40 protein-coding genes are annotated in these 43962 nt (G+C 59.6%); 14 read left to right on the top strand and 26 right to left on the bottom strand.

Annotation, left to right across the window (positions count from 1 at the left end; genetic code table 11):
* The first annotated feature begins 170 nt into the window (after positions 1-170).
* The 4 genes from ACH2ED_RS19680 (at position 171) to ACH2ED_RS19695 (ending at position 5238) form a co-directional block, all read left to right on the top strand.
* Positions 171-914 carry a PEP-CTERM sorting domain-containing protein gene (locus ACH2ED_RS19680; RefSeq protein WP_395094425.1) on the top strand — a complete coding sequence of 248 codons (744 nt, stop codon included), beginning with the start codon at positions 171-173 and terminating at the stop codon, positions 912-914.
* 213 nt (positions 915-1127) lie between these two features.
* Entirely contained in the window at positions 1128-2855 is a 1728-nt protein-coding gene (locus ACH2ED_RS19685; protein WP_395094426.1) for a CotH kinase family protein, read from the top strand.
* A 1-nt stretch (position 2856) separates the two neighbouring features.
* A complete protein-coding gene (locus tag ACH2ED_RS19690) occupies positions 2857-3501 on the top strand; it encodes a polyphosphate polymerase domain-containing protein (protein ID WP_395094427.1) in 645 nt (214 codons plus the stop codon).
* Between the two features lie 57 nt (positions 3502-3558).
* The gene (locus ACH2ED_RS19695; RefSeq protein WP_395094428.1) at positions 3559-5238 is read left to right on the top strand and encodes an ABC transporter ATP-binding protein; all 1680 of its coding nucleotides are present in this window, start codon (positions 3559-3561) and stop codon (positions 5236-5238) included.
* A gap of 28 nt (positions 5239-5266) precedes the next feature.
* On the opposite strand, the gene ACH2ED_RS19700 is transcribed toward ACH2ED_RS19695, so the two are convergent.
* The 9 genes from ACH2ED_RS19700 to rbsK all read right to left on the bottom strand — a co-directional run bounded on the left by ACH2ED_RS19700 (position 5267) and on the right by rbsK (position 13838).
* Positions 5267-5881, bottom strand: coding sequence for a PepSY-associated TM helix domain-containing protein (locus tag ACH2ED_RS19700; RefSeq protein ID WP_395094429.1), 615 nt, complete (start codon positions 5879-5881; stop codon positions 5267-5269).
* Complete coding sequence (locus tag ACH2ED_RS19705; protein ID WP_395094430.1) at positions 5859-6347, bottom strand: DUF2271 domain-containing protein; 489 nt, start codon at positions 6345-6347, stop codon at positions 5859-5861. The genes ACH2ED_RS19700 and ACH2ED_RS19705 overlap by 23 nt, the downstream gene beginning before the upstream one ends.
* Positions 6325-7224, bottom strand: a complete 900-nt coding sequence (locus ACH2ED_RS19710; protein WP_395094431.1) for an FAD:protein FMN transferase — start codon at positions 7222-7224, stop codon at positions 6325-6327. The genes ACH2ED_RS19705 and ACH2ED_RS19710 overlap by 23 nt, the downstream gene beginning before the upstream one ends.
* On the bottom strand, positions 7208-7729 hold the full coding sequence (locus tag ACH2ED_RS19715) for an EF-hand domain-containing protein (protein WP_395094432.1): 522 nt from the start codon (positions 7727-7729) through the stop codon (positions 7208-7210). The genes ACH2ED_RS19710 and ACH2ED_RS19715 overlap by 17 nt, the downstream gene beginning before the upstream one ends.
* A 70-nt stretch (positions 7730-7799) precedes the next feature.
* Positions 7800-9233, bottom strand: a complete 1434-nt coding sequence (locus ACH2ED_RS19720; RefSeq protein ID WP_395094433.1) for a sensor histidine kinase — start codon at positions 9231-9233, stop codon at positions 7800-7802.
* Positions 9230-9925, bottom strand: coding sequence for a response regulator transcription factor (locus ACH2ED_RS19725; protein WP_395094435.1), 696 nt, complete (start codon positions 9923-9925; stop codon positions 9230-9232). Before ACH2ED_RS19725 ends, ACH2ED_RS19720 begins: the two co-directional genes overlap by 4 nt.
* A gap of 66 nt (positions 9926-9991) precedes the next feature.
* Positions 9992-12058 carry a redoxin domain-containing protein gene (locus tag ACH2ED_RS19730; protein WP_395094436.1) on the bottom strand — a complete coding sequence of 689 codons (2067 nt, stop codon included), beginning with the start codon at positions 12056-12058 and terminating at the stop codon, positions 9992-9994.
* A gap of 89 nt (positions 12059-12147) precedes the next feature.
* Positions 12148-12960 (bottom strand): phytanoyl-CoA dioxygenase family protein, encoded by an 813-nt coding sequence (locus ACH2ED_RS19735; protein ID WP_395094437.1) that lies wholly within the window; start codon positions 12958-12960, stop codon positions 12148-12150.
* Positions 12957-13838, bottom strand: coding sequence for a ribokinase (gene rbsK / locus ACH2ED_RS19740; RefSeq protein ID WP_395094438.1), 882 nt, complete (start codon positions 13836-13838; stop codon positions 12957-12959). Before rbsK ends, ACH2ED_RS19735 begins: the two co-directional genes overlap by 4 nt.
* Before the next feature lie 42 nt (positions 13839-13880).
* Here rbsK and ACH2ED_RS19745 point away from each other — a divergent pair, with 42 nt between their 5' ends.
* From ACH2ED_RS19745 to ACH2ED_RS19755, 3 genes are read left to right on the top strand one after another with little or no spacing between them, the layout of a single operon-like run.
* Positions 13881-15515, top strand: a complete 1635-nt coding sequence (locus ACH2ED_RS19745) for a formate--tetrahydrofolate ligase (RefSeq protein ID WP_395094439.1) — start codon at positions 13881-13883, stop codon at positions 15513-15515.
* Positions 15515-16495, top strand: a complete 981-nt coding sequence (locus ACH2ED_RS19750; protein ID WP_395094441.1) for a hypothetical protein — start codon at positions 15515-15517, stop codon at positions 16493-16495. Before ACH2ED_RS19745 ends, ACH2ED_RS19750 begins: the two co-directional genes overlap by 1 nt.
* Positions 16492-18114, top strand: a complete 1623-nt coding sequence (locus ACH2ED_RS19755) for a hypothetical protein (protein WP_395094442.1) — start codon at positions 16492-16494, stop codon at positions 18112-18114. The genes ACH2ED_RS19750 and ACH2ED_RS19755 overlap by 4 nt, the downstream gene beginning before the upstream one ends.
* Positions 18115-18269: 155 nt before the next feature.
* Here ACH2ED_RS19755 and ACH2ED_RS19760 read toward each other — a convergent pair whose 3' ends face one another.
* The gene (locus tag ACH2ED_RS19760; RefSeq protein WP_395094443.1) at positions 18270-19448 is read right to left on the bottom strand and encodes a hypothetical protein; all 1179 of its coding nucleotides are present in this window, start codon (positions 19446-19448) and stop codon (positions 18270-18272) included.
* 83 nt (positions 19449-19531) lie between these two features.
* Here ACH2ED_RS19760 and ACH2ED_RS19765 point away from each other — a divergent pair, with 83 nt between their 5' ends.
* Positions 19532-20944 carry a serine hydrolase gene (locus tag ACH2ED_RS19765; protein WP_395094445.1) on the top strand — a complete coding sequence of 471 codons (1413 nt, stop codon included), beginning with the start codon at positions 19532-19534 and terminating at the stop codon, positions 20942-20944.
* 108 nt (positions 20945-21052) lie between these two features.
* Here ACH2ED_RS19765 and ACH2ED_RS19770 read toward each other — a convergent pair whose 3' ends face one another.
* From ACH2ED_RS19770 to ACH2ED_RS19780, 3 genes are read right to left on the bottom strand one after another with little or no spacing between them, the layout of a single operon-like run.
* Entirely contained in the window at positions 21053-22525 is a 1473-nt protein-coding gene (locus ACH2ED_RS19770; RefSeq protein ID WP_395094446.1) for a DUF1501 domain-containing protein, read from the bottom strand.
* Positions 22526-22531: 6 nt separating this feature from the next.
* Complete coding sequence (locus ACH2ED_RS19775; RefSeq protein ID WP_395094448.1) at positions 22532-23152, bottom strand: hypothetical protein; 621 nt, start codon at positions 23150-23152, stop codon at positions 22532-22534.
* 6 nt (positions 23153-23158) lie between these two features.
* Positions 23159-26059, bottom strand: coding sequence for a DUF1549 domain-containing protein (locus ACH2ED_RS19780; RefSeq protein WP_395094449.1), 2901 nt, complete (start codon positions 26057-26059; stop codon positions 23159-23161).
* Positions 26060-26116: 57 nt separating this feature from the next.
* Between ACH2ED_RS19780 and ACH2ED_RS19785 the strand changes: the two genes are divergently transcribed.
* Positions 26117-26965 (top strand): AraC family transcriptional regulator, encoded by an 849-nt coding sequence (locus ACH2ED_RS19785; protein WP_395094451.1) that lies wholly within the window; start codon positions 26117-26119, stop codon positions 26963-26965.
* A gap of 49 nt (positions 26966-27014) precedes the next feature.
* On the opposite strand, the gene ACH2ED_RS19790 is transcribed toward ACH2ED_RS19785, so the two are convergent.
* The 8 genes from ACH2ED_RS19790 to ACH2ED_RS19825 all read right to left on the bottom strand — a co-directional run bounded on the left by ACH2ED_RS19790 (position 27015) and on the right by ACH2ED_RS19825 (position 33502).
* Positions 27015-27833, bottom strand: a complete 819-nt coding sequence (locus ACH2ED_RS19790) for a DUF1559 domain-containing protein (RefSeq protein WP_395094453.1) — start codon at positions 27831-27833, stop codon at positions 27015-27017.
* 74 nt (positions 27834-27907) lie between these two features.
* On the bottom strand, positions 27908-29023 hold the full coding sequence (locus ACH2ED_RS19795) for a GntR family transcriptional regulator (RefSeq protein ID WP_395094454.1): 1116 nt from the start codon (positions 29021-29023) through the stop codon (positions 27908-27910).
* 6 nt (positions 29024-29029) lie between these two features.
* The gene (locus ACH2ED_RS19800) at positions 29030-29335 is read right to left on the bottom strand and encodes a hypothetical protein (protein ID WP_395094455.1); all 306 of its coding nucleotides are present in this window, start codon (positions 29333-29335) and stop codon (positions 29030-29032) included.
* A gap of 125 nt (positions 29336-29460) precedes the next feature.
* The gene (locus ACH2ED_RS19805; protein ID WP_395094456.1) at positions 29461-30582 is read right to left on the bottom strand and encodes a dienelactone hydrolase family protein; all 1122 of its coding nucleotides are present in this window, start codon (positions 30580-30582) and stop codon (positions 29461-29463) included.
* Between the two features lie 14 nt (positions 30583-30596).
* A complete protein-coding gene (mgtE, locus tag ACH2ED_RS19810) occupies positions 30597-31988 on the bottom strand; it encodes a magnesium transporter (protein WP_395094457.1) in 1392 nt (463 codons plus the stop codon).
* A 185-nt stretch (positions 31989-32173) separates the two neighbouring features.
* Positions 32174-32593 (bottom strand): hypothetical protein, encoded by a 420-nt coding sequence (locus ACH2ED_RS19815; protein ID WP_395094458.1) that lies wholly within the window; start codon positions 32591-32593, stop codon positions 32174-32176.
* Positions 32590-32934, bottom strand: coding sequence for a hypothetical protein (locus ACH2ED_RS19820; protein ID WP_395094459.1), 345 nt, complete (start codon positions 32932-32934; stop codon positions 32590-32592). Before ACH2ED_RS19820 ends, ACH2ED_RS19815 begins: the two co-directional genes overlap by 4 nt.
* Entirely contained in the window at positions 32924-33502 is a 579-nt protein-coding gene (locus tag ACH2ED_RS19825; RefSeq protein WP_395094460.1) for a sigma-70 family RNA polymerase sigma factor, read from the bottom strand. Before ACH2ED_RS19825 ends, ACH2ED_RS19820 begins: the two co-directional genes overlap by 11 nt.
* A 184-nt stretch (positions 33503-33686) precedes the next feature.
* Here ACH2ED_RS19825 and ACH2ED_RS19830 point away from each other — a divergent pair, with 184 nt between their 5' ends.
* On the top strand, positions 33687-34265 hold the full coding sequence (locus ACH2ED_RS19830) for a DUF4337 domain-containing protein (protein ID WP_395094461.1): 579 nt from the start codon (positions 33687-33689) through the stop codon (positions 34263-34265).
* 2 nt (positions 34266-34267) lie between these two features.
* Here the strand turns inward: ACH2ED_RS19830 and ACH2ED_RS19835 are convergent, their stop codons facing one another.
* Positions 34268-34876 (bottom strand): hypothetical protein, encoded by a 609-nt coding sequence (locus ACH2ED_RS19835; RefSeq protein WP_395094462.1) that lies wholly within the window; start codon positions 34874-34876, stop codon positions 34268-34270.
* Positions 34877-35053: 177 nt separating this feature from the next.
* Here ACH2ED_RS19835 and ACH2ED_RS19840 point away from each other — a divergent pair, with 177 nt between their 5' ends.
* From ACH2ED_RS19840 to ACH2ED_RS19850, 3 genes are all read left to right on the top strand, one after another.
* Positions 35054-35869, top strand: a complete 816-nt coding sequence (locus ACH2ED_RS19840; RefSeq protein ID WP_395094463.1) for an alpha/beta hydrolase — start codon at positions 35054-35056, stop codon at positions 35867-35869.
* Complete coding sequence (locus tag ACH2ED_RS19845; RefSeq protein WP_395094464.1) at positions 35866-38484, top strand: flippase-like domain-containing protein; 2619 nt, start codon at positions 35866-35868, stop codon at positions 38482-38484. The genes ACH2ED_RS19840 and ACH2ED_RS19845 overlap by 4 nt, the downstream gene beginning before the upstream one ends.
* An 86-nt stretch (positions 38485-38570) precedes the next feature.
* Positions 38571-38843 (top strand): hypothetical protein, encoded by a 273-nt coding sequence (locus ACH2ED_RS19850; RefSeq protein WP_395094465.1) that lies wholly within the window; start codon positions 38571-38573, stop codon positions 38841-38843.
* A 67-nt stretch (positions 38844-38910) separates the two neighbouring features.
* Here the strand turns inward: ACH2ED_RS19850 and ACH2ED_RS19855 are convergent, their stop codons facing one another.
* The 4 genes from ACH2ED_RS19855 to ACH2ED_RS19870 all read right to left on the bottom strand — a co-directional run bounded on the left by ACH2ED_RS19855 (position 38911) and on the right by ACH2ED_RS19870 (position 43339).
* Complete coding sequence (locus ACH2ED_RS19855) at positions 38911-39699, bottom strand: Spy/CpxP family protein refolding chaperone (RefSeq protein WP_395094466.1); 789 nt, start codon at positions 39697-39699, stop codon at positions 38911-38913.
* A gap of 133 nt (positions 39700-39832) precedes the next feature.
* Positions 39833-40675, bottom strand: coding sequence for an ABC transporter permease (locus ACH2ED_RS19860; RefSeq protein ID WP_395094467.1), 843 nt, complete (start codon positions 40673-40675; stop codon positions 39833-39835).
* 2 nt (positions 40676-40677) lie between these two features.
* A complete protein-coding gene (locus ACH2ED_RS19865; RefSeq protein ID WP_395094468.1) occupies positions 40678-41637 on the bottom strand; it encodes an ABC transporter permease in 960 nt (319 codons plus the stop codon).
* A 46-nt stretch (positions 41638-41683) separates the two neighbouring features.
* Positions 41684-43339 (bottom strand): peptide ABC transporter substrate-binding protein, encoded by a 1656-nt coding sequence (locus ACH2ED_RS19870; protein WP_395094469.1) that lies wholly within the window; start codon positions 43337-43339, stop codon positions 41684-41686.
* Between the two features lie 245 nt (positions 43340-43584).
* Here ACH2ED_RS19870 and ACH2ED_RS19875 point away from each other — a divergent pair.
* On the top strand, positions 43585-43962 hold a 378-nt coding region (locus ACH2ED_RS19875), incomplete at its 3' end, for a helix-turn-helix domain-containing protein (protein WP_395094470.1).

Here is a 43962-nt window from a genome sequence, read left to right on the forward strand (position 1 = left end):
CGGGATCTTCTCGGGTAAGTCTGTCAAATTCCTCTCGGTTCATTCTTGGCTGGGAGTATACTGTAAGATAGGCACTCAGGCAAGACCTGAGCAGTTACCAGTTCATTTCTAGCTCAACAAGTCAGTGGAAAGCGATCAAGTACGGCGGCATTAATGGATCAGATCCCTCATTGGATCAGCAGACGGGTCAGCGTGAGTCCGATCTGGTGGGAACCGCTGCGGTTCCCAGTGCCTATACGGCGTTCGACCCCGCAAGCGCGGGAAGCCTTACGGATGGAACCCTCTACTTTCGCGTCCGGGTGGCTGAAGATAGCCAGGCCGTCAATTACAGCGGCTATATCTGGGTGGGGATTGATGCAAATAGCGATGGTGCCATTGACATCTTCACGGGAGTGAACCGCCAAGGAAGTACCGCCCAGAATGTGCTGCGGAACCCTGGCACAGGCAGCAATAACTCCCCGAGCACCACCTCGATTATCAGTACCGACCTGAGTCCCTCACCCTACATCCACACAGCCAGCAACTACGACTGGGCCGCCGTGGGTGCAGCCAACTACGCGGGAACCAACTTCGACGTAGATGGGGGTGGTGCAACGGATTATTTCCTGAGCTTTTCGGTCCCCTTCCAGGATCTGGTAAACAACCTCAACACCGTGGGGAGCGGACGCCCCACCGCGATCTCGATCAACCAGGACACCACGCTTGGGTTTGTGATCGCAACCTCGCAGCAGGGGAACACCATCAACCAGGACTACAACGGAGGAGCAATCTCCACGAGTTCCTCAACGACTTTCGCCAGTTTGGGGATTATCACCACACCAACCACGCTGACTGCCCAGGAGGTCACTGTCCCCGAGCCGGAGACACTCTTTCTGTGCTTGCTCGGACTCCTGGGACGCCGTCGCCGAAAGTAGACTTTCGAATCCAGACAGACTGCCCACAGAACGTGGGCGTCATTAAGCCTAAGGCTAAGAAATCGCTCCGCGATTGGGAAATCTGGTAGTCGCGGAGCGACTTTTTGGCGGAACGCCTAGTGATGCCCACGTTCTGTGGGCAGTCTGGCGATAGTCTTTTAGTTCGTCCAAGGCTTCATGATCTCTTAATCTTGCCGAACTAAACTGCCAGACATGAACACTCTGTTTCCCATGATCACCCTGACGACATTTTTGGCCCTGGTTAGCCCATCAGTGCATGCGCAAGATAAGACAGGCGCGGCGTTTTTTGCACCCACACAGGTACATACCATTCAGCTTGCTCTCACACAGGAGCAGTGGGACAGCATGGCTCCCTTACGAGGACAGCCAGGTGCTCCAGGCAGCATGGGTATGGAGTTCCCGGAAATTAAGTCCTCAGTCACGGTGGATGGCAAGGACTATGTGGTCGGGCTGCGCTTCAAGGGCAACTCCAGCTACATGAGCAGCTCACGCGGTCTCAAGCGGCCTTTTAAGATTGATTTCAACCAGTACGTAAAGGGCCAGAGCCATCAGGGAGTCACCAAGCTCAATCTGAATAACAACTTCTCAGATCGCACCCAGATTCGGGAGACACTGGCCTACGAGATTTTTCGCAGAATGGGCCTGCCCTCGCCGCGCACCTCGCTGGCAAAAGTGTCGCTCACACTGGCGGGGGAAGAAAAGTCGCTGGGGCTCTACACCCTGGCACAGCAAGTGGACTCGAATTTCCTGAAGGAGTACTTCGGCACAGGGGATGGCATGCTTCTCAAGCCCGAGGGGGCACGCGGCGGTATAACCTACCTCGGGGATGACTGGGCGCGCTACGAGAAAGGCTACGATCCCAAGGGCAAGCCGACCACGCAAGAGAAAGCGCGGCTGATCGCCTTTGCCAAGCTCGTGCACCAGTCCGACGAGCCAACGTTCCAGAAAGAGATCGGCAATTTTCTGGACACCGAGGGCTTCGCGAAGTTCTTAGCCGCCACGGCGGTGACATCCAATGGCGACAATATGTTCGCGATGGGCCATAACTTCTATCTGTGGCTCAACCCCAAGACCAATAAATTCGTCTACCTTCCGTGGGACTTAAACATGGCGTTTGGTGGCTTCCCTATCGGCGACCCGATTCATCTGTCGGTGAAGAAGCCCTACAACGGCGAGAGCAAGCTCACGGATCGTTTTCTGGCGATCCCCGCGTTCCGAGCGGCGTACAACAAGTCTTGCCGCGAGGGTGCCAAGATAATAACGGAGCTAGATGCCCTACATGACTCGGTTGCTTCGGCGGCCAAACCCATCATGGCGTTAGATCCCAAAGACGCAGGCGGCGGCTTTCCCGGTGGGCCGGGAGGACGGCGCGTGGGTGGGCCGGGAGGGGGGGGCGGGTTTGGTGGTACCAATGACCTTAAAGCCTTCTTTGCCCAGCGCTCCACCTCGGTGCTCGCTCAGCTAGAGGGTAAAGAAGAGGGTGTGGTTCCCCAAGGCGGTGGGCCAGGCGGGCCGGGAGGTCCTGGTGGCGGCTTCGATATGGCCGCGATGCTGGGGACGAGTTTTTTGCAGATCACCGGCGCAGGCGAAGCGCCGACGCTCACCGCCTTCAACGATGCCTGGAAAAAAGGCGCGGTCTTCTGCGATAAAAACAAAGACGGCAAGCTGACTCAAGAGGAGCTGACGGCAGGCGTGGGCGCGGTGCTGGGTGGCGGCTTTGGGCCGGGACAGTTTCTCGGGCCACAGATATGGAGCGCTCTCAAAGCCAAAGAAAGCATCCCCGTCGCGACTTTCACTGCCACGATGGCGCAGTGGGGCGCGAGCTGGGACACCAATAAAGACGGCAAGCTCAATGTCCCCGAGGTAGGCGCAGGCTTGGTAAAAATCCTCCCCCCGCCCGACTTTGGAGGAGGTTTTTAGGATGACTGGAGAGGGAGAGATTGTCCGCGCGGGGTTTGAGCGCAAGTACCTGGTTCCCGAGAGTGCCGCCGCCGCCCTCCTGAGTGCGGTTGGCGCGCTGCTCCCTCCTGATCCCTACGGAGGACGCTACGCCGTCGCCAGTCTCTATCTTGACACTCCCGATCTTGCCTCCTACCGACGGGAGATACAGGGCAAGTGGCGGTTGCGGCGCTACAGCACCACGGAGACCATCTTTGCGGAGTTCAAGGTCAAGCCCGAGCCCGGCAAGGTGCACAAGCGCCGCAGTGCCCTATCTCTAGGGCAGCTCCCGGAGAGCCTGCCGGGCTGGTTCCAGAAAGCAATCCACAAGCAAAGCCTCTCTCCGACACGCCTAGTGACCTATACCCGTGATGCCTTTGTCGGAAAGCTAGGCGGAGAAGAGGTTCGCCTGACATTGGATCATCAGATTCAGGCGAGCCCACAACAGAGCCTTCAGTTTCCCCTGTTTGATGGGAGCCAGGGAGTAGGCTTCCCCCTCACCGAGGGGCGCATTCTGGAGATCAAGTACGAGAACGCTCTGCCCGCGGAGCTGGAGCAACTCACGATGGAGCTGGGCCTGCTTCCCGAGTCGTTCTCCAAGTACCGAACCGCGATTGAGAAGGCATAAACCACGTTTGATCCGCCCACAGGAACGTGGGCGGTCAAAGCGAGTTATAATGCCCCCATGACAGAAGTTCTGCGGCTGGCACGTCGCTTCTGGCCGCAGCTTCTGCTTCTGTTGCTTCTGGAGCTTCTTGGAGCAGGGCTGGCGGTGCTCGCGCCGATTCCGCTTCAGACAGCGCTGGATGTCTTGCTGCAAAAACGTGCGATGCCTAGCTGGCTAGTGCCGTTCTCGGGGAGTGCGCTCCCCGCGCTCTGCGCGGCGAGCTTGCTTGTCACGCTGCTCGCACAGGGCCAAGGGCTAGCCAGTGCGCTGCTTTCTACAGGGCTTGGGCAGCGGCTGATTCGCGATCTACGGGCACGGCTTTTTGCAGCGGCCCAGCGGCTCTCACTGGCGCGGCATATTGAGCTTGGCACAACCGACACGCTCTACCGCATCCAATCCGATGCCCAGTCCATTGAGTGGTTCTTGCTGGATGGAGCGCTTCCCGTTCTCACGGCAATTACCACGCTTGCCTTAATGCTCACCGCACTCTTTCATCTGGACACGAGCCTCGGGTGGGTGGGTGCGGCGCTGGCTCCCCCGCTCTTATTGGCCGCACGCGCCACCCGCCCCGGCCTGAAAGCGGCCTCGCGCGATGCCAAGCAGAAAGAGAGTGAGGCGCTTGGTATTGTGCAAGCCACACTGGGTGCACTGACCAGCGTGAAGGCGTTTGGAATCGAGGACGCGCAAACGCAGCGCTTCGCCGAAGCGTCGGAGAAGGCCGTCAAAGTGCGGCTCAGGATTGCGCTGCTCGATGGGCTCTTTGGGATGGGAATCCAGACTCTCACGGCGCTAGGAACGACGGCGGCGCTCTATATTGGAGTGGCGGCAGCGCAGCGTGGGACGCTTACGGTCGGCCAGGTTCTGCTGGGGCTCCACTACCTCAACCAAGTGTATAGCCCCCTCAAAACACTCGGCAAGAAGTGGGCGAGCTTGCAAAACCAGATGGCCGGACTGGAGCGCGCCACGACGTTGCTGACAGAGCCCGCCGAGGTGCCAGAGCACGCCAACCCGACGCCGCTGCCCCAACCACTCCGTGGCGAGCTACGCTTTGAGAACATCAGCTTTGGCTACGACCCACGCCGCCCCGTTCTGGAAAATGTGAGTTTTACCGTCGCGCCCGGTGAGCGCATCGGGATTGTGGGCGAGACGGGCAGCGGCAAGTCCACATTGCTCTCGCTCCTGATGCGCCTCTACGCTCCGACCGGCGGCGAGATCTATCTGGACGGCATCAAGCTCACGGAGCTCAAGCTGACGGAGCTTCGGGCACAGCTTGCCATGGTTTTTCAGGAGACGGTGCTGCTTCCGGGGACGCTCGCGGAGAATATCGCGGTGGGCAAGCCCGGTGCCACACTTTCAGAAATAGAAGCCGCCGCCAAAGCCGCTCAGCTTCATGAGGCCGTTGGGCGCTTCCCCGACGGCTACCAAACCAAAGTCGGCGAGCGCGGCGCGGCCCTCTCGGGCGGGGAACGTCAGAGGGTTGGTTTAGCCCGCGCCTTTCTGCGCAACGCCCCGATCCTGCTCCTAGACGAGCCCACCAGCGCCCTCGACGCAACGACCGAGCAGGAAGTTTTGAGCGCGATGGAGCGCCTGATGGAAGGCCGCACGGTGCTGCTCGTCACCCACCGTGAGAGCGCTCTTAGCGGCATGAACCGCGTGCTCCGGGTCGAAAATCAGACACTGACCCCCTCCCCACCTTGAGAGTACCCGACGGGGGTTAAGGAGTGCCCTAACCCAGAGCGAGCCGGGCAAGAACAAACAGCAAGATTGCTCCCATAGCCACCACAATAAGACCCAGGGTGCGGATGCGCTTGAGATAGAACAGAAGCCCCAAGCCCGTGAGTGAGATCAGAGTGAGCAAGATCGCCGAGATGTCAATCACCCATGCCCAAGTCTTGCTCGTGTGGCGGCCCTTGTGCAGATCGTTGAGCGCCGCTAGGCTCCCTTCCTCGGCGACACTGAGCTTCAGTGCGCCCGTGGAGCGCGTCACAAACGCATCGGCGGCGTAGCCTGGGCCTTTAAACGCGACCGTACACTCGCGCTCGTCCACCCGGAACTCATCCACCGCGCCGCGCACGCCAAACGTGCTCCGTAGCTTCTCGACGATCTCCAGCTTCTTAGGCTCCGCACCACTCAGCCACTCGACGGGAAGCTGGCCTGTTTTCTCGGTCTGGCGCAAGCCCCCGACAATCCACTCCGCGTGGTTGAGGGTCAGACCTGTGATACTGAAAAACAGCACCATGAGCAGGCTTACCAGCGAGAGATAGGTATGCAGCCAGCGAATCCCGGAGTGAATGCGCAGCCGGAGTGGACGAGGCGCTTTATCTCTTTTTTCGGAGCTCAATATCCGCGCTCTTGATCTCAAAGTTGCCGCCGAGCTCGGCCTTGAGGGGCTTGTTCAGCAGCGGGAAGCTCTTACGAATCAGCTGGTAGGTGCCGTGCTCACGCGCCGCTTCCACACAGATAAAATACTCCCCCTGGCTCACGGGCTTCTTCTGGTCGTCTTTACCGTCCCAGACCACGCTGTACTTGCCGGGCTGACGTGTCGCGCTCGAAGCGGTGGCCGCCAGATCGCCGCCCTCCGCCAGCTTACGCAGCTGCTCGCCCCGTACCCACGCCCGCAGGTCGCGTAGCCAGCGTAGCCCTCGTCCCCCCTGCTGGAACCACAGCTCCAGCGTCCGCACGGGGCTACCCTCTCTGTCCTCGATCCACACGGCGACATACGGGCGACGAAAGCCTCCCTGACCGGGGCTGTTGATCTCAAAATTTATCTGTAGCTCCAGTGAGTTATCCCAAGGTTTCTTTTGCATAGTTTATTCTCTCCCCCCTTCGCGAAGCCGGAGGGGGCTGGGGGAAGGTTTCCCACTCTGCCCAGCGTGGGCTCTGAAATTTCTGTCCGTCAGCCGTGACCAGAAAACAGGCCACGCCCTCTTCGTTCTCCGCAAGCGCCAGACTCTCCTCTACGGACAGCACACAAAATGCAGTCGCGAGAACATCCGCGACACGCGCACTTGGGGCGATCACCGAGGCACTCAAGAGATGTGTCACGGGCTGACCCGTGCGCGGATCGTGCAGATGCAGCCCACGCCGCGCGGTTCCACTGGTCGCCAGCGCTTGATTGCACAGCCACACCGATGAGAGCGGCGGCGCGTTTTCTGCCTCTGCGCTCACCGTCGCCTGCACCCGACGCTCACCGCGCACACACAGGTCGCCACCAATATTGACCACGAGCTCAAAGACACCCCCCGCCGGATCATGCACGACATCACACACATGATCCACGATCTCGCCCTTGGCAATGGCGTTCAGAGTCAAGAAAGTATCGGCGAGCCGTGTGTGACACCCGTTGCTCTCTTTTCGCCAGAGCGGAGCCAAGCCCTGTGTGACACCAGGGTGAAACGCCCCCCCGGTTTTCTTACTCCAGTGCTCCGACGCCGCCAAAAGTTCCCCAAGCTCGGGCGAGAGTGCCTGCGTGCCTTGCCAGCGGCGCAGCTCACTGCCCGGATCAAAGCTGCTGAAAATTTTCTCCAGCCGCGCAATCTCCGCCAGCGCTGCTTGCTCAGCTTTTCGTGCCACGACCTGCGATGAGGTGTGGAACCGGAGAACCAGCGACGTCCCTAGGATCTGCTCGTGGTGAAATGTCCAGCAGCATGCGCGATTCCACTTGAGCTTAGCGAGGAGGTCCACCGGGTCCGCCCGGCCCACCGGGGCCACCCATGCTGGAGGCGAACTTGGTCAGCTCCTCTTTGGAAAGAAAGCCATCTTTATTGGTGTCCGCGCGCGCCATGATCGCCTGCATACGCTCGGGTAGCTCGGCTTTGCTGAGCTTACCGTCTTTGTTCTTATCGTTGGCCATGAGCATGCTCACCATCTGCGCGGGATCGGGCGGGCCGCCCATCATGCCGCCACGCTCGCCCCCCGGACCACCAGGCCCTCCAAAGCCGCCTTGCGGCATCGGAGGACGTAGCTCGTCCTCGGTCAGCTTGCCATCTTTATTCTTATCGAGTGTCTTCAGCGCCGCCGCTGCGCCTGCAATCTCCGCCGCAGAGAGTTCTCCATTGCCATCTTTATCAATCGCTTTCATCATCGGGTTCATGCGCATGCCGCCACCGCGTCCGCCAAAGCCCCCCTGAGCAAATGCTACTGCGCCACAAAGGGCAAGAGCGGCCAGTGCTAAAAACTGTCGTTTCATAGTTATCAACCTTCCTTAGTTTTAGTATCTCGCCAAATCATGAAGAAATAATGACGGACATGGAAACGCTTCAGGCCGCAGACAGTATCACCGTCACGGTGGTGCCTACACCAAGCGTGCTCTGGATGGTGAGTGTCCCCCCCAGTGTATTCACGATCTCTTTGCAGAGCGCTAGCCCAAGGCCGACACCACCTTGTTCACGGGCGCGGGAGGCATCGGGGCGGTAGAAGGGCTCACCGAGGCGCTCCAGGTGTTCGGGCGCGATTCCCTCGCCCGTGTCCGTGATGGTTAGGACGAGGCTGTCAGTCAGAGTCGCACCGACGGTCACTTTCCCCTCGGCGGAGGTGTGGCGCAGGGCATTGCTCACCAGATTCACCACCACACGGTGCAGTAGCTTTGGGTCCGTCGTGAGCGTCGCGTCAGGGACCTCCAGTAGCACCGGAGCGTGTGGCGCAGGCTGCCCCGACTCCGCCGCACGCGCCGCCTCTGTGAGGAGCTCGGTCAGATCCACACACTCGGCCTGCACCGTCAGACTCCCGTTCTCGGAGCGAGCTAGGAGCAGGAGATCCGAGACCAGCGTATTGGCGCGATCCACGGTTCGATCCGCACGCGAGAGAGTCCGGCGCTGACGCTCCGTGAGCGGCTCGTCTCCCGGCTCTAGCAGAAAGCTGGTCGCGGCCTTGATCACAGCAAGCGGCGTGCGCAGCTCGTGGCTTGCATCGGCGGTGAAGCGCTTCTGGCGCACAAAGGCCGCCTCCATGCGAGAGAGCATCGCATTTAGCACCGTGACAAGCTGATCGAAGGTGTCACTGCCACCCGGCTGTGGCAGACGCGCTGCAAGATTCGTGGGTTGGAGCGCGGCAGCAGCGCGGGCGAGCTTGCGGATCGGAGCAAAAGCAATATCGGTGAGCAGTGCTCCCAAAAGTGCCATCAATAGCCCGACCGGGAGAATCAAAGCATAGAGAGCACGTTGAATCTCGGCAAGAACGGCTTGGGTTTCTTCCAGACTAGCCGCCGTCTGGAGCACATGGCCCTCTGTTCGGATCGAGAAGACATGCAGAAGCTTACCGTCGCTGCCCCGCTCCTCGCGGATATCTTTCCCGAGCTGCTTTGCGGCCTCAAAACCCGCCTTAGACCAGAGTGGTCGCCCCGGATCGGGGGGGCCTTGGAGTGGGATGCGCCGTGGAGGAAGAAGTGCAGTGGTGCCGAAGCGCAAAATGGGAGGCTCGCCCCCCCCAAACGGTCCACGCCCGCGCCCAAAGTCAAAGAAGCCACGCCCACGCCCTCCCTCACTCCGTCCCTCACGCCCTCCCTGCATAAACGGAGGGTAGCCATGCTTGAGGGCTTCTTCTGCCTGCGACTGCACAGCGCGATCCACGGCATCATAAAGCACAGTACGGATACGGCTCTGGGCCAGCCCGACCAGTGCGATCAATGCCAGGCCGCTGAGTGCGCCATTGAGCAGGCGCGCTCGCCATGTCATCGAGAGCTTAGATTGCTTCATGGTTGCGCCTCTCCACTGGGCTCTCGAAGCACGTAGCCTAGCCCATAAACCGTGTGGAAAAGGCGCGCGTTCTCGGGGCGCTCACTATCGAGCTTGCGACGGAGCGCAACCATGTGAACATCTATCGTATTGGAGCCCACCTCGGCATCGCCCCCCCAAAGTGCCCGTAGCGCCTCTTTGCTTACGACATGCCCGGCGCGTGCTGCCAGTGCCTCTAGTAGCTCAAACTCGCGGCGTGTGAGCGCGACGCTCTTTCCTGCGCGGGTGACCTCGTGGAGATCCGTGTCAATGACCAGGTCCGCTACCTGGATTGTCCGGCGACGCTGGAGTCGCTCACGGCGCAGCAGTGCGGCGATACGTGCCTTGAACTCGGGGAAGGCAAAGGGTTTGGTGAGATAGTCATCGGCCCCGAGCTCTAGCCCGCGTACTTTCTCTTCCACTTCATCACGCGCCGTGAGCATCAGAATGGGGGTGGTGTCGCGCCGATCCCGTAGGCGGCGGCAGACACTCCAGCCATCCATTCCGGGCAGCATTAAATCCAGTAGGATCACCGCCCAGCCGCCCTCGCACGCACGCTCGAAGCCCTCCGCTCCATTGCGGCACCAGGCAAGCTCGTGCCGAGCCGCTTCAAGCCCCTCAACAATCATCTCGCCGAGAAGCTCTTCGTCCTCAATTAGTAATAAGCGTGCCATGGTTCCTATTCTAATCGAGAACCGTGAAGCAATTCTTAAATCGAGTGGTCAGAATCAGGCGAGTGCTCAGAGCCTGAGCAAGCGCTGCGCTTCCCCCAGCACGAACTTTGCATCCGTGAAGGGCGCGAAGCCCGTGTCCATCCAGCGGAGCTTGCCGGTGCCGTCCACGAGGAACGTGCCGTGAAGCGCCATGTCCTCGAAGTCATCAAACGCCCGCCAGGACTTGAAGGTCTTCAGATCGGGGTTGGCCAGAACCGGGAAGGGGAAGGGCTTCATCTTCTTGACTTCGCTTGTGGGATCCGGGCTGACAGCAATAATTTCAAAACCCGCCTTCCGAAAAGCGTCCGCCTCAGTTGAGAAAGCGTTGATCTGCTCCATACAGCGCTCGCAGGCGGCTCCGAGGAAGAAGAGCACGATGACAGGCTTCCCCGCGTAGTCTTTCAGGGAGATCTTCTTGCCGTTGCCGTCTTTGAGCGAGAGGCTCGGTGCCATGGGCGCAACCCAGGAGAGCGGGCCAAGGCTCTCGATCTTGGGCCGGGACAGAGCGAGCGGGTCGGCGGGCGGGGCACCGCGCCAGTCGCCAGGTGTGCCACACTGCTGTGCGACAGAGCCAAGGACGGCGAGCAGTGGGGTATCCAGCTCAGCACGAGCAGCGAGGGGGCGCAGTTTTTCCAGCTCGCTCTTGGTTTCGTCGAGCTTTCCACTAGCGTGGAGAACACGCACGAGTGTGGCCTGCGGAAGCACCTGATTGGGGCGACTCTTTGCCGCGTCGCGGGCGAGCGTCAGCGCCTTGTCTAGCTCACCGAGCTGGAGGCGAAGCAGCGCCTCACGCTCTTTGGGGAGCCCCGCCGCGTCGAGCTGCTTGCTGGCATCGGCAGAGTTGTTCTCACCCAGCGCGGCGTAGCACTTCACAGCGGCGATAGCTTTCTCACTGTCTTTAAGCTTGGCAAGCTCGTCGAGATAGGCTTGTCCCAGGGCACGCTTGCCCGTGGCGTAGGCGGCGCAGCCGAGCAGGCGCAGGCGGTTGCGCTCCCACTCGGGCTTACTGGAAATGCTCTCGAACTTCTCACTGAGCGCCGCCTCCCAGAGCTCGTAGCGCTCCAGGGTTTCGAGCAGACGTGGAAAGCCCTGGCTGGCGCTGCCAGAGAACCCAGCCAGCGTGTTGTATTTGGGATGGCGTGGGTTGGCCACTAAGTTACGCGCCACTTCCAGCGCTTTTTGCGGCTGCCCGGTGAACTCAAAGCTCTCGGAAAGCCACTGGTTGTTATGGGCGTAGTTAAAGATCTGGTCGGGGATGATCTGCACACGGCCCATGTGCGCATGATCCACCCGCGCCGACGCTTCTTGCGAGACGGCGGCATCGCCGTAGCGCTTGAGCTGGGTGTAGATATGGCCTTCCATGTGCCACATGTGAGCGCTAGCCTGCTCCGCGAGCCCGGACTTATGCGCGGAGTCGAGGGCGTTCTGGTTGTTTGGCTTATCCCAGAGGTGGATTCTGTAGTGGTGGATCGGGTGCATGGGGTTGACGGCGAGGACCTCTTGGGTCAGTCGCTCCACTTCGTCCTGGCGTGGCTTGTCGAACGCACGCTCTTGCAGCTCATGGGCAAGCTGCGCCGTAGCCTCGATATCGAGTGGATAGTCCGCGACCAGCTTACGAAGGGTTGCTATATACTCGTCGTTTTTATTGTTTCCAAAGAAATTGATGGCGTCTATGTAGCCCTGCTCACGCGGGTTGGCACTGCCTTGCTTCTCTTTGGCTTTCTGGGCGAACCCTTTGGCACGGGTTCTATTATTCACATTGGCGCGGGCCATGCCCCAGTAGGCCATGGCGAACTCGGGGTCGAGATCGGCGGCCTGACGAAACGAGCGCTCGGCCTCAAAGTACCAGTAGGCATGAACTTGCGCCACGCCCTGCTCGAAGAACTTCTGTGCCTGCTTGTTTTTCGTGCTGGTGGGGAACTCAATCTTCGGGATACCTTTCATCAGCACGGCCTTCTGACGCGGCCCTTCATTGAACGCCTCACCCTGCATCGAGTGCCCAAACGCAGGCTTAACCGGCTCCTGTGCACGGGCAAGCGTCGTCACGCCGCTAACACCAATGAGAGCAAAACAGGACAGTACGCATCGTTTCATACGGATTCAAGTTCCTTTGCGAAATTGTACCCTGTCTGCATCCGTTGTGCAGAGGCAAATTCTGAGAGAGACCATCACCAGTAGATTCATCAGTAGATTCCTTCAGGGATCCCCAGTAGCTCGCGCGTTTCTTGATCAGGAGACTCAAAAAGCGGGCGCATCAGGCCGTTTTGGGGGCGGTCTCCAAAAGTGGGAAGCTGTATCCAGGGGTGTGTGTAGGGCAGGATCAGCAGCCGCCGGATTGTCCCTTGTGGCGTCGTGGGAAGCCCTCGGTGCCAGAGATTCCCGTGAATCATCACCACACTGCCCGCTGGGACGCTCAGTGCCACTTGACCTTCGATATCATCGTGGGGGCCGCCGGGAAACTCCCGATCCTCCCAGCGGTGCGAGCCTGGCACCACACAGACGGGGCCACTCGCTTCGTCCAGATCATCGAGATAGATCAGGGCATCAATCACATGAGGCAGGCAGAAAAACGCCGGGCGCGGCGAGGGCACAACCCGCTGATGGAGGTGCCAAGGAGTGGCCTGACCTTGCTCGTCGGGCCACGCGATACGGCCTGTCATCGGGAGCACTTGCACCTGTGGCCCCAGCGTCGCCCGCGCAATCGAGAGGCAGGGCTCCAGCCGAAACAGCTCTAGGAATGCGGGGTGTTTTTCCATTAAGTGCCGCAGGAAAACCCCGCCCCACTCGCGCCCCGAGCGTGCGACATGTCCCTCCTGCGCGGCGACTTCCAGAATCGCCTCCCGAAGCCGCTCCAGTGCCTCGCCTGTAAAGAGTCGCTCAATTACCAGATAGCCATTGTCTACCAGAGACTGAACTTGCTCAGGTGTCGCCTGAACGGTGACCGGACGGTCTGGCGTGTGGTTGTGGTGGACATGGTAGGAAAGAGTGTAGCTCATAAGACGTCGAGTACCTCGTCGCGGTACGGCAGGCCAGGCTGTGCGCCTATGCGCGTGACTTTGAGGGCGGCAGCGGCGCAGGCAAAGCGGATCGCGGCGGGAAGGGACTGGCCGCGTGCCAGCTCGACAGCGAGCGCTCCTGTGAAGCAGTCTCCGGCGGCAACCGTGTCCAGAGCTGTCACAACAGGCGCAGGGAAGTGCTCCGTAGGAGCATTGAGCTGCTCAAGGCGTGCGCCTTGGGCTCCCAGGGTCGTGACGAGCGCGGCGACTCCTTGTGCCAGAAGTGCTTCGCTGCCACCCAGCTGCGCCAGCTCGCTCTGGTTGGGGGTTAGGACGGCGAGTTTTCGGAGGATGTCTCCGGGCAAGTGGCGTGCGGGAGCGGGGTTGAGGAGCACCGGAATCCCCCGCGCATGGCCTGCCTCCACGGCGGCAAAAACCGCATCATCGGGGATTTCTAGCGAGATCACAATCACAGCAGCTTTGTCAAAAGCCGGGCTTGCGGCCGCAATATCGGCAGCACGGAGCTTTGCATTTGCTCCAGGCGCAACCACGATGCTATTCTCCCCCGTCGTGCTCTCTACCGCAATCAGTGCGACCCCCGAGGCAACGCCCGGTGTCGTCAAAACAAAGTGCGTGTCGAGTCCCTCAGCTGCGAAGTTTGCCCGCGCCGCCGCCCCATAGGCATCATCGCCCAGTCGTGCGATAAAGCGAACGTCTCCCCCTAGCCGCGCCGCAGCGACGGCCTGATTCGCGCCCTTTCCCCCTGGAATCGTCTGAAGCGTACCCCCAAGAACCGTCTGGCCCGGCGCGGGGATCTGCGGGACAGCGACAACCAGATCAGTATTGGAGCTACCAACCACGACAATTCGAGGACGCATACGTGCATTTTACCTTGAGCAGGCATCAGGTAAAATACTCCCATGCAACCGATTTCTGAGATCGCTCAGCGCCTTGGCCTTGAGAGCGATGAGTTTGAGCCCTACGGCCACCAAATTGCCAAGCTGCCACTGAGTGTACTGGAGAGACGCAAGAGTGGCCCACAGGGAAAATTAGTGCTCGTCACGGCCATAACGCCCACCCCAGCGGGCGAGGGAAAGACCACCACAACCATTGGCCTGACCATGGGCCTTAATCGCATCGGGGTGAAGGCTGTCGCCGCGCTCCGGGAACCGTCGCTGGGGCCAGTTTTTGGCGTGAAGGGCGGAGCAACGGGCGGCGGAAAGGCACGTATCGAGCCAAGTGATGCCATTAATCTGCACTTCACAGGAGACATGCACGCCATCACGGCAGCTAATAATTTACTGGCGGCGATGATTGATAACTACCTGCTGGCAGGCAATGCGAAACGCCTCAATCCGCGCGCCATCAGCTTCCAGCGCTGCTTAGATATGAACGACCGTGCCTTGCGCAATATCATCACCGGGCTGGGTGGCAAGAGTGAGGGGGTTCCCCGCGAGACGGGCGTGGAAATTACAGCAGCCAGTGAAGTGATGGCCACTCTGTGCCTTTCCGAGGGCTACGCGGACTTAAAAGTGCGTTTAGCGCGGATTGTGGTAGGTGCAGACGATGACAACGAGCCGGTGACGGTGGCAGACATCCAGGCCGAGGGGGGGATGGCGGTTCTGCTCAAAGACGCGCTCAAGCCCAACTTAGTGCAGACCATTGAGGGTAACCCGGTGATTGTGCATGGCGGCCCGTTTGCCAACATCGCCCACGGCTGCAACTCCGTGATCGCCACCCGGCTAGCGCTGGCACTCGGTGACGTGTGCGTGACAGAGGCGGGGTTTGGAGCCGATCTAGGGGCGGAGAAGTTCTTAGACATCAAGATGCGCCAGGCCGGGCTCGCTCCCGATATGGTCGTGCTGGTCGCCACACTCCGGGCGCTAAAGATGCACGGCGGCGTAGCACTGGACAGTCTCAAGGCGGAGAACTTACCCGCCCTTCAAGCGGGTTTCTCAAATCTCGCGCGGCATGCGGAGAACCTCAAAAAGTTTGGACTCCCGGTTGTCGTTGCGATCAATAGATTCCCGACGGACACGGTGGCGGAGGAAGAGGCACTCGCGCGGCTCTGCGAGGCGCACGGCCTCAAAGTCGCGTTGTCGGATGTCTTTGGCGCAGGGGGCGAGGGCGGCGAGGCACTGGCGCGGCTGGTAAAGGAGACACTGGCGAGCGAGAAAGCGAATTTTGCGCCGCTCTACCCCGATGCGATGCCCCTGCGCAAGAAGATCGAGACGGTCGCAAGAGAAATCTACCGCGCCGACGGCGTGGAGTTTCTCCCGGCAGCAAAGACCCGGCTGGGCTATCTCACGAAGCGGGGCTTTGGGAACCTGCCTGTCTGTATCGCCAAGACCCAGTACTCATTCAGCGACGATCCCACCAAGCTCGCGGCTCCGACCGGGCACACGCTCACGATTCGTGATGCCAAGCTCTCGGCGGGCGCGGGCTTTGTGGTGGTCTACGCCGGAGCACTACTCACCATGCCCGGCCTGCCCAAGCGCCCCGCCGCGCTGGATATGCACCTCTCCGATACGGGAGAGATTTCAGGAGTCATGTGATGCGCCACACGCTGTTATTCGTCGCCGCAGTCGTCCTGCTGGGAGGCGGTGCTTCTCTGATAGGCTGTGGGGGAGGGAGTGCCGAGCCCCCTGCCCCCACCCCTTCCCCCGCTCCCGCACTCACCCGTGTCCGTCTCCAGGTTCAGTGGAGCGCCCGTTCCCGTGCGGAGGCACTCCTCACTTCTCCCTCGTCGGCTCGCTCCGTCCGGATCGTGGTGGGCAATGGCCTGGAGCTCAAGGCGGATCGCGCCGCGCGTACGGAGAGCTACACCGAGATTCTAGAGTCAAGCGCGCCCCTTCCCCCAGGTGCTCAGGCGTTCTCCGCCGCTTTCTACAGCGACAGCAACCAGAGTGGCCCGGTGCTGGGCCAGGCGAGTGGCACCCTGAGCCTGGAGCCAGGAGGAGCGCTGACCGGCAGTGTGACCGTTGCCAATATGGTCTCCGTGGTGTCTATTGAGCCCAACCAGCATGTCAAGCTCGGCATCCCCACCGAGATTGTCTTTAGAGCGCACGACAGTAACGGCGCACTCGTCGCGCTGTCGCCCGGCTCAGCATTTCTCTCCTTCGCGGACAGTGCCAGTAGCAGCCGGGCTCTGATTACGTCGGATCACCGTCTTCAGGGAGCTGCCGCCGGAGTTGTTCTCTTGCGTCTGTCCGTGGACGGTGTTCTCAGTAGTGCCCAGAGCGTTGTCGTTGATGCCCCGCTCCAGGTAACCATCACCCCCAAATTGCCCACGCTGACACTCTCGGAGAAGCTTGCCTTCTCCGTTTTAGTAACGGGCACGGGCAATACCACGGCTACCTGGAGTGTGAGTGTGGAGGAGCCACAGGGAGGCACGATTACGGAGGCTGGGCTCTACACCGCTCCGGGGGTTGCGGGTACCTACCATGTGGTGGTCACGAGCCAGGTAGACCCCACAAAATCAGACCGCGCGACCGTGACCGTGGGGTCGGGCTCAGGAACGGTGATTGTCCAATGAAACCTACCTCGCGACTCACTTTGTTTTTTTACTGTAGCCTTCCACTTCTCAGTCTGGCAGGCTGCGGCGGGCACTCGTCAACGCCCCTTTCGATAACGTCGGGTGCCACCCAAGGGAGTGCACGCTTTACCATCCTCTGGCCGGAACGGAGCGCCCCCGGTCGCCTGATTCCCCTCATGGCCAATAGCATCAAGGTTCAGGTGCGCGACAGCACAAATACCCTCCGTGCCACACAGATCGTGGCGCGCCCCGCTGAGGGAAATACCTCGACGGTCAATTTCCCAGCACTCCCCACAGGCACCCTGGGTGTGGTTGCCAGCGCCTATCCCGAAAGCAATGGAACTGGTGTCAGCCTTGCCCGTGGTGCCGGGGAGCTCGTGATCCGCCTCAACGAAAATACCACCCTCTCGCTCACGATGCAGAGCACGATCACCGAGGTGGAGCTTGTCGCCACGCCCAATCCCTTAAAAATCGGGCAGATCGCGACACTGAGCCTGCGGGCACGTGATGGCGCTGGAAGCCTTGTCCTCACCAGCCCAACACGCTGGAAGTTCACCTCCTTGAAACCCAATATCGCGCGTATCCTCCCCAGCGGCTACGAGCTTGAGGGACGAAATGCGGGCACGACGTTTGTCACGGCCACCGATGAGGAGTCGGGGCGCTCTGCTCAAGAAGCTCTCACCGTCTCCCCGGATATTGAGTATAAAGTCGTGCCTATCTTCAAGCCTGAAACGGCTGGGGGAATGGACGTGATGGCGGTTAATAACCAGGGCTGGGTAACGGGTAATCTCCGCAGCGGCACCTCGCGCTATCCCTTTCTCTGGAAGCTCCGCCCCGACCAAAGTGGCGGCGACTTTGCCCCGATAGACCCCTACCCTGGTATGACCGAGACCTTCATGGATGCGATCAACAACGCGGGGGTAATTCTCGGCCACGCCACCAACGCCACAACAGCCGTGTTCTTTCTCTGGGAGAACGGTATCTACACCACACTGTCCTCCGATTTCCGTGGGGCGCTGGATCTCAGCGACACCAAGCAGGTTGTGGGCTATGGCACGGAAGGGAGTGTCAATTACTCGCTGCTTGCTCAGGGCACCACCCTCACCCGGCTTCCGCTGTTCGGACAGTCCACCGCGCAGGGCATCAACGCCGCGGGCACGGTTGTAGGACGATCCCTCTTGGATCTGTACAACCGGGGGTACCGCTACCAGAACTCAGCGATCTCGCTCTTGCTCCCTCCCGCAGGCTTTACCAGCTTCCAGGCGGAGAAAATCAACTCCAAAGGCTCGGTACTGGGAACCTGTTATGGGAGTGCCTCAGGCAAGACCAGTATGGGAATCGCCACGGGAGCCACCGTCGTTGCACTGCCTACCCCTGAGGGAATGAGCTATGCCATCGGCACTAATATCGCCGACAATGACTTAGTCGTTGGCTGCGCCGTCGCCAGTGGCTCCGTTGAGTTCGCGCTCCGCTGGCGTAACGGGATCGTGCAGAACCTCAATAATCTGGTGCCACTCGGGACGACCTTAATCATTATAGGTGAGGATGTGAGCGACAACGGGCTGATTCTCTGCAGTAACGAATCTGTCTACTCCGATTATCTGCTCATCCCTCTGTAAATTGAAAAATTGAAAAATCAAAATGGCCCGGGCAGGTTATCCTGCCCGGGCCACTTTTTTGCTCTCTCGTCACACCAAACATAACGAGAAATCTCTTCATTTACTTCTCTAGGCAAGTGCCGTGCCAAAAGTCCCTAAAAGCCAAAAAAATAGAGTCACAGCCAAGTGAGGGCGGGCACGCCACTCAGAAGCCCTTCTCCATCACTCGCAATAATCTGGCTCCCATCAGCGAGGCGTAGCAGATGTAGCCGGGTACCATCGGTGATGAGGTCGGCTTTGAAAGTCTCGCCCGTGAAGCGGTAGCGACGCAGCCCAATGGCCGGATCGGCGAGGCGCTCAATTGTCACTTCGTCGGGGAGGCCATCGTGCAGAAGCATCAAGACCCCGGAATGCTGCACCCCCACTGTGGAGAACGCTTTCTCCCAGAGCGCCGTGGCAAAGAGCTGGGCAGGAAAGAGCGGCAGATCCTCCTCGTCGGGCAAAACCGTTCGTGAGATCTGCGGCGCGTCCAGGGTCCAGCTCAAGCCTTCTGGCTCACTGATCCCCACAAAGGGCTTTCCAGGGAAGTCGTTCTCGATACGCAGTGGCTTGCCGGTCTTATCCGTGAGCACACTGCCCGCGACGGTGTGCCCTTCTACCAGTGCCTTGATCTGATAGCCCGTGTCGGTTGGCTCCGCACGCAGAGAGTAGCCCGGCTGGCGGTAGGTAATGGTCAGAACCCCCTCGGCATTTTTGGCCAGAAGCGAGGCGGCGCGCAGCGGTGCGCTCACAAAGGGCGGATCCGCACGAAGAAGCTCTCCCGATGGCCCCAGGTAGAGCGTACTGCGCTGTGTCTTTCCATTAAGCCAGAGCTTGATGCTTGCACGGTAGCGGCGGGCAATCACCCGCTTTCCCCCGACAGAAACCGATTCTGTTCCGTAAGGCGTCAGATCTACCCGGTCCAGCCCGGGCCGCTCGCTCGCATAGCCGAGCTGCCAGAAGCGCAGGGGCTTGCTCCCCTGCTCGGCGATCCGCTTGCCTAAAAACAGGCGCAGATCATGAAATGTCAGTAGTGGCGCATCCAGTGGCAGGGCACCACCCCGAGGACGTTGGAGCAGCCAGCCGCCTTTAGTGGGCAGGGCCTCCCAGCGTGAGAGTTTCCCCACCACGGTCGCGGTCGCGCCACTCACTGCGTAAGGCCGGAAGACCGAGCGTGTGTCGTCAGACTCCACCAGCACCGCTCCCTCCGGTGTCGTCGGCAGGGTCAGACGTGCTGTGGTACGTGTCCCATCCGCCAAGCTGAGCCGGTAGGAGATGGGATCGGCAAACAAAAGACAGAGAAACGCAGCCAGCATACCTTCCGCTTCGACAGAGCAAGGGCTTTTTCCTGCCTACCCGCGCGTTCCCACCCGGACAAATCCACAGGTACAATGCCCTCATGAACACCACTCGTCTTGATGCAATTGTGACACGCGCCATGAAAATAGTTGGAGCGCCGGGAGCCGCTATTGCGGTGGTGACACCTGAAGGAAGCTATGTGCAGGGCTACGGCGTGAAGAAACTCGGTGGGGACGAGAGAGTATCCCCGGAGACACTTTTCCCGATCGCGAGTGTCACCAAAGCTTTCACCGCGACGGCGTGCGCATGTTTAGTGGACGACGGCAAGCTGGCGTGGGACGATCCCGTGCGCAAGCACCTGCCCGGATTCCGACTACTTGATTCCACCGCCGACGCCAATGTGACGATCCGCGATCTCCTCTCCCACCGCACCGGCCTGCCGCGCCACGATTCGCTCTGGTACCGCACGAACTTACAGCGCAGCGAGATTCTGGCCCGAATGGCCTTTCTAAAGCCCACGGCGAGCTACCGAGGGCTCTACCAGTACAGCAATCTGTGCTTTGCCGCGGCGGGAGAAGCGGCGGCGGCGGCGGCGGGGATGCCCTTCGAGACCTATCTCAAGATGCGCTTGCTGGAGCCACTGGGCCTGCACTCGGTGACGTTTTCGGGGCCAGGCCTGGTGCCGACACAGAACCATGCCTGGCCGCACCAGAAAAAGAAGGGGAAAGTCGTCGCCCTGGACGCCCCACTAGACTTCTTTAATGTCGGCCCGGCGGGTTGTATCAATGCCAGTGTAGGGGAGCTCGAAAACTGGCTAAAGTTCCAGCTCTCTGGGGGGGGCGAGGGGACGCCCGTGAGCCAGAAAAGCCTCGCCGAGACGCATACTCCACAGATGATCGTCCCGTTGGATGACCTCACCCGCGAGCTCTACCCCGACCGGATGCACCAGACCTACACGCTTGGCTGGAGCCGCTACGACTGGCAGGGGCAGCTGGTGCTCTCCCACGGCGGCGCGATAGATGGCTTCCGTAGCCACTTGGTTGTCTGCCCCCGCGCGGGAGTTGCCTTTGTCGTGCTCGTGAACATGGCCAGCTACCTGCCTGAGATCGTCCGCAACAGCCTCTTGGATCTTCTGCTCGGCGTGAAAGGCGGGAAGAACTGGAACCGTATTTTTCAGCTTCAAGCAAAGAAAGACACCGAGAAAGCGCGTACCGATAAGAAAGCCAAGGCCGAGAAGCGCCACAAGAATACCAAACCATCGCTACTATTGGCAAGCTATGCGGGTACCTATACCGATCCTGGCTACGGCACCGCAATCGTGCGCGAAGAGAGTGGCAAACTCTACCTCACCTGGGAAGCCTTCGATGCACCGCTCAAGCACTGGCACCACGACACCTTTGTCACCGACACCGAGCAACTTGGCTTTGCGAACTTAGACATCGTCTTCACCCTCAAGGCCGACGGCAGCGTGGCCGTACTCAACTTGTGGGATCAGAGTTTTTCGCGGCAGTAGTTTTAAGCGACTCGAAACTCCCGGGTAAACTCCCGAGTCGCGGAGCGACTTTACAGCCGCAGGCTTTCTGACGCCCACGTTCTGTGGGCGGTTCTACTGTAGGACAAATCAGGCGATAATCTCTTTGATGGGCTCAACATGCTCCACTCCGACAAGCTTCTGGTCTAAGCCGCCGTAGAAATAGCTCAGCTTGTTGGGTTCGAGGCCCATGAGCTGGAGCGCGGTGGCGTGCAGGCTTTTGACATGAAACGGACTATCCACCGCGCGGCTGCCTAGCTCATCGGTGGCACCGACACTCACGCCACCTTTCACGCCGCCACCGGCCATCCACATTGTGAAACCGTAGGCATTGTGGTCGCGCCCCGTGCCCGCCGCGTACTCCGCGACGGGCTGACGACCAAACTCCCCGCCCCAGATAATCAGCGTCGAGTCGAGTAAACCGCGCTGCTTCAGGTCTTGCATCAGCGCCGCGATGGGCTTGTCCGTGCGGCCCGCATGGAGCGTGTGGTTGAACATTAAATCGCCGTGCGCATCCCAGTTCGCGTCGTTGTGGCTGCCGCCGGAGTAGACCTGGATAAAGCGCACGCCTTTCTCAACCAAGCGCCGCGTCAGGATCATCTTACGCGCAAAATCTGCTGTCTTAGGATCATCGAGGCCGTAGAGTTTCTTGATATGCTCGGGCTCGCTGTCCACATCCACCGCCTCGGGCGCGTTGGACTGCATCTTGTAGGCAAGCTCGTAGCTGGCGATCCGAGCCGCCAGATTCGAGTTGTCCGCACGGGGCGTCAGATGCTCGTGGTTGTACTCCTGAAGCGTGTCTAGGAGCTGGCGCTGAGCATCTTGTGAGAGCTCCGCAGGCCGCGCGAGATCCAGAATCGGCGTGCCCACAGGGCGCAGCACGGTTCCCTGGTAGCTAGCGGGCATGTAGCCACTGCTCCAGTTTTTTGCGCCTGAGATCGGGCCGCCGGACTGATCCAGCATCACCACAAAGCCCGGCAGGTTCTCATTGACCGACCCAAGGCCGTAGTTTACCCAGGAGCCCAGACACGGTGCGCCTGAGAGAATCTTGCCCGAGTTCATCTGGAGCATCGCCGAGCCGTGAATCGGAGAGTCTGCCGTCATGGAGTGGATAAACGCCATGTCGTCCACGCAGTTTCCGACGTTAGGAAATAAATCCGATATCCACTTGCCGGACTTGCCGTATTGCTTAAACTTCCACTTGGGTTCGATCAGGCGGCCCTGGTTACGCTTGCCGCCACGTCCAAACGTCTTGACCTCGATAGTCTGACCATCGCGCCCGTACATCGTGGGCTTATAGTCAAACGTGTCTATATGGCTGGGGCCGCCGTACATGAAGAGAAAGATCACGGACTTGGCTTTGGTGGGGAACATTGGTGGCTTGGGAGCGAGTGGATTTCCCAGCACCCCCTGCCCCCCGCTCGCAGGGGAAGCCTGCGCATTAGCAGGGGTGTTGAAAAAGCCATCTTTAGTGAGCAGGCCCGTCATGGCGAGGCCGGTGAACTTAGCACCCGCTTCCCATAAAAACTCTCGTCGTGTTCGCTTACAAAAATGATTGTTCATGTTGTTTTACTTTTTCGTTCCCGCTAGGATGGCATTGAGAGTGCTCATCAGCTCACTGAGATCATTAGGGATGGCAAATAACTTGATGTCCTCGTGGAGGACTTTACTTGGACGCTCCAGCATCGCAAAGCGCCAGGCATCGCCGACGGAGAGAGCACCGTAGAGTGTGGGGGACTCGGACTCCGTCCATTGGTCAACGGCTACAAGCTCGGCGGCAAGCTGGCGCATCCCGCGGGGCATATCTCCCTGCTTGGCCTCGACAATGACTAAATTCTCGCCCGCAGTGAGCAAGTAATCGAGGCTTCCCTTGAGACGTGTACTGACATCAATGGCAAACTCAACCTGCACGAGAACATTGGATCGAAGTGCTAGCTCCGAGAGAATAGGAGCGATGAGAAACTCCCGCTTGGTCGCCTCATTGTCCATGGGAATATGGGTCATCAGCTGGCCAAGCCGTTCCTGGAGCGCTGCTACCCAGTCTCCCTCGATGACACTTTGAGGCAGCACAAGTTGTTCGATCTGATAGCCGTAGCCTAGGACTTGCAGAATATCGCGGACGGGCGCTTTGAGATCAAAGTAGTCGTAAAAGCTACTGACCGAGTCGGGGATCACGGGCTTACGTTGCATATTATTTCAGTCCAGATACATAAACTCGTTGAGGTTGAGCGTGAGCAGGCAGAAAGTCGCTTTTGCTTGCTCGATTGACATTTTCTGGCTCTCCAGCGTCTTCATCAGCTTGAGGCCACGGGCGACCTCGGTGGGAGTCGCCGGACGCTGGAGGGCGAGCGTGAGGCCACGGGCGACAAATTTGTCGAGATTGCCGCCGCTTTCGGTCTCCAGGCGTGTCGCTAGAATCTTTGCCTGATCATGGAAGAACTTCCCATTGAGCGTGGTAAGTGCCTGGGTCGGCTGAGTGCTGGAGAAGCGGGTAGGCGTGGTGCGGTCTGTCTCTGCTGCGTCGAAACCATCCATGAGAGGGAAGATCAGCGAGCGCTTCACAAAGATATAGACGCTGCGCCGGGCTTTGTCCTCGGGCGTCATCCGATCCGGGTACCAGTCCTTGCCGGGCACGGACTGGCCATGCAGCACCTCGGCGGGAATATCGGGGTAGACCGACGGCCCGTAGAGCTTAGGGTTCAGGTTGCCACAGACCGCGAGTACGGAGTCGCGCAGCTCCTCTGCGGTTAAGCGGCGCATGTCAGTGCGCCAGAAAAGATTGTTCTGCGGGTCGGCTTTAAGTGCGACGGGATTACTCCGTGAGCTTTGCTTGTAGGTGTTGCTCATCAGAATCAGCTTGTGGATCTTCTTGACCGACCAGCCGAGCTCATGGGTAAATTTTGAGGCTAGATAGTCGAGCAGCTCCGAGTGCGTGGGGGAGTCGCCGCCGAGGCCGAAGTTGCTGGAGGAGCGGACAATCCCACGCCCAAAGTGCCCCTGCCAGACACGATTGGCCATTACCCGGCCCGTGAGCTTATTATCCGGGCTGGCGATCCAGTTAGCCAGTGTCAGGCGGCGGCCTGAGCTACTCTCACTCAGCTCCGCGGGGGGAAAGCTCGGTCGTCCGCCTTTGATCGGCTCGCCCGTGGAGGGAACGACAGCAACCCGCTCGGTGGGGAGCTTGGCATCACCGCCGCCCAGAATCTCCGGCCAGCCGGGCACGACTTTGTCGGCGGGGGCCGCCGCCGAGCCACGGAGCAAGACAAAGGTCTCGATAGGCTGGTTCAGCTCCGTGATGCAAAGCGCACGGTTCACGTCAACCGGCTGGTTTTTAAGATCCTCTAGCTGTTTTTTGAGACGGGCAGACTCCGGGCTTGCGGATGCGACACTAGCCTGTCCCTCGGGGCCATTGCTGGCATTGGTTGAGAGCAGGCGGCGGGGCGCTCTGAGTCCCTGCCCTGGCCCTGACCAGGAGACCGCAAGGCCAATGCCAAACTGATTCTGGAAGTACTCCAAGCGTATCGGAACGCGGCCCGCCTCCAGCTTGACGGCCTTGCTCTGCTCCTGTCCCTGGCCATGAATCCCATCGTGCTTGATGAGCTCCATCCCATTGACCACTAAACGCGAGCCGTCGTCGGAGTCTAAGAAAAACGTGTAGCGCCCGTCTTTCGGGACGACAATCACTCCCTCAAAGACAAACCCGATGGCGTTGTCGCGATCACGGAGCGTGATATCGAAGCGTCTGCTGGGCACCGGCCCGCTGCGCTCCGCCTTGAGTGTGTCAAAGTTCGGGAGCTTCTCAAACGTATCGCGGTAGTACTTGTAGGTCAGATCCTCCAGATCGCTGGCCGTACTGGGATCCGCGCTCGGCACAGCATTTTCGAGTTCCTTGAGCTGAAGCTGAAGCGTGTCGAGTTTTTGCTTTTTCTCGTCAATGCGTTTTAGATAATCCGAGCGCTGCGCTTCGTTCTCAAAGATCGGCCTCTCATCGGTAGGGCCACCGTTGCGGAAGTGGTTGACCCCATTGAAGAAGCTGACTAATTTATAGTAGTCTTTTTGCAGAATCGGGTCTATTTTATGGTTATGACAACGAGCACAGTCAAAGGTCAGGCCCATAAAAGTCTGCCCGACAGTGGTGACAATGTCATCTAAACCATCGTAGCGTGCTTGCTCTCTATCGGTCGGCTCGTCGTCCCAGATCCCCAGGCGATAGAAGCCCGTGGCAAGCAAGCCGTCGTTGCCGCCCCCCTCAAGCTCATCGCCCGCGAGCTGCTCTTTGACGAACCTATCGTAGGGCTTGTCGGCGTTGAAGCTACGGATCACATAGTCGCGGTAGCGCCAGACATTGGGCTTGGGGTTGTCGCGCTCGTAGGAGTTCGTCTCGGCGTAGCGCATCAGATCCAGCCACTGCCGCCCTGATTTTTCGCCATAGTGTGGTGAGGCGAGCAATCTGTCCACGAGTTTTTCGTAGGCGTCGGGCGCTTTATCGGTCTCAAAGGCTGCCACTTCCTCGGGGGTGGGCGGCAGCCCCGTTAGGTCGTAGCTCACGCGACGGATCAGCTCGCGACGTGTGGCGGTGGGGCTTGGCTTAAGATTTTTCTTCTCCAGCTGGGACAGCACAAACGCATCAATCGGGTTGCGCACCCAGGCCGTATTGGCCACTTTGGGAGGCGCGGCATTCTTCACGGGCTGGAAGGCCCAGTGGGTCTTGCCCATCTCAAAGAGCATCCCCCCGACACCACCCGTTTGTGGAGCGGGCCAGTAGCCGCCTTGCTTCGTCCAGTCCGCCATCACGGCGACTTCACTAGGAGTTAGAGGGATGGTATTAAACGGCATCTGCGGCTTGCCGCCCTCACCCTTAATGCGCTGCATCACGACGGCGAGCTTACTTGCCACCAGCGGCTTATCGAGCCGTAAGCCCCCTGAGGCGACGGCTTCCCCGTGACAGCCCTCGCACTTTGCCAGCACGAGAGGCCGCACTTTAGACTCGAAGAAGGTCGTCTGTTCTGCCGTCAGTTTTTGCGGCGCCTGCGGCTGCCCTGCTGCCATTGCCGCCAGTCCGAGCGCACCGATTACTCCCAAGAATTGTTTCCGCATGGGTTCCTTAGCCTTTGTGAATCAGCGTATGGTACAACGAAAGTATATCGTATCGCCATGAGTGAAACGCAGGATGACCTTCGCCAAACCGCCGCAGAGCTGACCGACACGGGCATTATCGGGGAGCGCACGCGGGAGCGGATTACCCACCGCCCCGCCGGTCCCGCGATGGTCTCGCGCGGCCTGCGTGTCGCGGGCCTCTCGGAGGCATTTGTGCCCTATCAGATGGTGCGTACGCGCTGGCAACAGGGACAGCTTCTAGTGAGCTACAGCGGCGAGGGACTGGCGTTGGTGAGGGGCGAGTGGCTCCCGGTGCCTTCGGGGATGGCCTACCTCTCGCCGCCAAGTGTCCCGCACGCCTTTCGCCCACGCTATCCCGAGCTGCCCTGGGAGTTTGCCTGGGTAATTTTCACCCCCGCCGCCGAGCTACCCTGGCCCGAGCACTCCAGCCTGGTAAGCGCCGACCCCGAGCCTCTGCGCGATGCCATTCTTGGGCTCTGGCGTGAGTCGCGGGCGGCGGCGGAGGCGGCGCATCTGGCGGTCTGGGCGGAGCTGACGCTCCTGCAAGCGCGACGCTTGCTGCGTGGCGGTGCTCGCCCTGAGCGCTTGCGCCGTGTCTGGGATGCGGTGGAGAGCAACCTCGCCCATCTCTGGACTGCCCCTGAGCTCGCCGCTCTTGCCTACCTCTCGGAAGGACAGCTACGCGTGGTCTGTCAGCACGAGACAGGAAACAGCCCGCTGGAGCAAGTGACACTGCTGCGCATGCGCCACGCGGGAGCGCTGCTACTCTCCACGGAGGCCAATATCGAGCAAGTCGCTCGCGCTGTTGGCTACGCCAACCCGTTCGCATTCTCGACTGCCTTCAAGCGTGTTCTAGGTGTGCCCCCAAGCCACTGGCGAAAATAAAAAGCCCCACTTTCTGTCTCGAGAGTGGGGTGCAGAGAGTTTGTCTTCGCTACCGCGGAGCGCGGCTCGCGTCCCAGCCGGAAGCGGGGGTGGTGCGCCACTTGCTTCCCCAGACATTGTGCTTCACATGCCCATCGAAGTAGCAGATGTTAAAGCCTGTGGAGTGGTTAAAGTTATTGTTCTTACTAGGATAGCCATCTGGGGCGTCCCAGCCGAACATGCCACGCTCCGAGAAGAGAGTGCGCTCGGAGTACCACTCTGAGAGCTCGCTGACGGGCTGAGAGTTCAGGTCACGGCGCTGACCATCCGGGTAGCGAACGCAGGGGAAGGGACTTGCCGAGGCACACCAGTCTCCGATATTGAAGACCCAGTTAGGGAAGTACTGGTAGGACTGCTTCCCAATTCGCGCGTTGGCATCGCTGAAGCGAAGGTTTTTATCGGAAGGACAGTACCATATCTGTTTGTTCTTGGTGTAGGGGAAAAGCTGAACCGTCATCAGATGCCGGTAGAACTCGCCGCCGTAGGCACAGCCGGTGTAGTTAAGACCGCCATCTCCCGGGTTGAAACCCCGCTGCCCTGCGGCACCCAGAGCATCGAGGCACTGGTTGTTGGGCGGATAGGGATTGACATCTGGGTTGACTTCCCAGTTGCGCTGGCCGTTATAGGTGCCCATGGGGTAGATTTCATCGTAGTCCTGTGCGTACATCCGCACCGAGAGGCCAATCTGTTTGAGATTGGAGATACAAGCCGTCTGACGAGCTTTTTCACGGGCTTGTGCGAAGACAGGAAACAAGATAGCGGCGAGAATCGCGATGATCGCGATCACCACAAGTAGCTCAATTAACGTAAATGCTTTTCGTTGCATCATAAATTCCTTCACTGAAATTATATGCGTCTAATACAGAGACGCGAGACGGATAGAACACTGCCTATAGATTAAACCTAGCTGACCTCCTTTCGCCAGACCACTTCCGCCGAGAGCATCACGGTGCGTGGACGAATGTCCTTGACGCGGATGGCCTCATCCAGAAGGTCTACGGCAACCTCACCCATGCGAGCGAGGTCGGGTTGTGTTGTCGGGAAGGCGGGCGAGAAATACCTACCTGCCTCGTAGTTGTCGAAACCGGCGACAATAATCTCGGCTGGAACAGCCACTCCTTTACTCTGGAGGGCGCGGATGAGCGGAATCGCCGTGGGGTCGTCCCAGGCAATGATGGCATCGGGGCGTGGATCTAAGGCCAGCACTTGCTGGGCTACCAACTCAACATCGGTTTGCGAAAGCCCCCCGACGCGAACGGGAAACTTATCGGGCCAGCCGCGCCAGCTTGGTGGAATGCTCTTGCCTGCCCGCTGAAGTGCTGCTTCCCAGCCGCGCTGGCGATCCTGCACCGAGGTGTGGAGGCCCGAAGGCTTCGTGTGCATGAAGAGTATCCGCTCTCGTCCCCGCTTCAGGAGACCCATTGTCAGGTCGTGGCAGAGGCGGAAGTTATCTATCACCACCATCGAGCGGTTCCAGCTCTCGGAGCCGATATCGGTCAAGACCAGGGGGAAGTCACGCCCCCCTTGTGCGAGAGGGTCGCGGGCGTCTTCGTGGCGTGGCTTTGGCAAGTAGGTAGGATAGACAATCATGCCTTTGGCGCCCATCCGCCGAAGCTGCTCAATCAGCTCCGTTTCGTGTGTCACACTGTACTCAGCACTTGCGGCAATGGCCTGGTAGCCTAGCTCCGCCGCTCGCCGCTCGATACCGTTGTAGATTCGGTGGAGAACGGGGTTTTGTAGCTCGCCTTTCCCCGCCGCACGAGGCGCGATAAAGCCAATGATCTGGAGCTCGCTTGTGAGGGAGCACGCCGCGACATAGGCACCACTGCCACGCCTTGTCTCGATGAGGCCCTCCGCCGCCAGCGCCGCCAGTGCCCGCGAGATCGTGGCGCGGCTCACCCCGAAATGGGTCTCTAGGGCGCGCTCCGTGGGTAAGCGCTCGCCCGGGACGGCTTCGGGAGTGAGCCAGGTCTGCCGAATGGCGTCCGCGATAATTCGGTAGGTAGCGGGGCGGTTCATCAACGCCTAGCGGCCTCCCATGCCACTGGCTCCCGGAGGAGGAGCGATCATTCCACCAGGCGCACCGGGAGGCATCATTCCCCCCGGCGCACCCGCAGGTCGTCCTCCGTTGGTCGCAGGTGCTGTTGCACCAGCACCGCTCATTTGTTGCTGGATTTGTTTCTGGATCTCTGGAGGAATCCCACCTCCACTGGCTTGGCCCTCGTTAATACCTGCGGGCGAGCGGGTGGCGAAAAAGAAGATCACACCGACAACGGCAATCAGACCGACAATGGCTCCAACAATGATGCCTGGTGAAAGGGACTGCTTCATAGCATCCTCCTGAATTGGCCTAGCCAATCTGTCTTTGGTTATGCCAATTGTACAAAAGAGTTATAGGGTATGTCAAGAATTTTTTAATATTTCTTTTCGGAGGGCAATTTCCCGATGACATCGAGCTATCCAAGCCGGGCCGCGAGCCAGTCAAATGCAGCCTCCTGCATGGGCAGGTCGAACTTGTGCCCGCCAGGATAGAACTGCCTGACATAGTTTTCGGGCTTGCCCACGGCGGCGTAGTGTTTGGCGATGCGTGCACTTGCTTGCTGCATTCCCTCAAGCGTAAAGAGCGGATCGGCTTCGTCGTACTGCACCAAAAGCGGCGACGGAGCACGACAGGCGGCAAGATCCGGGTAGTCGCCGTGGTGCATCCAGGCGTGGGGATAGAGAAGCCAGGTGTGGCTAACAACGTTGTGATCTAGGAGTCCGGGGAAGCTACTCATCATCCCGACCACCACCGATGCCCGAATCTTCGCACAGGTGGCTTGAAGCAGCGCCGCTCGCAGGCCACCGCCCGAGAGCCCGACACAGCCAAGTGCACGCGCATTCACATCGGGGCGCGACGCCAGATAGCTCGCCGCCACTCTATCCTCATAGCTGACGACTCCCGCGAGGCTAATTCCGAGCAGCGTGGCATACTTGGCAACAAGCTCCTCGTGAAAGCTGGCCGTAATGTTATAGAGCTGCGCGGCATCTGCCTCAGGGGCCATCTTCTTGCCGCGTCCCAGGTGCAGGCCCGTCATCGTCTCCAGGGGGAACTTGCGGCTTCCCCAGAGAAAAACATCGGGGACGAGCACAGCAAACCCACGCTTTGCGAGTGCGTTGGCGTAGGCCCGGCCCCCGTAGTATTGGGTGCGCGACGGTGCCACGGACTCCGGGACAGGCTCGGGCCCATCGGCGATCTGCTCCTTGCCGAAGAGCTTGAAGCCCCCGTGGTGATGCAGTGCGACAATGCCTGGCAGCCTCTTGCCCTCAGTGCCAGAGGGGCGCAGATAAAACGCCTCGGTACGCGGGCCGTAGCCCACCGACCAGGAGAGAAGTTCCCCACGAACACCGTCACGCTCCCAGACCCGCTCGACGCGCACATCGTGCGGTGTCTCATCGCCTGGCGCGAACGCCAGCGCCTCGCGTAGTTTTTTCTGTGTTGCCTTGCCAGGTCGCGCCTCCGGCCAGAGCGGATGAGAGCGCTGCGCCGCGTCTACGAGCTCACTGTACACCCCAAGATCCTGGTAGTTTTGACTCATGGGGCTATTGTAACCTAGTGAAGCTGAGAGAGCAGCAAATGGGCAATGGTTAGATAGATCACAAGTCCTGTGGCATCCACCAAAGTCGTGATCAGCGGCGCGGAGACAAGGGCGGGGTCTATTTTGAGCTTGTTGGCGACCAGCGGAATCATCGAGCCAATCGTGTTTGCCCAGGTACAGATCGCCAGAATCGTCAGCGCAACGACCAGCGAGAGCTGCACCCCACTTCCCCACCACATCGCCCGGCCAAAGGCAATCGCTCCCAGAAGCAGACCGAGCAGCACACCCGATGCCAGCTCACGCACCAGAACGCGCCCTGCATCGCGACCTCGAATCTCACGCAGTGCCAGACCACGGATAATGGTGGAGACTGTCTGTGCACCGGTGTTGCCTCCTGTACCGATCAGCAGCGGAACAAAAAAGCTCAGCGCCACGACTTTTGCCAGCTCGCTCTCGAAGTGGCGAAGCACCGCGCCTGTGGCCGTCTCCGCGACGAAGAGCAGCACGAGCCAGCCCACGCGGCTCTTGACGACACGCCAGATAGGAATGGAGAAGTACGGGGCATTGATGACACCGGGCTCGGCGGAGATTGCGCCTTGCTTGAACGCGTCCTCCGTCTGCTCCTCCGTGAGAACGTCTACTATATCGTCCACGGTGATGATTCCCGCAATCGTGCCCTCACGATGGAGCACGGGCATCGCCAGAAAGTCATAGCGAGCGATCAGACGGGCCACTTCCTCCTGGTCGGTGTCAATCTGAACCGAGATAATATCGCGGGTCATTATCTCAGCGATGCGCTGCTCGCCGCTTGCACGCACTAAGTCCCGGAGCGAGAGTACCCCCACTAAATGCTCATCCACCACCACGTAGAGATCACTGAGCGTCTCCACCTCGGGGTCAGCCCGGCGGATAGCCGCAAAGGCCTCCTCAACCGTGAGCTCCGGTGCGAGGCGCATGAACTTCTCGGTCATCAAGCGCCCGGCGCTGCTCTTGGGATACGAGAGCAGCTCGCGCACCTCCGCGGCGTCTTCCTGATCGGTCCACTGACTTAGCAGTGCCTCTTGACGCTCCGGGGATGCCGACTCGGCAAGCACACCTGCGGCATCGTCCATTGGTAAGAGATCCAGCAGCGCGGCGATTCGCTCGGGGACTTCGTTATCGAGCAGATAGCGTGCTTTTTGCTGATCCAGCTCATCGAGCACCTCCGCGGCGCGCTCGGAGTCCAAGCAGCGAAAGAGGCGAATGGCGTCCTCATTGCCTAGGCGCTCCATGACCTCAGCGAGATCCGCCGGGTGGTAGCCCGCGAGAGCTGTGCGTAATAGCGTTTCATCGTCCTGGCCCAGCGCCGCATTAACGCGCTCCTCCAGGCGAAGGGTATTGTTCTCAAGAGTCTCCAGCCGGATCATGGCGGTACATCATTTCCCGGGAGACAGGCGTTTTTCGCGGTGGGCTACGCTGCCCACCAGCACCTCAGAGAGGGATTCGTGAGTAGGTAGCCCACCGCAACCGACTACCGTCTTCCGTAGTTTGTTCGTGGGTTTTCATGGGGTTTGTCTGAGTACTTGCGTCTTTGATCACCAAAAAGTTCCGGCTAGCGCAACTGTTTTGCCAAGTTCACCAGCTCGGCTTCCGTAAGCTTACCCAGGATCATCCGGCGCTGTGTCTGGTGCTTGAGAGCGATAGCAGTGTGCTCCGGGTTTCGGGAGTCTTGGTGAAGATATGCGACTAGTGACTCAAACAGCCGAATCGCCTTCCAGCCTTGCTGTGCCTGGAGTGGACGGCTGTTTCTTGTCTCCGTCACAAAGAGTGAAAACGAACGCGAGCCGCTGGCGTAGAGAAAATGTGCCTGCTGCCCAGGGACATAGCGAACGAGCTGCCAGGCTCCCATCTTTGTGGGAACTCCCACTTTTTTCGCTTCAGAGACAACGGCGCTCCCGGTTTTCACTGGAGCTTGTGCCTGTGTGGCAAAAGAAACGGCAACGAGGAGCAAGGCGCAGAGCACGCCTCTCATGGCCGCTTCTCGATTGGCAGTATCTCGGCAAAGAGGAGATGCTCCGCACGGTGCGTCTCGTGCTGATCGTAGAGCTGCTGCATCTGCGCTTCCGTGGGGAGAGGATCGGCCTCGGCGCGAGGCTCGGGCCAGGCGAGAAAGACAACGAGAGCAAGCCCTCCTGCCAGTGCCGTGGCTCCCAGAGGACGCCAGAGCGAGCGGCGGGGTGCTTCTCGGGGGACATCTGCGGGGAACTTATGGCGCACGCGGCCCATGGCACGCTCACGGGCGGCATCTAGCCCTCCGGCAGGCTCGGGCAGTGAGGCTTCCTGTAGTCTCTTTTGTAAATCTTCATCCTTCATGACGCAACTCCTGGCTTAGTGCGAGACGTAGCTTTTCACGACCTCGCGAGATACGTGAGCGGACAGTTCCAATAGGAATGCTCAGCATCTGGGCGATCTCCACGTAGTCATAACCTTCCACATCCGCAAGCAAGACGGCAACCCGGTTCTCCATGCTCAGTGTGTCCAGTGCTTTTTGCACTGGCTCGGAGTAGAGCGGATCAAGCAGACAGGCCTCGGGACTTTCGCGTGAGTCTGGAATGTCTCTGCCCTCCGTCTCCGAGAACACGGTGTCCAGACTCTCCGTCTGCCGACGGTTGGCTTTTCGGGCCATGTCTATTCGATTATTGGAGAGCATCTTGAAGAACCAGCTAGCAAATTTTTCGCCTCGGTAGTGGTCAAAAGCAACAAACGCATCAATCAGTGTCTCGGAGAGGAGGTCTTCCGCCATATCCCGATCACTGGTGAGCCGGTAGGCAAAGCGCCAGAAACGCTCCCAGTCCTTGGCCACCAGTGCCTCAAACTCCGCGTGTTTTTGCGCGGTCGTCGAGCGCTTGGTGAGCCACATGCCTTTACTTATACCAGGCATTGACCAGCTTGCAGCAATTGGGTGCATAGAGAAAATGCGAAAAAATTTACGCTGAAGTTCCAAAAAGCTACAGAGAGTTCACAAAGAGCCCTGAACCATCACATGTCTTCAGAACCCCTGGGAACCGAATAAAATACAGACATCTTCGCGGAACCTTTTTGGAGTACAATGGCGCATAGCCACTATGAGTGAGATTCAAGAAACGATACAGGAAGTTATCCAGACAGCCCCTGCCCCCCCCATCAAAGAAGACCGCTTGAACTCGTGGATTGCGATTCTGGTGGCCCTCTCCGCAACTTTCATGGCGCTCTGCAATATCAAGGACGGCAATATTTGCCAGGCGATGGCGCAGTCCCAGGCAAAGAGTGTGAGTAAGTGGAGCCAGTACCAGTCCAAGAGCACCAAGCAAAACTTAGCCGAAACGACTCTGGCGATGGCGCGGCTCCAAAAAGCCCCCGATGCATTGCTGTCACACTACAAAGACGAGATCACCCGCTACGAAAAAGAAAAAGGCGAGATCCAGACCGAGGCCAAGGGAATGGAAGCCGAGTACGAGCGTCTGAATGTCCACGACGACCAGTTCGATATGTCTGAGGCGTGCCTCTCCGTGGCGCTGGCGCTCTTTGGGGTCACAGCACTCACTAAGAAGAGCTGGCTGCTGATCTTTGCCTGCGGTGTGACTGGCATCGGTGTGCTTCTGGGGCTCGGGGGGTTTCTGGGCTGGTCGTTTCACCCCGACTGGCTCGCGAAGCTACTGGGTTAAGCTCAGCGCAGCCGCCAGGTGTAGCCAATACTGACGAAGTGATCGCCGCCGCTGAGGTCCACTTGCTGATCGGTCGTAAGCTGGTAGGTCAAGCCGCCATCGCCGTGCCAGCCGTTGGTGTGGTAGCCTTCGACAAACATCCCAAGATGCTGGGTGAGCGAGCGGCCAAAATTAAATCCGCTTGCCCACTGCGAGTCGCGCACGGCGTCCACTTGCAGCGTCCACTCACGTGTCAGGGAAAACTCGGCCTCCAGCGCCGCTTGCGTCTGTGTGTGACGCTCCCCGCTTGTCTGAACGATCAGCCCAAGCTGGGGGCAGAGTGTGGTCTTGAGGCCGTAGCTGGCCGACGAGAACCCTGTGGTGCGCTGCCAGCTTGGGAGCCCTAGCCGTAGCTCGGTTTGCGCGGCGATCCCGTAACGTAAAAGCCCACCATCTCCAAATTTATTTTTCCCCTCGCTACGAGTCAGGCCTTCCTCAAGCTGGAAGACTTGCTTTCCCACAGTCGCCGCGCCGTTCGTAAAACCGGGTCGCTCCGGGTTGATGGCATCATCGGCAGACGCTGGGATCAGGGGGATCATCAAAGCTAAGCTCACGAAGAAAAGTTGCTTCATGCCTTTCTTGCGCTCTTTAGAGTCGTATAAGTTCCCTGCCGGGGAACCAATCACTGTGTGAGTGGCGCACTAGCCCTCATGAAACGCGTGATCCTATCCGCTCTTGTCGCACTCACCCTTTGCACTACCAGACCTGCGCATGCAGATGTTTTCCGAGTTTTCCACGAGCGGCAGGTAATGGGTCACAAGCTTGCAGGTAAGCTAGAGAAGACTCAGTTTGTTTCGGCGGCACTGGGGGAGAATCGCTCCGTTTACATCTACACACCGCCGGGTTTTGCACAAAACCCGACCCGACGCTATCCCGTGCTAGTGCTACTTCATGGGGCACCGGGTGAGCCACTCGACTGGCTCTATGAGGGCAATGCGCACCGTGCGATTGATAAAGCAATCGCGGCAGGAACACTGCCGCCGTGTCTGGTTGCCGTCCCCGATGGGCATGGGCCATTTTATAAAGGCGGCTCGGAGTGGGCCGATGCGCGAGGTGGGAAGTGCAATATGGAGACGGCTGTTGTCCGTGACCTTTCGCAGTTTCTGGAGACGCGCTACCGGGCATCGAGCAATCCTGCGCTGTGGTCTATTGGAGGGCTCTCCGAGGGAGGCTACGGTGCGGCCAATCTCGCCGTGCGGCACCCCGAGCGCTTCCAGAGTGCTCTGGTTTTATCCGGTGACCTGCGTGTCAAAGACGACTGGGGCGACGACACTGATATCTTTGGCACCGACCAAGCCCTTCGAAGCGCCAACTCACCTATCGAACAGCTCCACCGCGTGCCTGCCGAGACACGCAAAAAGCTCCACTTCTACCTCGCTGTGGGAAACGACGATGACGAGGATTTGATCAGCGATGCGGTCGGGTTCTCCGCCATTGCACGCTCTGCAGGAGCAACCGTAAAGCTCGACCGTGATGCCGGAGGGCATAAGTGGAGCTTCTGGAGCAAGCACTTCCAAGCCGCACTGCCGGTGCTCGGCCAGTGGTGGAAGCAAGCGGAGGCATGAGGCGTAAACTTGCCGGCCTCGGGCTGATTTTACTGGGAGCCGTCGCGATTTATTTTCAGCGGCGTGAGCTTATGGCACTGATTGTGGCACTAGAGCAAGCACGGCTCGTGCCGGTTCTAGGAGCCGTGGGCTGCCAGCTTGGCTTCTTTGTGTTGATGATCGCGCTTCACACGGTGGCGTTTCAGGCCGTGGGGGCACAGGCGCGCTGGCGCACTCTTGCCCCTGTCTGGTTCACGTCGCTTTTTGTCAACTTGACGATTCCGGGCACGGGCGCGACGGCTTTTGTCGCGGATGCTACCACGCGAGGGATCGCGCCCGCACGGGCGACGGCGGCGCTGCTTCTGGTGCGGGTCTGCGACTTAGTGACTTTTGGGCTGATTCTGCTGGCGGGGCTGACAACGCTCTCCCTACACAGCGCCCTGCGGCTAACCGAGGCACTGGCGGCAGTGGGATTGCTTGCTCTGATCGGGTTCTGGGGAAGCGGTCTGGTTCTGGCACATGTCGCCCCGCAGCGGCTGGAGCACTTACTCACGTGGCTAGAAAAACAGACACGTGGACGGCTCAAGCGGGGCTGGGGCGCGGAGCAGGCACGCCACGCTTCGGAGAGTGCGGGGGAGCTCTTTGCACAGCCGCGCCGCTTGGTCGTCCCACTCTTCCTGGCACTAACAGCGCATCTGGCCGATCTACTCTGCCTGGCATTTCTAGCACGAGCATTCGGACTGCACCTGACGCCTGGCACGCTGCTGGCAGCCTTCTCCGTTGGGTTACTCTTCTGGATCGTCGCCATTACCCCCGATGGCCTAGGAGCCGTTGAGGGGATGATGACAGTCGCGTTTGTCTCTCTGGGCGTGCCCGTGGTGAAAGCAACCGCCGTGACTCTGGCATTTCGGGGGCTGGCACTCTGGTTGCCGCTCGCCGTGGGGGCGGCGCTTCATTTGAGCCGTCTGCGCCTGCACCCACGCAGCGATCTTGCCGTGTGCGCCATCAGCGCGATGACGGCACTGATGGGGCTTGTCAACTTGATCAGTGCGACCCTGCCCGCGCTGGGGCTTCGGCTGACATTTCTACGCAACCACTTGCCACTCGAAGTGCGCTACGGATCCCGACTGGCGACGGTACTAGCGGCGTTTGCGCTACTGCTTCTGGCGCAAGGTCTCCTGCGGCGCAAGCGATTTGCCCATCGCCTGGCAATGGCAGCGCTTTTGTTCTCAATGCTGGCCCATCTCTCCAAAGGCCTCGACTGGGAGGAGGCGACTCTGGCACTGGGACTGCTCACGGCGCTCTGGACACAGCGGACGAAGTTCATCGCGCGCTCGGACGGCCCCACAATCCATCAGAGCCTGAAGATACTGGTCTGGGCACTGGGTTTTACTCTGATCTATGGCATCCTCGGGTTCTGGTTGCTGGATCGCCACTTTGCCTACGACTTTGGCTTCCGCGCGGCGCTGGAGCAGACCCTGGCGATGTTTGTCTCGTTCAGCGATCCGGGGCCACTGCCCATCACACGCTTCGGGCGCTGGTTCTCTGGCTCGATCTACACCGTGGCCGCGACCACTATGGGCTACGCACTTTTCACCCTGCTCCAGCCCGTTCTCCTGCGCCAGCGTGCCACCCCAGCCGAGCAAGAAGTGGCGCACAAGATCGTTGAAGCACACGGTGGCTCGTCGCTGGCACGCTTCGTCTTGTTCTCCGATAAGCTCTACTGGTTCAGCCCGGGAGGCTCCGTGGTGGGCTACGCCCTGGTAGGACGCTCCGCTGTCGCACTGGGAGACGCCATCGGCCCCGTAACAGACAGCGCGGCGGCAATTGCGGGCTTTGTTGCTTTTTGTGCTCAGAACGACTGGGATCCCGCGTTCTATCAGACCCTTCCCGACAATCTGGATGCCTACCGTGCTTCAGGACTCCAGGCACTGTGCATTGGCAGTGAGGCCGTTATAGACGTTCAGAGCTTCACCCTGATGGGCGGAGCACTGAAGAGTCTGCGGGGCAGTGTCGCCCGACTGGTAAAGGCAGGCTACACCACGGAGGTTCTCACTCCGCCACACACCTCCGAGCTTTTACGCCCGCTGCGCCTCATCAGTGATGACTGGCTTCAGATGCAGCACGGAGGTGAAAAGCGCTTCTCGCTAGGATGGTTCGACGAAGCCTATCTCAATGATTGCCCCGTGATCGTGGCCCGCGATGCAACCGGAGGCCTGGTTGCCTTTGCCAATATCATTCCCGAGTACCAGAAGTCCGAGAGTACGATAGATCTTATGCGTCGCCGCTGCGATGCCCCGTCCGGGGTAATGGATTTTCTCTTTGTGGCACTGATAACGTGGTCAAGGGAGGAGAACTTTGCGACTTTTAATCTTGGGCTAGCTCCGCTCTCGGGAGTCGGGCAGGATGCCGCCGATCCACTGGTGGAGCGCGTACTCAACCTGGTATTTCGGCGCGGGGGGCGCTTCTACTCGTTTGAGGGCCTGCATGCTTACAAGCGCAAGTTCCAGCCGACCTGGGAACCGCGCTACCTGATCTACCAGAGTTCCCTCTCTCTGCCTCGCGCAGCCGCGGCTGTCGTTCGCGCGGATAACCCCCATTCTAAGCGCTGGTTTCTCTCTACAAAAAAAAATTAAGATTTCAGGAACAAATCCGCCTAGCTGCGACGCATTCGTTATGGAAATCCCCCGAGGGGATAGAAAACTCCAAACCGAGGTAACCTATGAAGACAATTTTCCGTTCCATTGTGATGCTTTCCGCACTCTCGCTACTCAGCGTCTCCGCTTTTGCTCAGAAGCCTGCCGCGAAGACCGCCGCAAAGCCTGCCGACAAAATGGCTGCTAAAGCCAAGCCTGCTGCAAAGCCTGCCGACAAGATGGCTGCTAAAGCCAAGCCTGCCGCAAAGACCACCGCAAAGACCACCGCGAAGACCGCTGCAAAGCCTGCCGACAAAATGGCTGCAAAGCCCGCTACCAAAGCAACGGGTAAGAAATAAAATAGTCCCCTCCAAGCCGCCTGCCTACGCATGTAGGCAGGCGGCTTTTTTAGTGAAGCACAATCGGCTAGTTACCGCCTCGTCCACCACGGCCACCGCCCTGACCACCGGGGCCACCCTGGCCGCCACGCCCCATCGGGGACATGTAGCTCTGGGCAATTGTCTTCTGCGCCGCGCTCAGAACGCTCTCCATCTTACGACCACGGGCCAGATTGGTCAGTTGATCCTCATTGAGCATGAGCTTTGTGGCCGCCTCGGGGCGTACCCCCTCGTCCTGAAGACCTTTTAGCGCCTTGATCAACAGGCTCAGTCGAACGCGTTGCGGCTCACTGAGAACGGCATTCGTATCGGTAACAGCCTTGCGCTCAGCCTTTGCCACATTGGTCTGCATCTCCTGCATCATGGCCTGCATGTCCGGACGTCCGCCCTGTGCACTCGGCGCCGCACTGGGATCAGCGTTCGGGTCTTGCGGAGCACGGCGCTGTGGCATCTGGGGACGTGCCGCGTCCTGCATGTCCTCACGGATCAGAGCAATTTTTCCGGCCTGCGCATCGGTGAGGCTCAGGTAGAGCGCCATCACCCGAAGTGGGATACTGACTGCGCTGATCTCACGTGACATTCCCATCATGCCACCCATCATCCCGCCGCCAAAACTACCTCCGCCGCCAAAACCACCACCGCCACCGGGGCCACCTTGACCGCCGCCAAAACCACCGCCTCGTCCACCACGACCACCGCCCTGACCACCAAAGCCGCCCTGCCCACCTTGTCCGCCTTGTTCACCACCCTGGGGCGGTTGCGCCAGCGCTGCACCACCCACCATCAATGCCACAAACGTAAGTACCAATCGGTTCATCTTTCTAAACCTCCTGAGCCGTATATTAACGGGCAATCATGAAGTAAAAATGAGATTTAGAAAAATTTCAACCGATTGATTTACCACTTTGAGCCCGGCACGGGCTTTGTTTCCGTCGGCGATGCCTCGTTTACTAGGCGGAGCGCTTGCGCGGATCAAGGGCATCACGTAATCCATCACCAAGGAAGTTGAGGGCGATGACGGTGAGCGAGAGGCAGATGGCGGGCCAGAAGACAAGGCGGGGCTCGCTTCTGTAGTAATCCAGCGCATCGTTGATCATGCGGCCCCACGATGGGAATGGGCGCTGGACTCCGATTCCTAGAAACGAGAGGGTTGCCTCCGCTAAGATAACGCCCGCCGCATCTACCGTCACGGCGACGATGATCGGGGAGAGCAGGTTCGGGAGGATGTGACGCAGCAGAATCCGCCCGTTGCTCGCCCCCATCGCAATCGCGGCCTCCACAAATTCCCGCTTACGAAGCGAGAGCACTTGCCCTCGGACAAGGCGTGCCAGCGGTGGCCAGCCAGTGATGCCCAGTGACATCACCACGAGAAAGAGCGAGACCAAAGGCTTGGACGCCGCCGCCCCAAGCGTCCCGAGAAGCAGAATCGCCAGCAGCACATCCGGGAAGGCGAGCAGCGTGTCGGTGATGCGCATCAGAACCGTCTCCGCCCAGCCACCGAAGAAGCCCGCGATCAGCCCCACCGTGACACCGATACTCACTACAACCAGCTCCACCAAGACCGCCACCGAGAGAGAGATTCGTGCGCCATAGACTAAGCGCGAGAGGATATCACGCCCCAAGTCATCCGTACCAAGCCGATGCGTCGCGCTCGGGCCTTGCATGCGATCTATCAGCTTCTGCTCAGCGAACGGGTACGGCGCGAGGACGTTGGCAAAGACCGCCACAAAGACCAGCAGCCCCAGAAAAATCAGGCTCGCAAAGGCGATTTTATTCTTTTTCAGCTCTCTCATGGCTAGCGCTTTCCTCCTGCGGCGCGTGCCCTGGGATCGAGAACGCCGTATAAAATATCCACGATCAGATTCACCACCACAAAGATAAACGCCATCAGCAGCGCCAATCCCTGGATCACTGGGTAGTCGCGCTGCTGGATAGCAAAGATGGACTGGTAGCCTAAGCCCGGAATCTGAAAGAATGTCTCCACCACAAATGAGCCGGAGAGCAAGTAGCCAAAAGTGGTTCCGGCAACGGTCATGATCGGCGGGAACGCGTTCTTTAGCGCGTGCTTAAACAAGACCACACCACTTGACAGCCCCTTCGCCCGCGCCGTTCGAATATAGTCCTGCCCCAGCACATCCAGCATCGCCGAGCGGGTCATGCGCGCCATCAGCGCCGCCGAGCGCGCACCGAGCACAATCGCGGGCAGAATAAAAAACTGCGGCTGCGCCCGCACGGTATCGCCCAGCGCAAAGCCCATGGGCGGCAGTAAGTTGCGCTGTACCGCGAAATACAGTGTCAGCAGTGGAGCCAGCACAAACGAGGGCACGGCAACGCCGATCAGCGCGACGCTCATCACTGCGCGATCCATAAACTTATTGGCCTTCACCGCCGCCAGAATCCCAATCGGAATCCCAATGCCCAGCGAGAAGAGGAGGGCCAGGCTCGCCAGAACCCCCGTGTTGGGAAAGCCGCGCTTGATCAGCTCTAGCACCGGCTCGCCGTTATTAAAGTACGAGCGCCCAAAGTCGCCGCGCGTCACGATTCCAAAAACATAGTTACCGTAGCGCACGAGCGGCGGCAAGTCGAGGCCCAATTGATGCTGCAACCGTGCCCGGCTCTCCGGCGTGGCGTGCTGCCCTAGCATGATGTCCACCGGGTCAGCAGGCGAGAGATAGGTGGCAAAGAACACCAGAAACGAGATCGCCAAGAGGGTTGGAATCGCCAGACCAAGGCGCGTAAAGATCAGGCGGATCATTTCCCCTCCATCCCCCGCCCAGCGGGGGGGACAAAGTGAACGACGATCATTTGACCTCGACCGAGACCAGCGGGAGATGGCCCAGGAGACCGTCTTTGAGGCCCGTGACGTGGGTTTTGATCAGCTCCATATCACGCTGGTAGTAGACCGGAATCCAAGCGGCATCGTCCACGACCATGCGCTGGGCCTTGGCGTAGAGCTCCATGCGCTTTTTAGGGTCGGTCTCGATATCGGCGACGGCGCAGAGCTTGTCGTACTCCGGGTTGGAGTAGCCGACGTGGTTCTCCGCTCCCGTGGTGGTTAAAAGCAGCGAGAGGTAGTTCTGCGGATCGGGGTAGTCCGCACCCCAGCGGTGAAAATAGACGATCTCGTTGCGATCCATGGCGTTGATGAGCGAGGCGTACTCCATCTCGCGCAGCTCGACGGGAATCCCGATCTTGCTCCACTGCTCTTTGAGAACTTGAGCGGTCTTGACGATATCGGGCTGCTGCTGGCGGAAGCAGAGCGTGAGCGGCGGGAGACCCTTGCCCCCCGGGAAGCCCGCTTCGGCGAGCAAGGCTTTTGCCTTGGCTTCGTCGTAGGCATAGCCCTTGAAATTTGCATCGTAGCCGGGCATGCCCTCGGGGACGACGCACTCAGCGGCGGTGTTCACATCCAGAAGCACGCCTTTTTTAATCTCCGCTTTGTTGGTGGCGCAGGCAAAGGCTTGCCGGACTTTAGCGTTCTTGAAAGGCGCATAGGCCTTCTGGTTCATCCCAACATAGTACGTAGAAGCGCGGTTAAATGTCTGGACTTGCCCCGCGTACTTAGGGTCAGACTTGTCTTTCTCGTAGTCGCCCTTTTCGAGCGCGATAATGTCTACTAGGCCGGAGTCGTACTGGAGACGGGCGGTCTTGGTGTCCAGAATAATCGGGCGCTCGATCTTGGTGAGCTTGGGTGCACCCAGCACCCAGTCTTTATTCGCTTCCAGAGTCACAGATTTCTGTGGCGCGTAGTTGGTCAGCCTAAAGGCACCACAGCCCACCGCTGCCGCGTTCTTGGAGCCGATGGTCTTCGCGCCACTGGGCAGTGTTGGCCCCTTCTCGATCTCCTCTTTGGCGAGAATGTAGGCGGTCGGGTAGGTGAACTTACCTAAAAAATAGGGCCGCGAGCCTACCAGAGTGATCTCAATCGTGCTCTTGTCAATGACTTTCACACCCGTCAGCTCCGTGGCTTTTCCAGTTGCCAGCTCTTTTGCCCCCTGGATATCGTCGAGGTAGGTCACAGCCACGGGCGACGCCAGCTTAGGGTCGAGGGCGCGGGTCAGGCTGTACAACACATCGTCGGCGGTGACTTCACGCCCATTGTGAAACTTCAGGCCCTCGCGGAGCGTGAAGGTGTAGACTTTCCCATCGGCGCTGACTTTGGGCATTTCTTTAGCGGCAAGCGGCGTGACTTCGGTCTTGTCGTTCCAGCCGACGAGGCCCATGTGGGCATTTTGAAGGAGATCAATGGTCGGGCCGTCTTGGGCGCGGTGCGGATCCAGCGTCGAGGGCTCCGTGGCAATCGGGTAGCGCAGAACGCCGGGCACGGAGTCCGTCCCGCCGCCACCCGCCGTTCCTCCACTAGAATTGTTGCTAGAAGGGCAGCCCGTAAGGGCTAGCGAGAGAAGAGAAAGACTGAGTGCGCAGAAGCCGCGCCGGGTAAGGTTAGACGATGTCATGACGGGGAAATTATAACACGTTTCTGTTATACTACGTCTATGAAATCTCATCCTATACCCCCTGTCCAGCAGCCCTCCAAACTGCCTGGAGGCAAGTCTCAAAGCCGTGACTGGCGCGTGCCCAAACCCACCATGGAGGCATTTTCAAAGAACCTTCAAGAGACAAAGGCTTTCAATTTACAGCGGCAACGTCAGCTTCTAGTGGGTCATTTGGCTCGGTGGCAAAATTAATGTTATGCTGAAGAATGTCGCGTCGAAAAAAAGAAATATTACGTCCCTTAACTCAGCAAGAACAAGATTTCTTGCAAGCGCTCACTCATGCTCGTAGCGCACCCGCAGATCAGATGGCAAGAGCCACAGGAATCCTGGCCGTCGCTCAAGGAAACGACTACAAACAAGCCGCAACTCTGGCAGGCCGAAAGCAAGGCACAACCGTCGCCTTATGGGTCGCACGCTTCAACACAGAAGGAATCGCGGCTCTGGTTCCGGGGCATGGAGGAGGACATACCCCGCGTTTCGTCGGGGAACTCAAACAAAAGATTCTGGCTCGGCTTGGTAAAGCCCCCGTTTTAGAAGTGGACGGTACGGCAGTCTGGAGCATTTCTACCTTGCAAAAGGCGTTA

It is taken from the genome of Armatimonas sp. (assembly GCF_043757465.1).
Lineage (GTDB): Bacteria > Armatimonadota > Armatimonadia > Armatimonadales > Armatimonadaceae > Armatimonas.

Bases quoted from the DNA above. Each gene is read 5' to 3' on its own strand.
- ACH2ED_RS19805 (WP_395094456.1), bottom strand. From the start codon at position 30,582: ATGAGTCAAAACTACCAGGATCTTGGGGTGTACAGTGAGCTCGTAGAC.
- rbsK (WP_395094438.1), bottom strand. From the start codon at position 13,838: ATGCGTCCTCGAATTGTCGTGGTTGGTAGCTCCAATACTGATCTGGTT.
- ACH2ED_RS19860 (WP_395094467.1), bottom strand. From the start codon at position 40,675: ATGAGAGAGCTGAAAAAGAATAAAATCGCCTTTGCGAGCCTGATTTTT.
- ACH2ED_RS19745 (WP_395094439.1), top strand. From the start codon at position 13,881: ATGCAACCGATTTCTGAGATCGCTCAGCGCCTTGGCCTTGAGAGCGAT.
- ACH2ED_RS19795 (WP_395094454.1), bottom strand. From the start codon at position 29,023: ATGAACCGCCCCGCTACCTACCGAATTATCGCGGACGCCATTCGGCAG.
- ACH2ED_RS19775 (WP_395094448.1), bottom strand. From the start codon at position 23,152: ATGCAACGTAAGCCCGTGATCCCCGACTCGGTCAGTAGCTTTTACGAC.
- ACH2ED_RS19840 (WP_395094463.1), top strand. From the start codon at position 35,054: ATGGGTCACAAGCTTGCAGGTAAGCTAGAGAAGACTCAGTTTGTTTCG.
- ACH2ED_RS19735 (WP_395094437.1), bottom strand. From the start codon at position 12,960: ATGAGCTACACTCTTTCCTACCATGTCCACCACAACCACACGCCAGAC.
- mgtE (WP_395094457.1), bottom strand. From the start codon at position 31,988: ATGATCCGGCTGGAGACTCTTGAGAACAATACCCTTCGCCTGGAGGAG.
- ACH2ED_RS19705 (WP_395094430.1), bottom strand. From the start codon at position 6,347: ATGCAAAAGAAACCTTGGGATAACTCACTGGAGCTACAGATAAATTTT.
- ACH2ED_RS19780 (WP_395094449.1), bottom strand. From the start codon at position 26,059: ATGCGGAAACAATTCTTGGGAGTAATCGGTGCGCTCGGACTGGCGGCA.
- ACH2ED_RS19750 (WP_395094441.1), top strand. From the start codon at position 15,515: ATGCGCCACACGCTGTTATTCGTCGCCGCAGTCGTCCTGCTGGGAGGC.
- ACH2ED_RS19845 (WP_395094464.1), top strand. From the start codon at position 35,866: ATGAGGCGTAAACTTGCCGGCCTCGGGCTGATTTTACTGGGAGCCGTC.
- ACH2ED_RS19730 (WP_395094436.1), bottom strand. From the start codon at position 12,058: ATGAAACGATGCGTACTGTCCTGTTTTGCTCTCATTGGTGTTAGCGGC.
- ACH2ED_RS19695 (WP_395094428.1), top strand. From the start codon at position 3,559: ATGACAGAAGTTCTGCGGCTGGCACGTCGCTTCTGGCCGCAGCTTCTG.
- ACH2ED_RS19755 (WP_395094442.1), top strand. From the start codon at position 16,492: ATGAAACCTACCTCGCGACTCACTTTGTTTTTTTACTGTAGCCTTCCA.
- ACH2ED_RS19830 (WP_395094461.1), top strand. From the start codon at position 33,687: ATGAGTGAGATTCAAGAAACGATACAGGAAGTTATCCAGACAGCCCCT.
- ACH2ED_RS19785 (WP_395094451.1), top strand. From the start codon at position 26,117: ATGAGTGAAACGCAGGATGACCTTCGCCAAACCGCCGCAGAGCTGACC.
- ACH2ED_RS19855 (WP_395094466.1), bottom strand. From the start codon at position 39,699: ATGAACCGATTGGTACTTACGTTTGTGGCATTGATGGTGGGTGGTGCA.
- ACH2ED_RS19690 (WP_395094427.1), top strand. From the start codon at position 2,857: ATGACTGGAGAGGGAGAGATTGTCCGCGCGGGGTTTGAGCGCAAGTAC.
- ACH2ED_RS19715 (WP_395094432.1), bottom strand. From the start codon at position 7,729: ATGAAACGACAGTTTTTAGCACTGGCCGCTCTTGCCCTTTGTGGCGCA.
- ACH2ED_RS19765 (WP_395094445.1), top strand. From the start codon at position 19,532: ATGAACACCACTCGTCTTGATGCAATTGTGACACGCGCCATGAAAATA.
- ACH2ED_RS19850 (WP_395094465.1), top strand. From the start codon at position 38,571: ATGAAGACAATTTTCCGTTCCATTGTGATGCTTTCCGCACTCTCGCTA.
- ACH2ED_RS19870 (WP_395094469.1), bottom strand. From the start codon at position 43,339: ATGACATCGTCTAACCTTACCCGGCGCGGCTTCTGCGCACTCAGTCTT.
- ACH2ED_RS19790 (WP_395094453.1), bottom strand. From the start codon at position 27,833: ATGATGCAACGAAAAGCATTTACGTTAATTGAGCTACTTGTGGTGATC.
- ACH2ED_RS19760 (WP_395094443.1), bottom strand. From the start codon at position 19,448: ATGCTGGCTGCGTTTCTCTGTCTTTTGTTTGCCGATCCCATCTCCTAC.
- ACH2ED_RS19865 (WP_395094468.1), bottom strand. From the start codon at position 41,637: ATGATCCGCCTGATCTTTACGCGCCTTGGTCTGGCGATTCCAACCCTC.
- ACH2ED_RS19725 (WP_395094435.1), bottom strand. From the start codon at position 9,925: ATGGCACGCTTATTACTAATTGAGGACGAAGAGCTTCTCGGCGAGATG.
- ACH2ED_RS19800 (WP_395094455.1), bottom strand. From the start codon at position 29,335: ATGAAGCAGTCCCTTTCACCAGGCATCATTGTTGGAGCCATTGTCGGT.
- ACH2ED_RS19770 (WP_395094446.1), bottom strand. From the start codon at position 22,525: ATGAACAATCATTTTTGTAAGCGAACACGACGAGAGTTTTTATGGGAA.
- ACH2ED_RS19825 (WP_395094460.1), bottom strand. From the start codon at position 33,502: ATGCCTGGTATAAGTAAAGGCATGTGGCTCACCAAGCGCTCGACGACC.
- ACH2ED_RS19685 (WP_395094426.1), top strand. From the start codon at position 1,128: ATGAACACTCTGTTTCCCATGATCACCCTGACGACATTTTTGGCCCTG.
- ACH2ED_RS19720 (WP_395094433.1), bottom strand. From the start codon at position 9,233: ATGAAGCAATCTAAGCTCTCGATGACATGGCGAGCGCGCCTGCTCAAT.
- ACH2ED_RS19835 (WP_395094462.1), bottom strand. From the start codon at position 34,876: ATGAAGCAACTTTTCTTCGTGAGCTTAGCTTTGATGATCCCCCTGATC.
- ACH2ED_RS19820 (WP_395094459.1), bottom strand. From the start codon at position 32,934: ATGAAGGATGAAGATTTACAAAAGAGACTACAGGAAGCCTCACTGCCC.
- ACH2ED_RS19815 (WP_395094458.1), bottom strand. From the start codon at position 32,593: ATGAGAGGCGTGCTCTGCGCCTTGCTCCTCGTTGCCGTTTCTTTTGCC.